Below are 57,552 nucleotides of genomic sequence, written 5' to 3'. Positions count from 1 at the left end.
GAATCCTTTTTCAAGGAAGGCAAGCATCAGTTCGGCTTGGCGCAGTTCGCACTGCGAACTGCTGTAGGGCTGGACCGCTGGATCCTGCTGGTCTTCCTGACCTGGACGCCCTGAATCCTCCATCGGCAGGACGGGCTGACCCTGGAGGAATGTGCGTTCCTGGCGCTGGTCACGGTGCTGCCTCACCTGCATCTCAACCGACTGCTGCACCTGTTCTCGAAAAACGCTGAATTCCTGCACCAGCACGGCTATTCACTCCGCTCTGCAAGGTGCAACTCCTGAGTCTTGTAATAGAACAGGCCCTCGTGGGTGGACATGCAAGAACTGTAGGTGGTGCTGTCCAGGCCGCCATTTGGCAAGGCCACGGTGCCTCTGACCATCGCCACACCATCCAGAATGTGGAAAAACTGCGACACCGCCTCCTTCTCATTGTCACTGCCCGCCGCGTGGGCTTTCAGGAAGGCTGCCTTGACGAATCTGGACGTGGGCGAGGAATCGCCCGGCAGACCGTATGCGCCCTAGCCCTGTCCCAGCGCCGTCAGTGGCAGGTTATCCCAGGACGTCGCTTGCGGCTGCCCCGCAGTCACGCCCAGGTAGGTCCGCAGGTTGGTCAGGTGCAGGCCGCCCTCGGTGAACTCAATGACCACCGAGCGATGACGGTCCGACACCAGCCAGTGCTGCTCGGTGACGGGCAGGCCGTCCATGAAGGGTAATCCCATCAGGTTCAGGCGCGTCAGATCGTCATACGCCTCGTCCACCGTGGCGTAGCGGGCCAGAATCCAGGGAATCAGTTCGTGGGAGGCCACGTTAAAATGGCCGTCTTTCTCCTCCGCCGCATATTGGGCGAGGCCGGGAAAATAAGTGGCGGCCACACCCAGGCCGCGTTCGTTGACGGCCTCGGCATACAGCGGATACTCCTTTGCCACCGAACCGATGCCGATCATGGCGTACTTCACCTGCTGGGCGGGTTCTTTCTTGAACGTCAGGGTGTAGCGGCGCGGCACAATGACCACCCCCTCCCCGAACGAACGCTCAATGTCCATGTTCCTGCCGAAATAAAAGCGGTTGTTGCTGACCCAAGCCATCGCGGTACACACAGAAGCTTCTCCCCCCGCTGGGCCTGTTCGGTGCAGCCCCTGTAGGCCGTCTAACAGCGGTCTGGAAGGCAGGTTACCAAGTCGTGAGGGGCTTTTGGGCGCAGCTTCTGGGCAAGCTGCCACATCGTCCCCCTTCCTCTTCTCAACTCAGACTGGCTTCTCACGCTGTTCTACCTCCATATTCGCCAGATGAAAGCGCAACGCGCCAGCGTGGTACGCGGCGTGCGTAACGGCCCCGAAGGCAATTCTGAGGCCATCTGGCGAGAGAGGGAGGTACAGCGCCTCGTAGAAATGCTGCCCGGCGCGGGCCAGGGCGACGAGTTCCAGACGCCACGCTTGGGGGGTTGCGAAACGCACGTTCCAGGCGTCCTGCTCATCTGGCGACAGGGCATAGGGGTCCGCCAGTTGGGCGGCGGCCAGTTCCAGCGACTGGCGGATATGGACGGTGATCTGCGCGGGCGTGGGGCGGCCAGCGGCGGCAGGGGCGCTGGCCTGAGCGAAACTCAGCGCGTGGACGGTTCGCAGCAGTCCCGCCTCGCCCACGCTGAACAGGCCCACGGCCAGCGGGCCGCCGTCCGGGCCATATAGCACCTCGCGCAGGCCCTCGCGCAGCAGTTCGGGGGTGGACATGCCCGGCAGTCTAAAGCGGCAAGGGCCGGAAGATAGGAACGCCGTAAGCCGTTCGGCCCATGCCTGAGAGACAGACGGCGCGTTACGCTCGGCCCAATGTCGTCTGACCTCAAGATGCACCCCGACGAAATTCATACCAATGCTGCACTGGTGCGTCGGCTGCTGGCCGCGCAGTTTCCTAAATGGGCCGGGCTGCCCGTGCGCCGCGTCCAGTCTTTCGGCACAGATAACGCGCTGTACCGGCTGGGCGAGGACCTGCTGGTGCGCCTGCCCCGCATCGGCTGGACCGTTGGACAGGTAGAGAAAGAGCTGGAATGGCTGCCCCGACTCGCGCCGCACTTGCCTCTACGCGTTCCTGAGCCGCTGGCGCTGGGTCAACCGGGTGAGGGTTACCCGTACACCTGGGGCGTTTACCGCTGGCTGCCGGGCGAAATGCCGTCCCTCTCAGAAGTGGCGGCGCGACCTGAGCTGGCCCGACAACTGGCCGAGTTTGTGCTGGCGTTGCGAGGTTGCGATCAGACAGACGCGCCAAGCGCCGAGAATCCGGCCACGGACCTTCAGCAACTTGACCCACACGTTCGCGCCAGCGTCGAGACCTCAGCGCAACTGCTCGACACCGACACCCGCAAACAGATTATCGCCGTCTGGGACGACACTATGCACCTTCCAGGCTGGACGGTTGCCCCCATCTGGGTTCACGGCGACTTGCACAGCAGCAACCTGCTCTGGAACGGTGAACACCTGACCACGGTGCTGGATTTCTCATCGTTGGAATTGAATGATCCGGCGATTGACCTGATGGCACCGTGGAACGCTTTTGGAGCTGAGGCCAGAGCTACCTACCGCGAGGTCTTGCACCCCGATGACGCCACCTGGGAACGCGGGCGGGCCAGGGCGCTGGCAAAAGCCTTGCTGGCGCTGCCGTATTACCAGCACACCAACCCGGAAATCATGGAGCGGAGCTGGTACACCATTAGGGAAGTGCTGGCCGACGCGCGCTAAGCCAACAGGCCGATGCGCCTGCCCCGGCCTCTCCCCTATCGTGCGTCCACAATGATCAAGCCCTAACCACCACTCGCGGTTCTGTAGCCCCCTGAAGACATTGCACACCTTCTGAAAAGGGGTCCCGCTCTATTCTGGACGCAATGACAGAACCCTGTCGCCACCCGCCGCGCGAACGATGTTCGGGCCTGGCGACGCTGAGCTATTGGTGTTGGGTTGCTCCTGCAACCCACGCCCCACCTCCCACAATCCAGAAAAAGGATGTGACTTCACATAGATAAAGTGCTTGGAAATACTTCTGGTCTGCGCCCCGCACAACTGAAATCACTGGGCAACCTGTACCGCCGCCGCGTCGAGCCGGGACGGGTGGGTTCTCCCGAACTGGCCCGCACGCTGGCTGAACTGTCGCGCGAGATTCGCCGCGAGGTATCCGTCCTGATCGACCGGCGCGGGCGCGTATTGAGCGTGTCGGTGGCCGATGCCAAGGCCGCAGAACTGCCCGCCATCCGTGCGGGCGAGAACCGGCTGGCGGGCTATCACCTGCTGCACGCGCACCCCAAGGGTGGGCCGCTGAGCAAGGGTGACCTATCCGCGCTGTTCCTGAACCGGCTGGACGCGGTTTCGGCCATTGACGCGAAGAACGAGGGACAACCTGGCCCGGTCTACACCGCGCACCTGACCCCGCCTGGCACCGTGGGCGAGGAAGAGGACTGGCGCATCCTGCCCCCCGTGCCGATTTTTCAGATCGATGATTTTGATCTGGGCGCACAGGTCTCGGCGCTGGAGGAAGAAATTGCCCGCGCCGCCCGCACCCGCGAGTCCAAAAAAGAGCGCGAACGGGCGCTCCTGGTGCAGGTGGATCAGGGCGAATTCGACGCCGAGGAACGTCTGGACGAGCTGGGCGAGCTGGCCCGCACCGCCGGGGCCGAGGTGGTCTACAAGGAACTGATCTACCGCCGCAACCTGAAAGCCGGAACGCTAGTGGGCGCGGGCAAGCTGGAAGAGCTGACCAGCAAGGCGTACCACCTGGACGCCGAGGTGCTGATCTTCGGGCAGGAGCTGGGCGCAGCGCAGGCCCGCGAGATCGAGGCGGCGACGGGCCTCAAGGTGATTGACCGCACGCAACTGATTCTGGACATCTTCGCGCTGCACGCGCAGGGGGTGGAATCGCGCCTTCAAGTGGAGCTGGCGCAACTGCGCTACATGAAGCCCCGGCTGCTGGGCGCGGGCGCACAACTCTCGCGCATCGGCGGGGGCGGGGGCAGCGCGGCGGGGGGCGCAATTGGGACGCGCGGCCCCGGTGAAACCAAGCTGGAGCTGGACCGACGGCGCATCAATGACCGCATCAGCTTTCTGGAAAAGCAACTGGAAGGCGGCTCATTGCGCCGCGAGGAACGCCGCAAGAGCCGCGAGCGCAACGACGTGCCGGTGGTGTCCATCGTGGGCTACACCAACGCGGGCAAGAGTACGCTGCTCAATGCCTTCACGCACGCCACCGATGCCCCCAGGCGCGTGCTGGCCGCCAACAAGCTGTTCGCCACGCTGCGGCCCACCAGCCGCCAGGGCTTTATCGAGGGCATCGGCCCGGTGATCTTCACCGATACCGTGGGCTTTATCCGCGATTTGCCCAAGGACCTGACCCGCGCCTTCCGGGCCACACTGGAAGAAATCGGCGACGCCGACGTGCTGCTGCATGTGGTGGACGCCGCCAGCCCCGGCGCGGACACCCGGTTGAAGGCCGTCAACCGCATTCTGGAAGACCTGGGCTTCGTGGAGATGCCCACCGTGGTGGCGCTGAACAAGGCTGACGCCGCCGAGCCAGACCTGCTGGAACGCGCGATTGATCGTATGGACGGTATTCCGGTCAGTGCCCTCAAGAACATCGGTATTCCTGAGCTGAAAGAAGCCCTGGCCGACGCGATTGGGCAGGTGCAGCGCCAGGAAATGGCGCAGCGCGAAGAGGCGCGGGAAGTGGCGACGCAGTACCGTTAAAGCAGTACCGCTAGAGCGTCTGAAAAAGAGAGGCGAGGGCTTTTGCTCCCGCCTCTTTTTTGTGCTGACGCGACTTTGGGTTGACGCGACTTTGGGTTGACGCGACTTTGGGTTGACGCTCCTTCTCACTGATCTGTGACAGGCTCTGTGCCGATGTTCCGTTCGCGCCTCGCCTGGTTTTATCTGCTGTTCGTCGTGCTGATCTGGGGGCTGGGCGAGTTTGTGGGAGAAAGGACGCTGCCCACCCTGCTGCTGGCCTACGCGCCCGCCGTGCTGTGGCTGCTGCCTGCGCCGTTCGCGTTGCTGTGGACCGCTCTGAGAAAACGCGGCTTCGCGGTGGCGCTGGCCGGAACGCTGCTGGCCGCCTGGGGCGCGGGCTTTCTGCACTGGACGCCGCAGAAGGCCGGGAAGTTGCGCGTGCTGAATTACAACGTCAACAGCGGCTACCGGTCCACGCCGGGACGACTGGCCGCCGTCCTTAAGAATGCCAACGCCGACGTGATCCTGTTGCAGGAATCCAACTTTCAACCTCCCGGCTATCTGGAGGCGCTGACCAGGGCCATGCCTGGGTACACCTCGCGCTCGGCGGTGGAGGTCATGACCCTGACCCGGCTGCCGGTGCTGTCATCGGGGACGGTGGATTTGCCTGGAAACCAGCGCGAGGTGCTCATGACCCGCTTGCAGTGGCGCGGCGAACCCCTGAGCGTGGTGAACGCGCATCTGGGAACCATACAGGTGCTGGACGCGCTGGCCGGGGAGTTCGCGTTTCTGCAAGTTGCCCGTGACCGCCGCGCGGCACAGATTCAGGTGCTTACGGGAGTCGCCGCCCGAACCTCTGGCCGAGTCCTGCTGGGCGGCGATCTGAACACCCCGCCGCGTGGGCTGATCTACCGCCAGCTCCAGCAGGCATTCGGCCCCGATGCCTACGCCCAAGCTGGACGCGGCCCCGGCTGGACCTTTCCCGGGCTGCACGTGCGAATCGACCACCAGATGGCACGCGGATTGAGGCCGACGCGGGCCACCGTTTTATCCGCGCAGGAAAGCGATCATCTGCCGCTGGTGGTGGACTACCGGTAGAAGGTGGGCTGAACAGAATGTCATCAAGCTGTGCGGACGTCGTTTGGTGCGGGGTCCGCTCCGGCTCGGTGCCTCACCATTTGTAAAGCCAGCCTCGGGGCAGGGCAGAATCTAACGCCCGCTTAACGCCGGGACCCTGGAATGCGGCGTGGCCCGGCGGTGGTGATCATCCCACTGCTCAATCAAGTTCTGGACGGTCCAGCTACCGTGGATTGATACGGTCCAGATGCCGTGGATCAATATGGTGCGCGGATGGTAGACGGAGGGCCAAGAAGCCTGCCCCCTCCAGTGTGCCGCATGACAAAGGAGGGCTATGAAATGTCTCCAAGACCATTGGATTGGACTGCTGCTGCTGGCGGGCATCGGCTGGATGCACTTCAGGGATATTCCCGACAAGCTGGATGAAACGGCGTATCTGGGCTGGCTGTACATTCTGCTGGTGGCCGGGTGCGCGGCGGCGGGGGCCTGGCTGCTCAGTTCGCATTGGAAAAACGGCTACGGTCTGGGCCTGCTGGTCTCGGCGGGGGCCATCGTCTTCTACGTCCTGACCCGCACCACCGGCCTGCCCAATGCGAGAGACGACATCGGCAACTGGGCCGAACCTTCCGGGATCATCGCCCTGATTCTTGAGGCCGCCTTTGTGGTCCTGAGCGTCGTCCAGTTGCGCCGCCCGGCCCCGGCGATGCGGGGGGCCAGGTCCATCGTCCATTGACCTGGGGTGCAGGGCGTTTCACCGAAGCTCCATCAAGGGTTGAAACCCGCCAACCTGCGGCAAAGGGCCGAGAGCGGCACCAAGAAAGACCAGTGGCAGGTGCGCGCGTCCGTCCAGTCCACGCCGCGCGATCCCAACACCGGCTTTAACACCAACAACCAGCCTGCACCCTTGCGCGGCCAGTCCACCCACTTCTGCTGAAGACCTGCCGGGGCCACCGCTCTCCGGCGGTTCTCGTTTATGTTGAAAGGAACCGGTGCGCCGCCGCGCCCGGCACCTCTCTGTCCGTACCCACCCCTTCCGAGAGAACTTAGAAATGAGTTTGTCAGACGGCATGTGCCAGGATTCTTCTGTGCGGACCACCCATCCCTCTCCTCCCACCGTTGCGGCCACGTGTGACTGCCAGGCCATCCAGCCCGTCGTGGCCCCCGGCCTGGACGGACTGGCGCTGTATACCGCGTCCAGTCACCTTCAGCGCAAACTGTGGTTGACCCTGGAGGCCCATCACCTGGCCTTCCAGACGCAGGGGTCGGCGTTCATCCTGCTCCCGGAGAACTTTGCTGCCCTGGGCGCTGTGCTGGACAGCTTCTCGACCACCGAGCGCCACGAGGTGCTGGCCACCCCCTGGCACGGCGGTCACCCGGACCCGTGGCACACCGCGCCGCTGGACCAGTGGCTGCACCGCCTGACCACCCCGTGGTTTGCCGAAGCCTGCCAGCACATTTACTTCGAGGTGCAGCCCATCGTGCATCTGGACCGCCTGGAGGTTTACGGGCACGAGGCGCTGGTCCGCGCGCACTGGGCCGGGCAGACCCTGGGGGCCGGGCCTTTGTTGCAGGCCGCCGCCACCCACGGCCAGGCCCGCGCCTTCGACGCCCACGCCCGCCGCAACGCCATCACGCAGGTGTATCCAATCCTGCCGCCCGGACAGCGGCTGTTCATCAATTTCTCGCCCAGCGTGGTGTACAACCCCGACATCTGCCTGCAAACCACCTTCGAGGCCTGCCGTCAGGTGGGCGCGGATTTTTCCCGGCTGGTCTTCGAGGTCACCGAGAGCGAGGCGTTTCCCGATCTGACCCTGCTGCGCCGCATCCTGGAGCGCTACCGCGCCGAGGGCGCGCAGGTGGCCCTGGACGATCTGGGGGCCGGGCACACCAGTCTGGCCTATCTGGCCGAGTTGCAGCCAGATCTGGTCAAGCTGGACCGCGCGCTGATCCACGGTTTGCACGCCGCTGATCCCCGGCTGGCGCTGGTGCAGGCACTGATCACCTATGCGCACGATCTGGACATCCGGGTGGTGGCCGAGGGCATCGAGACGGCGGGCGAACTGGCGCTGGTCACCGCGCTGGGCAGCGATTACGCGCAAGGCTATTACCTGGGCCGCCCGGCAACCCAGCCGGTAGAACAGCTCAGTTCTGGGGCACTCCGCTAACCGACGGAAGGATTTCCGGTCAACGACACCTGCTGGGAATATCCAGGACGCAGTCCTGATGGGTGGGCCAGGCGGTGGCCGTCCCTTCACCTCGCGAGTGGGTCAAACCGCCTAGCGCTCACCCCGCACATACGCCCGGCCCAGTCCGGCGGGGGCGTCGCCTTGCTGGCCCCGCAGCCCGGCCAGCGCCAGCACCACCAGCACCAGAATGAACGGCATGGCGTTGAAGACCTCGGTGGGAATGGGACTGTTGCCCTGAAGGCGGAATTGCAGGTAGTACAGGAAGCCGAAGAACAGCGCACCCAGCACGGCGCGGAGCGGACGCCAGCCCACGAAGATCACCAGCGCCACGGCGATCCAGCCCAGGCCCGCCGTCATGTTGTCGGCCCAGGACGCGCGGTAAGACAGCGCCAGAAAGGCCCCGGCCAGCCCCGACAGCGAGCCGCCTGCCAGCACCGCCCAAATACGGACCGCGCCCACATTGACGCCCAGCACGTCCGCCGCCGCCGGATTCTCGCCCACCGAGCGCAGCGTCAGGCCGGAGCGGGTGGAGTTGAGGTAAAAGGCCAGGGCGGCGGCCAGCAGCAGCGCCGCCACCGTGAATGGGTTGATCACAAAGCCGCCCAGGTTCCAGTCGGCCACCTTGTTGAACAGGGGCAGGCCCTCGAACTTCTTGCCCAGCAGCCCCGCCGCCCCGGTGCCGATCAGCGCCAGCGCCAGCCCGCTGACGAACTGGTTGGCCCGCAGGGTCACGGTGGCGACGGCGTGAAGGGACGCCAGCGCCGCGCCCGCCAGCATGGATGCGCCCACCGCCAGCCACAGGTTGGCGTCCGGGCTGCTGGACGCCACCGCGAAGGCGGCCAGCGCGCCCACGGCCATCATGCCCTCCACCCCCAGATTCACCACGCCGCCCCGCTCGTTGATGATTGCGCCCAGGCAGGCCAGCAGCAGCGGCGTTCCCACAGCCAGCGCGCGGATCAGGGCTTCGACGACGATGTTATCCATGTGGGGCCTCCGGCCAACCTGGCTCTATCTGACTCCTCACGCCCGCGCTCCCCAGACCACCCGGTTTCGCACGAACACTTCCGAGGCGATCAGGCACAGCAGGATCACGCCCGAAAACACGTCCACCACGCGGAAGGGCATGTTCAGGTCGATCTTGAGGAGGTCTCCCCCGGCCAGGATGATGCCCATCACCGGGGCGGTGATCAGGCACAGCGCCGGGTTGCCGCGCGCCAGCCACGCCACGATGACTGCCGTGAAGCCGTAGCCCAGGCTGATCTGCCCGGCTTCCAGCAGGCGGTGGTGAATCCCGGCCACCTCGCCCGCACCCGCCAGACCCGCCGCGCCGCCGGTGATCAGCGCCACCACGGTCATCACGCGCGCCGAGCTGATGCCCGCATAGCGCGCCGCGCCGGGATTCTCGCCCACCACGCGCAGGGCGTAGCCGAAGGTGGAGCGGCCCAGCAGCCATTGCAGGCCCAGCGCCACCGCCACGCCCAGCACCAGCGTGGGCCAGTGCACCTGCGTTCCGGCGATCACGGGCAGATTGGCGGCGTCCGGGAAGGAATCGGTGTAGATGTAGCCGCGCACGTCCTTGCCCTTCCACGGCCCGGCGATCAGGTACGTCACCAGCGCCACGGCGATGTAATTGAGCATCAGGGTGGACAGGATTTCGTTGACGTTCAATCGGCGCAGCAGCGCGGCGATCAAGGCCCACAACCCGCCGCCCAGCGCGCCCATGATGAACACGGTGGGCAGCAGGAGCGGCCCTGGCAGCGGAATGAACAGCGCCGTTCCCGCCGCGAAGACCGCACCCAGCAGCAGTTGTCCCTCGCCGCCGATGTTGAAAAACTGCGCCCGGAAGGCAATCGCCAGCCCCGCGCCGATCAGCAGCAGCGGGATGGTGCGCCGCCCGACTTCGGCCAGCCCGATGGAATCGCCCAGCGTGCCGCGCAGCATGGTGGAGTAGACCTCGGCGGGCGAGACACCGTAGAACACGAAAATCAGCGCGCACAGTGCCAGCGCCACGGCGACGGAGGCCAGCGTGATCAGGCCCACCCTGGCGGCGGAGGGGGAAGCGAGGGGAATGAATCTCATCGGATTTCCTTTCGGAACAGGGTTGAGGTGGAGGGTTGGCTGTCAGGAAAACTCCCCGGTCTGCGTTGCAGCCAGCCTGTCCTAAGGGGGAGCTGGCACAGAGCGCCGGACTGGTCAGGCTGCCAAGCAGAGCGACTAAACCGTGGGGGCCACCCCGAAACACCGCCCGTCAACAGCCATAACCTCACGCCACCACCCCCTGCCCCGCGCCCGGAATGCTGTGCGGGTGCGCTCCGCCCATCAGCAGGCCCAGCGACTCGCGCGTGACCTCCGAGACCGGGAAGGGACCGCGCAATTCGCCGCCCACCATCACGCCGATGCGGTCCGAGAGGCTCAGCAACTCGTCCAGATCCTCGCTGACCAGCAGCACGCCCGCGCCCTCATTGGTGCGCTCCAGCAACACGCGGTGGACCTGATCGGTCGCGCCGATGTCCAGGCCGTAGGTGGGATGGACGGCCAGGATCAGTTTTGGCTGGCCGTGCAACTCGCGGGCCAGGATCAGTTTCTGAATGTTGCCCCCGCTCAGCAGGCGGCTGGGGGTGTGGATGCCGGGGGTGGCGACGCTGTAGTGCTCCACGTCCTGCCGCGCGCGTTCATCGGTGGCCTTGAGGTCACGCGCCAGCCCCCGCGCCAGCGGCGAGCGGCCATAGCCGCGCAGGGCCAGATTGTCGGCCACCGTCATGCTGGGCACCGTGCCGCTGTGGATGCGGTCTTCAGGAATGTGGGCCACGCCGCCCTGAAAGCGGGCCTCCGCGCCGCCGGTCAGGGGCTGGCCGTCCAGCGTGATGGTGCCGCGCGCAGGGTGCAGACCCGCCAGCACCTCCACCAGTTCGCTCTGGCCGTTACCGGCGATTCCGGCCACCCCCAGCACCTCGCCGCGCCCCAGCGTGAAGCCCACGCCGCGCAGGGCGGGCAGGCCGCGCGAGCCGCTGGCGGTGAGGTTCTGCACGTCCAGCAGCACCTCGCCCCTTGCCAGAGCCGCGCCGCGTTTGCGGGTGAAATCCACACCCCGGCCCACCATCAGCTCGGCCAGACTTTCGCGGGTTGCGCCCGCCGTCGGCACGCCGCCCACCACCCTGCCGCGCCGCAGCACCGTCACGCGGTCCGCCACGTCCAGCACCTCATCCAGCTTGTGCGAGATGAAGATCAGGCTGCGCCCATCAGCCCTTAACTCGCGCATCACGCGGAATAGGCCCGAGGCTTCCTGCGGGGTCAGGACGCTGGTGGGTTCGTCCAGAATCAGCACCCGCGCGCCGCCCAGCAGGGCGCGGATGATCTCCACGCGCTGCTTCTCGCCGGGCGACAGGTCCGAGACGCGGGCGGTAGGGTCAACTTCCAGGCCATACTTCTCGGAGAGTTCTCGCACGCGGCCCGCCACGCCCCGCGCGGGAAACAGGCCCCCTCCCCTGGAAGCCTGGCCGCCGCCCAGCGCCAGATTCTCGGCCACCGAATGCCGCGACACCAGCAAGGGATGCTGCGGCACCAGCCCGATGCCCAGCTTCCTGGCCTCCGCCGGGCTGCCGATGCGGACGGGCTGGCCGCCCAGGCTGACGGTTCCCTCGTCGGGCTGATACAGGCCGTACAGAATGGAGATCAGGGTGCTCTTGCCCGCGCCGTTCTCGCCCAGCAGGGCCAGCACCTCGCCCCCGTCCACCGTCAGGTCCACGCTGTCGTTGGCGACGACGCCCGGAAAACGCTTGGTGATGCCCCGCAGTTCCAGTGCGGGCGGACGGGATGAAGCGGGCTGCGGCTGCGTCACCCTCGCATCTTGGCAGATTCTTAACGCCCGATAAAGGTGCGGGTTAGATGCGCTGCGCCGTGGCATCAGCAGGCCAGAGATTCGCGCAAGGCCTGGTCTTGCTGCTCCTGACCAGCCGTAGACATGTGTAAACTGATCCGCTCTTTCGATCCTGCGGGCTGACACTCCGCTGACTTCGCAGTGACCGGGGGCTGACACTCGGCCCGCAGACTCAGAGACATGAAAAAGACCTTTCTCCTGGGCCTGGCCCTGTCCGCAACCGCCTTTACGTCCGCCTCTGCCCAGAGCCTGACCGGCGCGGGCGCGAGCTTTCCGTACCCGCTGTACAGCAAGATGTTTGCCGAGTACAAGAGCGACAAGGGTGTGAGCGTCAACTACCAGAGCGTGGGCAGCGGCAGCGGCCAGAAGCAGATCATCGAGCGCACCGTGGACTTTGCGGGCAGCGACAACCCCATGAGCGACGAGACCCTGAAGTCCGCCCCGGCCAAGCTGCTGCACATCCCCACCGCCATCGGCGCAGTGGTGCCGTCGTATAACCTGCCCGGCGTGACCGCGCCGCTGAAGTTCACCGGCAAGGTGCTGGCCGACATCTACCTGGGCAAGATCAAGCTGTGGAACGACGGGGCGATTGCCGCGCTGAATCCCGGCGTCACCATTCCCCCGCTGCCGATCACGGTGGCGCGCCGCAGCGACGGCTCCGGCACCACCTTCGTCTTTTCCGATTACCTGTCCAAGGTCAGCAGCGAGTGGAAGAGCAAGGTCGGCACCGGCAACAGCCTGGACTGGCCCACCGGCACCGGCGCAAAGGGCAATGACGGTGTGGCGGGTGTGGTGAAAAGCACCCCCGGCGCAATCGGCTACGTGGAACTGGTGTACGCCAAGCAGAACAAACTGCCCTTCGGCAGCGTGCAGAACCGCGCAGGTAAGTTCATCACAGCCGACAATGGCCCGGCCAGCAAAGCCGCCGAGGGCGTCGTGATCCCTGCCGACACCCGCGTGAGCATCACCAACAGCCCCAACGCCGACGCCTACCCGATTGCCAGCTTCACCTACGTGATCTTCTACCAGGACCAGAAGTACGGGGGCCGCAGCGAGGCGCAGGCGACGGAACTCAAGAAGATGCTGACCTGGATGACCACCAGCGGGCAGCAGTACAACGAGCCTCTGGACTACGCCAAGCTGCCCACCAACGCGGCGAACAAGGCCAAGAGCATCATCAATAGCATGACCTACGGCGGCAAGAAGCTGTAAAGCGAGTGATCGGTGAGGGCGGCCCTGGAGAAATCTGGGGCCGCATTTTTGGTGTCGGTTGAGAGCAATAAGAAAATCATCTTGGTCGCATTTTCGGCCTGCCCGGTGGCTCCCTCACCCTCGCCGCCCTCTCGGTGTCCTTCTCCCGCAAGGCCAAGTCCCACAAGGCTAGAGGGGTCGGAAAAACACGCCGCCCATCTGTCCCCAGCGCCGCCCCTGACATCCCCCTGACGCCATTCCGCTCAACTGCCCCCATGCGCCCATCTGGGAGACCCTGCCATGAGTGAGAGACAGCCATGAGTGACCCCGCCCGCCGCCTGCCCACCCGCGCCTCGATGTCCAGCGGCAGTGACCGCGTGTTCCAGTACCTGATCCTGGCCCTGGCCAGCGTGATCGTGCTGGTGTTCGTGGTCAGCCTGTACCTGCTGGGAGTAGACAGTTGGCCCGCGCTGCGGCAGTTTGGCGTGGATTTCTTTACCACGCGCACCTGGAATCCGGTGAGCGGCACGTTCGGGGCCGCCGCCATGATCACCGGCACGCTGGTGACCAGCTTCGTGGCGCTAATTATCAGCGTGCCGCTCGCCATTGCCAGCGCCCTGTTTGTGGCCGAATATGCGCCGCGCTGGCTGGCGAATCCGGTGGGCTACCTGATCGAACTGCTGGCCGCCATTCCCAGCGTGGTCTACGGGCTGTGGGCGCTGTTCGTGATCGCCCCGGTGCTCAGCCGCTGGGAGCAGGGCTATTTTGCGTCGCCGGAAAAGATCGCCATTTACACCGCTTGCAAAAACATCTGGGATCAGGACCGGACCACGCTGCAATGTTTCTTCGTTCCCAGCGCCTTCGACGGGCGCGGGCTGGCGCTGGCGATCATCATCCTGACCGTGATGATTCTGCCGTACACGGCTTCGGTGGCGCGCGACGTGATCCGGCTGGTGCCCGCCGATCAGCGTGAGGCGATGTACGCGCTGGGCGCAACCAAATGGGAAGTGATCTCGCGGGCGATCCTACCGTATGCCCGCGCGGGGATCATGGGCGGCGTGATTCTGGCCCTGGGCCGCGCGCTGGGCGAGACGCTGGCGGTGGCGATGGTCATCGGGGACAGCCAGGACATTATTAAAAGCATCTTCGGTGGGGCCAGCACCATGGCCTCGGTGATTGCCAACCAGTTCGGGGACGCGCAGGAGACGCTGCACCGGTCCAGCGTGGTGACCCTGGGGTTCATCCTGTTCTTTGTGAGCGTGGCCGTGAACCTGCTGGCCCGCGTCATTATTCAGCGGCTGACGCCCAAGGGTGTCAAGTGATGAGCACCGCCACCTCTGCCAGACCGCAGGTCAGGACGGGCCTCAGCGCTGCGCGCAGGGCACAGAACATGATGATGGGCGGACTGATCCTGCTGGCGACGCTGCTGGTGGTTGCGCCGCTGATCCTGATCTTCGTGTACCTGATCCGCGAGGGCATCGACGCGGTGAATCTGGACTTCTTCACCAAAATTCCCGCGCCCGAGGGTGAAACCGGCGGCGGTCTACTGAACGCCATCCTGGGCAGCCTGTATATGCTGGCGATGTCCTCGGTGTTCGGCGTGCTGGTCGGCATTGCCGGGGGCATCTTTCTGGCCGAGTACCCACGCCATCCGCTGATGCCCAGCATCCGGCTGGTCAGCGACGTGCTGGCCGGTATTCCGGCCATCGTGATGGGGCTGGTGGCCTACGGGCTGATCGTGCTGAACTTCGGCTTCTCGGGCTTTGCCGGGGCGGTGGCGCTGGGCTTTCTGATGATCCCAATCGTCGTGCGGACCACCGAGGAAGTGCTGAAGCTGGTGCCACAGGCCGTACGCGAGGCGGGACTGAGCCTGGGCCTGCCGCAGTGGTTGGTCACGCTGCGGATCGTGCTGCCCGCCGCCGCCGGAGGAATTATTACCGGCGTGATGCTGGCGCTGGCGCGGGTGGCGGGCGAGGCCGCGCCGCTGCTGTTCACCGCCTTCGGCAACCCCAACGTCAACCTGGACCCCAGCAAGCCCATGAGCGCCCTGCCGCTGGAAATCTACCGGGGAGCCACCAGCGCCTATGACGAGAACCAGCGCATGGCGAAGGCCGGAGCGCTGCTGCTGATCGTGCTGATCTTCGTGACGAGTCTGCTGGCGCGGCGCTTTAGCAGGAAGGTTTAAAGGTCTGACCACTTCAAAGGACCAGCATCCTGTCTTTAAATTTTTCTTTCGCCGTGAGACGGTTTGACACATCCAAAGGAGCATCATGAATCCCCTTCTCCAGGCCAAAGACGTCAATATCTTTTACGGCGACAAACAGGCCGTGCAAAATGTCGATCTGGACGTCCACACCGGCACCGTCAACGCCCTGATCGGCCCCAGCGGCTGCGGCAAGACCACCTTTTTGCGGGCCATCAACCGCATGCACGATCTGACGCCGGGGGCGCGGGTCACCGGGCAGATTCTGCTGGACGGCGAGGACATCTATGCGCCGGGCGTCGATCCCGTCGCCATGCGCCGCCGCGTGGGCATGGTCTTCCAGAAGCCTAACCCCTTTCCCACCATGAGCGTGTTCGACAACGTGGTGGCGGGCCTGAAGCTGGCGGGCATGCGGAACAGGGACCAACTGATGGCAGTGGCCGAGCGCAGCCTGAGGGGCGCGGCGCTGTGGGAGGAGGTCAAGGAGCGGCTGAACACGCCTGCAACGGGCCTTTCCGGCGGCCAGCAGCAGCGGCTGTGCATCGCCCGCGCGCTGGCAGTGGACCCCGAGATCCTGCTGATGGACGAGCCGACCAGCGCCCTGGACCCGTCCAGCACAGCCAAGATCGAGGAATTGATGACCGAACTCAAGAAGGTCACCACCATCATCATCGTGACCCACAACATGCACCAGGCCGCGCGGGTCAGCGACACCACCTCGTTTTTTCTGGTGGGCGATCTGGTGGAACACGGCCCCACCGATAGGCTGTTCCAGTCGCCGCGCGACGAGCGCACCGAGGCGTATGTCACCGGGCGCTTCGGGTAGCGTTCTGACCCTGCGCCCAGTTGACCCCGGCATCACAGGGACGCGCGATACTGCCCGCATGACCGTCCCACCCCCACCCCACTTGCAGTCCACGGGCGGAGCGGCCAGCGTGGCGCAGGTCACGGCCCGCTTTCTGCGGATGCTGAGCATCACGCTGGAGCAACTGAACGCCGTGCGCGACGCCGACGCCCGCGCCGAGTTCGCCGGACTGACCGCCCGCGCCGGGGTGCTGGAAGACGAGACCAACGCCCTGGAGCGCGAGATCGAGGACGCCTGCCTGGCCGCCTTCGCCGCGCCGCTGAGCGAGGCCGAGCTGGCCTTTCATCTGGTGGTCTTCCGCAGCCTGACCAACCTGGAGCGGGTGGGCGACTACGCCCTGAAGCTGGCCCGCGATCTGGAACACTTCGCCCCGCGCGCCCGCAGCGCCACCTTGCAGGACGTGCTGCCGCTGGTGCGCCTGCTCTCCGAGATGCTGGAGCGGCTGGCCTACGCCTTCGCCGAGCGCGACGTGGGCGCGGCCCGCGAGGTCATGCGCCTGGACTTCGAGCAGGTGGACGCCCTGTACGAACAGATGCAGCGCGCCAGCCTGACGCGGTTGCTGGAGCGCCCCGAGGACACCGAGGTGGCCCTGACCGCCGGGCAGATCGCCCGCAATCTGGAGCGGCTGGGAGACCACCTGGTCAACGTGGCCGAGCGGCTGGAGGCCCTGATGCTGGGCCGGGTGACGGGCGGGGAGCCGCTCTAGCCTGTTCCCACGACTGGTCCCGTGACCATCCGCCCCGCGCGACCCGGCGACCCGCCCTTCGCCGTGCCGCTGATCCAGGACACCACCGGCCACATCGGACTGATCCTGACTGGCGCGGCCCCGGACGCCGAGGCCCCGAACGCCGAGCCACAGGACGTGATGCTGGGCTTTTTTGCGCGCGCCGGACACCGCCTGAGCGTTCAGAACGTGTGGATTGCCGAGCGCTCTGGCGAGAGGCTGGGACCGCTGCTGGGTGACGTGGGGGCCGACTGCAAAGCGTTGGACGGGCCGTTCCGGGGACACCTGCGCGGACGGGGCCTGCCCGGCGAGTGGTCCGTGGACACCCTGGCCGTGACGGCGGCGGCACGCGGCCAGGGCATTGGCGCGCGGCTGTTGCGGGAAGCGGCAGCGCAGGCCGTCTCACGTGGGCTTGGGCGTGTGGGATTACTGCTGGAAAAAGGCTACCGCGCCGCCAGACTCTGCGCCCGCGCGGGTTTTGCGGCGGCTGGGGAAAGAATGGTGGGCGGCCACCCGTACAGCCACATAATCCGCCTGATCCGGGAGACCCCTCAGTAGATATGAAAATCCCGCAGTCCCGTCGCCTCGCTCCTCTGGGTCTGCACGTCGCGCACGCGGGCGTGCGGGGGGCCGCGCCGCAGCCAGTGCAGCAGGCGGTCCAGATCGGCCTCATGGCCCTCGGCGACGACTTCCACGCGGCCATCAATAAGATTCTCGGCGTAGCCCTGCAACTTCAGGTCACGGGCATACCGCTGGACATACAGGCGGTAACCGACCCCCTGGACGGTGCCGATCACGAGTGCAGTCAGACGCATAGCCGTCAGGGTAGCGCCCGGAACGCGGGACAGAGGGTGGAAATCTGACGGTCCGGTGAGGTCGGGGGTGACCAACTCACGCGCTGGCCCCTAGAATGCGTTCAATGCGCGCCGCCCGGGAACACTGCACCAGACAACGGACCGGACGCGGCGGGGAGCGCGCGTGACCGACGATCCGGCGGCCCGCGAGGTTGGCGGCGAACCCACGAGGAAACCACCGGCGAAACCACCGGCCCGGCGGCGCTGGCCCTGGGTGCTGCTGGGCGTGGTGGCCGTACTGGCGCTGCTTGTGGTCTTTGCTCCCACCCTGTTTGGAAGCTGGCTGCTGGCACGCTACGGTTCCGATCTGGGCCTCAGCGCGGGGCGGGTCACTGGGCCGATCTGGTCCCCCCGGCTGGAGGGCGTGACCGTGCGGCAGAGCGGCGTGGACGCGCAGGTGGAGGCGGTGGGCGTGACCGTGGAGGCGTTCAATCCCTTTGCCAAAACGCTGCGGCTGGGCGCAAGCGTCACGGACGCCACCGTGAACGTGAACGCCGCCGAGCTGATCAGCCGCCTGACCCAGGGCAGCGGCGTAGCGGCGGGCGGCGGCTGGACCATCACCCCCGGCAAGCTGAACCTGAGCGACATCCGCCTCAATGTGGACGGCAAGAAAAACGAGATCCCGGACGGACAACTCCAGATCGGGCCGCGCGCGGACGGAGGGTGGACGGTCCAGGGTCAGACCAAAGACGGCCAGGTACGTGCCGACGTTTCGCTGGGCGAGAACAACGTGATTACCGCCGACCTCAGTGCAGACGCGCGGGTGCTGAACTTCTACTGGTCGGGCGTGACGGCGGGGCGAATTACGGGCAAATACGTCCTGAACGACGGCCCGCTGCGCGGCGACCTCAACATCGCCGACGCCGCCGTGCGTGTGCCGGACGCGAAGTTCGTGACCGTGACGGGCATCGGCGGCACCGTCACGCAGCGCGGCGACACCATTGACCTGAAGCTGGCCGGGCAGGGCTGGAACGGCCCGGTCACCGCCACCGGCAACGCGGACCTGAAGGCCAGGAACTGGACGGTCACGGCGGAGGCTGCGCCCACCGTCTCCGGTCTGGCGCGGGCGCTGGGGACCACGGGCGAGGGGCAGTTGCAGTTGCGCGTCACGGCGGGCGGCTGGGACACCGTGCAGGTCTCGGCGCAGGCCACCGGCGCGGGCAAGCTGGCGGGCGTCGCCTTCAGTGGCGCGCAGGCCAGTTACGCCTTTTTGCACCAGGCCGGTGAGAAGGCCCCCCAGAACAACGATCTGAGCTTCAGCGCCGACACCCGGCTGGGCGAGTCGCAACAGAAGCTGAGCGGCAACTGGGCCATCGGACGCTCCGGCGAGGCCCAACTGGTGGGCGCATTCGGGGCCAAGCCGCTGAACGTGCAGGCCAGCATCGACGCGCAGAATCTGGTGACCCTGAGCGGGGAGGGGCTGGGCGGCCCACTGTCGGGCACCTATGCCCTTAAGGGTGAGCGGCTCAGCGCCGTGCTAAACCCCACCTACGGCGCGGCGGGGGCGAGGGTAGCCCTGAGCGGCACGCCGGACGACTTGCGGGCCGTGATCACCGGCGGCACGGCGGGGCCGTTTGCGCTGGCAGGCACGGCACGCCTGAACAAACAGGGGCTGAAGGCCGATCTGGGCAGCGTGCAACTTGACCTGGACCGGGAATTTCGCGGCGGCTGGAGCGCCCGGGACCTGAAGGGCGCGGGCCTGACCCTCTCCGGCGCGGGCCAGCTCGATCTGGAAAGCGGGGACGTGACCGGGAACCTGACGGCGCGGGTGCCGGGTGTGGTCGGCACCCTTAGCGGGCCGCTGGACGTGAATTACCTGCGCCAGCGCGGCACCTTTACCTCCGGTCAGCAGGTGCTGCGCTGGAACGGCGATTCGTTCCCGATCACGGCGCGCAATCTGGAAGTCATGGGCGGCCTGAAGGTCAGCGGGGACATGACGGTCACCACTACCCTCGACGCATTCGGCACGCTGACGGCAAGGGGCAACGGCTTCGACCTGACGGCCACCGGGCGCGGCAAACGCGCCAGCCTGCGCGGCACCGCAAACGGCGTGACCGTGCTGGCCGACACCGAGCTGAGCGCCCCGTACAACACCACCGCCCGCATTCAGGGGGCCGACATTCAGGGCAACCTCAGCCTGACGGACGCTGGCAGCGTCCGCTTCGATCTGGTTACGGCGGGACAGACGGCGCGCGGCGTGATCGACGGGCAGAACGTGACTGCCAGCGGGCGGGTGGACCTGGCTGCGCTGCGTCCGCTGGTGAATCTGCGTCCGCTGGTGAATCTGCCGGACCTCTCCGGCACGCTGGAGCTGAATCTGGCCGGGCGGGGCGGCACGGCAGCCGTGAACGCCAGCGTGGCGGGGGCGGACGTGGCGGGAACACTGACGCGCCGCGACGGAAATGTGACGGCTGATCTGAAGGCGGACTACGCTGGGGCCACCGCCCACGTCAGCGGCCAGGTCTACCCGCAGGTGGGCGTCAGCGGCACGGTGTCGGCGCAGGGACAGACGCTGAACGCGGCGGTCAGCGGCCCCTACGACGCGCTCAAGGCGCGGGTCACGGGCCGCAGCGGCGAGCTGTCGCTGGGCGGCGTGACCCTGCCCGCCCAGGCGGTGGACCTGAGTGGAACGCTAACGCCCAGGCTGGCCGTGAACGGCACCTGGGGCGATCTGAACGTCACTTACGACGGCAAAACGGGTCTGGTTCGCGTGACCGGCAGGCAACCGCTGACCGCCTTCGGGCAGCAGGGCAGCGTGAATGGCCGCGCCACCTGGAGCCTGGGTCAAAATGGAGCGGGTGAGAACGGCACTTTTAAAGGCACGGTGGACGCACGCGGTCAACTGGACCAGTACACCGTAGCTTTAAACGGCCCCTGGAACAACCTGAACGTCGACCTGACAGACCGCGAGGGCCTCCGCGCGCGCGGCACCGCCTCCCTACCGGAAGGCAGCTACGACGTGAACGTGCGCGGCCCCATCGCGGGCGGACTGTTCATAGAGGGCAACGTGCAGGGGCGCGGCACCGAACCGCGCGGGCGCATCACCGTGCGGGACGCCCGGGGCGGCGCGGCCACGGTGGACCTGCGCGGCCTGTCCGACTTCGATGTGCAGGCCCAGGGGCTGACGCTGGCGGGCCAACCGCTGGTGGGCGATCTGAACGCGCGCGGCGGCGTCCTGAGCGGCACCTTGCAGGCCGGACCCTTCACCGTCAACGCCGAGAATGGCCGCATCAGCGCGCGGGGCGTGGTGGCCGGACAGACGGTCAGCGCCACCGGACGCCTGACCCTTCCGGCGACGGTGGACGACCTGAAACTAGAGGTCAGCGGACCGTACTTCACCGCGAGGGCCAGCGGCGACGTGGCCGATCTGCGCGGCACGGTCAAGGTCAGGGCGCGAACCTTCGGCACGGCCCCCCTGACCCTCAGCGTTCCGGCACAGAGCTTCCCGCTGACGGCCTCATTGACCGGGGCGCGGGCGACGGTGGGCGGGCTGACCTACGCGGGCGGCCAGTGGAGCGGCAGCCTGGCGGCAAGGTACGCGCTGTCTGGCACGCCCGGCACGGTCAGGCTGACGGGCGCGGGGCCGTTACTTGCGGCGCTGCCCTCCGGACCGCTGACCGGGCGGGTGGAGGTGCTGCCAAAACTGGGCGGCGCGGTGACGGCCAGCCTCTCCCCCGTGTTGACGCTGTTGCCGGAGAACCTGCGGGCGGAAGTGGTGCCGGGCCGCGTGACCGCGCAACTGACCGCGACGGGGGCCACCCTGATCAGCAACGGCACCCGGTATCTCGGACAGCCGCTGACCCTGAACGCCCGTGTGAACTGGAAGAATCACCTCAGCGCGTCCGGCACCCTGAGCCACCCGTGGGCGCGGCTGCCTTTCCGCTACGACGGGCAGGACCTGAGCATCCGGGGGGCCTCGCTGGACGCGCGCGCCCTGGGGCCGGTGCTGAGCGGTCAACTGGCAGACCTGACGGGCCGGGCCAGCCTGGATCTGACCGTGCCTGGGCTGGATCTCGCGCGGGCCAGCGGGCGGGCGCGCGTCAATCTGAGGGCGGCGGGGCAGCGGGCGGCGGGCAGCGTGTCGCTGGCGAAGGGCCAACTGAGCGCGGACCTGAACAGCACGCTGGCGGGCCTGAGCGTGCGCCTGCGCGGGCCGCTGTACCCGCAGGCCGACGCCGCACTGACGCTGGACGGTCTGAGGGCACTGGACGGTCTGAAGGCGACGTTGCGGGGCAGCGCACAGGACACGCTGACCCTGCGGGCGGCGGGGCAGTATGCCGGGCGGGCGGTGGACATCACGGCGACGGCCACGGGACTCACGAACGGCGCGGCCCGCGTGCAACTGGGCGGCACGGTGGCGGGCGCGGCGCTGAATCTGGCGGTCAATCGGGGCGCGGGAAGCGGGCTGGCGGCCTGGCAGGCGGCGGGCAGCGTTAGCGTTCCCGATCTGGGGCCGCTACTGCTCTCCGACACGGCGGGCCACCTGACGGCAACGGTGGACGGCACGCTGGCCGATCTGCGGCTGGACACGGCTGGAACGGTGGCGGGCGTGAAGTTCGCGGCTCCGGCCTCCTTCGCGGGCGGCGTGCTGCGCCTGCGGGGGGCCACCGCCACCCTGCCGCAGGGAACCGTGCGCGCCAGCGGACCCGTCTTCCCCACCCTGAAGCTGAGCGCCAGGGCCAACGTGACCGATCTGCTGCCGGGCACCTACACCGCGCAGATCACCGGCACGTACAGCAAGCCCGACGTGAATGTGCAGGGCGTGCTGACAGGGGGCGTCGCCGGACTTCAGGCCACCGGTACGCGCCTGACTGCCCGCCTGCTGGGCCAGGACTGGAAGTTGGGCCTAGGCGGCGAGACACTGGCCGGAACCCTGCGCGGCCAAGTGGGAACGAACGCGCTGGGCGGCCTGTCCAATGCCGCGCTGACCGTCAACGCTGGCTATCTCGGAGGAAGTCCCGACACGCCCATCAACGTGCGCCTGAACGGCCATCCCGGCTGGAATGCCCGCACTGGCTGGAGCGGCACCCTGCGCGCGGTGGGAGACATTCCTGGCGGACCGCTGGACGCCGTGCTGGACGGCGATGGAGCTTTGAAGGTGGCCGCGCTGGTGGGCACCGGCAAAACCCAGGCCCGGGTGACCGGCAGCCTGCCCGCCGATCTGGCCTTCAGGCCGGGCGGCACGCTGGAGCTGCTGGCCTTCGATGTGGGGGCGCTGTGGGGCCGCCCCGAACAACTGCGCGTCAGCGGAACCGTGAATGTGGGTGGCCCGTCGTGGAACGCCCCCGAAGCAGCCTTCGCCGGACAGTTGCAGGACAGCGGCAATGAGCTGAGCGGCGAGCTGGGGGCCTCCTACCGCGCCGGGGACCTGAGCGTGCGCCTGAACGGGCCGAAGGTGGCGGGCGGCGGCACGCTGGAGGGCGGGCGCTTCACGGCCAGCCTCAAAGCCGACACCCTGCGGATCGCCCGCCTACTGCCGCGCGGGCTGGATGTGGATGCCCTGACCTTTGCAGGACGGGTGGAGGCGGCGGGAACGCTAGCAGACGGACCCCAGCTCGTGAGCGTGCAGAACCTGGCCTTGAAGGGCCAGCAGGAACAGACCGGGCCGTTTAGCCTGTACGGCAACGCGAGCTACCGCTGGAAGGCGGGCGGGGCCGATGAACTGAGCACCGCACTGAGCGGCAGCCTGCGCGGCGGCGTCCTGAAGGCCGAGGGCCAGTTGCCCGGCGGCGTGCGCGTGACCGTGCGTGGTCTGGGAACCTCTTTCCTGAACAGCCCGGCCCTGAAGATCTCAGCGCTGGGCGGCGGCAGCGTGGGCGCGGACCTGACCCTGCGCGGCGCGGTGGGCGATCCGACGCTGGAAGGCTCGGTCACGGCCAGGACCAGCGCCCTCGATGCGCTGGCCACCCTGTCCGGGCGGGTGCGGGATCCCCACGCCGTGGTCCGCGTGAATCTGCTGGGCGCGGCGGGCGGCACCCTCTACGCCGACGCGCGGGACCTGAATCTGGAGGCAGGCACGGTGCGCGCCAGGCTATACGGCACCGTTCAGAGCGGCGGCAACACGGCCAAGGTGGACTTGCACGGCGTCTGGCCCCAGCTTGCCGGGACGGTTCAGGCGACGCTGACCGGGCTGAATGAACCCCTCACGCTGAACGCCGATGGGCGTGGCAATTACGTGCTGGACGGCAATGAGTTGGGCGGCGGCACGGTCACGCTTCAGCAGGGGCCGGGCTTCATCCCCACCCTGGCCGGAAATCTGAACCTGACGCCCTTGCCGCTGGTGAGCGGCACCGGGCAACTGAGCGTCGCCGCGACGCTGGCCGGAAACCTGAGCGCCCCCACCCTCGCGGCCACCGTGACCTCGCGGGGTGCCTCGGCCTACGGGGTGACGCTGGCAGACACGACGGGCCGGCTGGGCGGCACTCTAAATGCGTTGACCGGAACGCTGAGTCAGGGCGGTCAGACGGTGGCGACGCTGGACGGTGGGAAGGCGACGCTGGGCGGCCTGCGCCTGGACGCGGCGGGCAGCGCCATTCGCGTCAGCGGCACGGCGGGACTGGACGGCAGCGCAGACCTCGATCTGATGGCCAGCGGGACGCTCAGCGGCAAGTTGAAGGCCAAGTCCCGCGCCGGGTCCCTCTCCCTGGTGGGCAATCTGAATGGACCGCAGAAACTGGCGGCGGCGGTGGATCTGCGGGCCGATCCTTTTAGCGGCTGGCACGGCGGCGTACGCGTGACCGGCGGGCCATCCCTGGGCAGCACTGGGCTGGGCGGCACTGGGCTGGGCGGCAGCGGCGACGTGCTGACGGCCCCCGCCGTGCTGAGCGTGTCCGGGCCGCTGGCGCACCCGCTGGCGCAGGGCACGGCGGGGCTGCTGGGGGCGGGGGCGCGCATCGTGGCGGCGCAGACCGGCGTGCAGGTGCGGCTGGTGGACGGCCCCGGCGCGACGGCGAATGGCGCGGTGGGCTTTAGTCCGGACAGCACAGGCCAGTGGCGCTGGAGTGGAGCCGCCAGCCTGACCCGCCCCGAGCTGAGCCTGAGCGTGACCCCCAGCGGCCCACTGGCCGATCCGCAGGTGCTGCTCAGCGTGCGCCGGGGCGAGTGGCGGGCAAGCGGCACCGCCACGCTGGAGGGGGCCGACCTGCGCGTCAGCGACGGCGAACGCGACGGCAGCCTCAGCTTCAGGGGCGGCCAGCTCCAGACCGAGTTGCCGGGGCTGCAACTGGCCCGGCTGGGCATCCCCAACCTGAACGGGGTGCTGACCGCCAGCGGCACGCTGAACACCGACGCGCAGAACGGGCAGGTGACCCTGAAGGTCACGGATTTCACCTCGCCCGCCGAGATTCCTTACCTGGGGCTGCAACTGTCCGGTGACGCCAGCGCCAGCGTGACCCTGCGCGGGGGGCGGCCCACGGTGGCGGCGCGGATCACCCTGCCTTCCGGGACGCTGCAACTCAGCGCCTTGCAGGGCGAGCAGAATTGGACCGGACGCCTGACCGGACGCCTGCAACAGCAGGGCGGAACGCTGGACGTGAACGTCGGCCTGGACAGCGGCGGCCTGACCGGGCTGCTGGGGATCAGGACCTACCCGCTAGAGGTGGCCGGGCAAAACCTGACCGTGGACGGCGAGGTGGCCCTGAAGGGCCAGAGTTTCGGGGCCACCCTGAGCGCCCGCAACGAGGTGGGTGGAGTCAGCCTGAACGCCTCCGGCGGCATCGCCGATCTGCTGCCCCAGACTCCACTGAGCGCGCTGGCGCTGCAACCCACCGGCGAGGGCTACAGCGTGCGCGCCGTGCTGGACGATCTGGAGGTCGGCAACCTGAAGATCGCCCCCGACCTCTCGGGACGGCTCAGCGGCAACGCCAACTTCCAGGATGGCGGCGGCACCTTCGTCGTGCGCTCGGCGGGCCTGAGGGTGGGTCCCCGGACGCTGCCCGCCCGCCTGGAAGGCACACTGGTGGGTGGGAGCTGGCGCATTCGCGGCTTTCTGGGCCAGTCGGATTTCACGGCGGGCCTGAGTACCACTGGAGACTTGAGTACCACTGGAGACCTGAGTACCACTGGAGCGAGGGGCGGCGAGGTCTTTGGCCAGGGCAACCTGCGGGCGCTGCCGGTGGGCGCGCTGGTGGCGGCCTTTACCGGGGCGGCTCCCGGCGAGGGCGTCGTGACCGGCGTGGCCCGCTTCCGCTTCCCGCTGGCCGATCCACTTTCTGGCAGCGCCAGCGTGGTGGCCGAGCGCATCCGGGTCAGCGCCACCAGCATGACCGGCGGCGCGGGCGAGGCCGCCTCCACCGAGACCCTGACCGGCAGCGGCACGCTGGAATACGCGGCGGGGGAACTGCGCGGCGTGAACGTGCAACTGAGCGGCGCGGGCACCTGGGACGTGCGCGGACAGTACACCCGGCAACTGGTGGACCTCAGTGCCCGCTTCACCAACACCACCTTTACCCCGGTGCTGCGCCTGATCCCCGGTCTGGCCGAGCTGGACCCCAGCCTGCGCGGCAGCCTGACGCTGGGCGCAGGAGGAACGTATGACCGTCCGCGCGGCATGCTGCGCGTGCAAAACGTCAGCGGCAGCGTGGCGGGCCTGAGTCTGGAGGTCCCCAACTTCACGGGCGATCTGCCCGACAGCGGTGCGTTCACGGCGGGCGGCACACTGCTGACCGGCGGCGCGCTGGGGGCCAACGGCACGCTGGACGTGCGCGGGCAGCTCACGCTGGGCAAACTGAGCGGCACACGGGTCAGCTTCAGCGGCCTGCTGGCTCCGCAGGGTCTGGGGGCGCTGCCCGGCAGCAGTGTGGTCCTGACCCAGGACGGCGAGGGCTTCACGGTGGACGCCCAGAGCCGCAGCACCGGCGCGACCACCGGGGCAGGCAATCTGCGGCTGACCGGCAGAGTCTCGCCCAGAATCGACCTGACGCTGGCCGCCCGCAATTACAATCTGCCGCTGTCGGTGATCTCTGCCCGCGAGAGCGCCGTGAACGCGGACCTGCGCGCGGTGGACGACGGCACCCTGATCCGCGTCAGCGGCGCGGCCAACTTCCTGCGGCTGACGCTGGGCCGCGCCGACGCTGGGTCCGCCATTCCCACGCCGGGCAAGACCAACGGACAATCGGTAAGCGGCGTGCCGACCGGCACGGGCCGCACCACCGACAACTATGTCAGCCCGCTGCCCGAGGTCTATTCCACCTTCCCGGCCCCGACGGCGCAGGCGGGTGAGACTGCCCTGCGGCCCGCGCGCCCCTTCCTGGAGCGGGTGGTCTTTGAGGACATTCCCATCCGCGCCTCCGGCGGCGTCCGTGTGGACGAGAGCCTGGCCCGCGCCGAGTTCAGCACGGCGGGCCTGACTCTGGCAGGTAGCGGCGCGCGGCCCCGCATCACCGGCATCATCCGCTCTGAGCGCGGCTTTATCTACCTGCGCGAGAACGAGTTCGCGCTGGGCAACAGCAGCGTGACCTTTAACGGAGACGGTCTGCTGCCCGCCTTCGACATCACGGCCTCGGGGCAGGTGCAGGCCGTGACCACCGGCGTGCGCGTGCCCGTCACCCTCAACCTGAGCGGCGAGTTCGTGACCCGCGAAGGCGGTCAGGCGGCGCTGGACCTGAACACCACCCTGCGCTGCACCTCCGAGAGCGCGGCCTGCAACGATCCCGATACCGGCCAGAGCTACACCGAGCCGGAACTGTACGCGCTGGTCGCCACCGGCGTCCCCAACCTGACCGCGCTGCCCGGCAACCTGGGGGCGCTGGGGGCCAGCGCCGTGCAGACCGCCCTGAATGTCCTCGTACTGGGCGAACTGGAGCGCACCCTGGCCAAAGCCTTCGGCCTGGACGTCTTTCGCCTGTCGCCCCGACTGGCCGGAGAGGACGGCACCCTGAGCGCGACCCTGACCCTGGGGTCGTACCTGACCCGTGACCTGTACCTGCAATACCAGGTAGATCTGGCGGGCAAGGGCCTGCTGGACGCCACCTACAGCACCCCGGATAACCGCTTTACCTTCCGGGTCAGCACGCCGCTGACGGGGCTGGACCTGGGCAGCCTGCGCCCCAGCTTCAGCGCCGGATACAACATCAACCCGCGCACCAACCTCAGCATCGGCGTGCAGAACGGCGATGTCAGTACCCGGATCAGATTCGGGGTGACGTACCGGATCGGGGGACGGTAGGGCCTTTTGTCGCCCTCTCCTTCAGGTCTTTTACGGACTCCGACTGAAAGGTATTGAAAACACCTGGAAATCCGAATGGAGCGAGAGGCAGAACAGCGGGTTCCGGACGTGGAGTGGACGAGGCGGCGCGGTCCCGGTTTGAGCGCATTACGAACCGAACCCGTATCGCCCAAAAAACAAGGGCCGCCCAACATCGGCGGCCCGGTCTGAATTGCTGAGGTCAGCGGCTGACGGTCACGCTCGCGCGGGGTTCCAGGGCGTAAAACGCCACCAGGGCCACCAGGGTGCCGACCCAGCCGGGGGCGCTGCCCAGTTCCAGCTCGAAGGGGCGGCCCAGCACGGTGCTGCCCAGTTGGCCGCTCAGGTGTTCGCCGGTCTGCTGCGCCACCACGTTCCAGCCGACGATGGGTTCGCCCATAAAGCCGGTCACGCGGTCCACGCCGCGCAGCACCAGCTTCTGGCTGCCCACGTTGCCCCGGAGTTCGCCGCCTTCCAGCTCGATCTTGACCGGGTCATTCCCGACGCTGCCCTGCACGCCGCGCTCGGTGATTTCCAGGTCGATGTCTTTGCCGTGTAACTTGCCGCCCGCGCGGCCCGAGATACTGTCGCCCTCGATGGTGCAGCGGATGTCGTAGCCGTCCGCGCCCCCGAGGCGTCCTTTGATGAGGTCATCCATGCGCGGAAGTATAGCGGGCGGGGCCTGACCGTGGGGTTACGGCGGTGAGGACGCAGCGGCCCGGATCACTCCCAGCCGCTCAAAGTACTGCCGCCGGGTCAGGCTGGGGCCGCCGCCCCCCAGTTGCACCCGGCCCACGTTCCAGCGCTCGAAGAGAATCCGCAGCGTGCCGCCCAGCAGCGCCGCGCCGTACCACTGTGGCGGCGTCGCGCTCCAGCGCAGCGCGGTCCCATCCCAGGCCAGATGCGGGCAGATCTCGTCCCGCGCGGCCCAGAACATGCCGCCCCCGCCCAGCTCGGCCTCTCCCAGCCGCTGGGCACGCACCGTCAGCGGCGGCTCGCGCACCTGAATGTCGTATTGCGGCGCTGAAAACGCCTCGGCGTACAGCTCGTACAGGTGCTGCTGCAATTGATGCGCCTGGGCACGCAGCCGCCCTTCCTCACGCCCGCTGAGGCCGCCGGGGGTGGAGTCCAGCGCACTGCAGACCTCGGCCAACTGGTTTTCGATGTGGACCAGCCGCTGCCGGGCGCTGGGGCGCGGCGGCGGCGGCGGCGGATCGCCCTGGAGGTGCCGGGCCGGGTCCGTGTACTCGCGGCGGCCCCAGCCGGTCACCTCGCGGAGCGTGCCGTCCTCGATCACCCACAGGCGGTTTGCCACCTCGCGGGCAAAGCGGCGGTCGTGGGTCACGATCACCACTGCGCCGCCGTAAGCGTGGACGGCGGCCTCCAGCGCGCCGAGCGCCTCGATGTCCAGGTGGTTGGTCGGCTCGTCCAGCAGCAGCAGATCGGCCCGCAGCGCACTCACCAGCGCCAACCCGGCCCGCGCCCGCTCACCGCCGGAGAGCTGACGCGGGGTCTTGGGCCAGTCGGCTTCCGTGAAGCCCGCGCGGCCCAGCAGGGCGTTGGCCTGTTGGCCAAAGCGGCGCTCGAACTGGGCGCGCAGCGGATCGCCGGGCAGCAGGCCGTGCCAGGTCTGGTCCAGGCTGGCGACCGTCACGCCGCTGGCCACGCGCAGCGCGGGGATCGCCTCGCCCAGAGCGGCCACCGGGTCCGGGTGTTCCTCACCCGACAGCAGTTTCATCAGGGTGGTCTTGCCGGTGCCGTTCGCGCCCATTAAAGCCACGCGGTCTCCCTGGCGCAGCTTGAAGGCCACGCCGGACAGGACGCCCCGCCCGCCGTAGGATTTGGACACGTGTTCGCCCCAGGCCACCAGCGGGGCGCGGGCGCTGCCGGCCAGCAGACGCATTCGGAGCTGGCGTTCGGGCAGCGGCGCTTCGGTGCTGGGCAGGCGTTCGGCGCGGGTTTTCAGACCGCGTGAGCGGCGGCCCCAGCGGTCCAGGTTCTCCGCGCTGCCCACCAGCCGCCGCCCCTCCTGCGCCGAGAGCCGCGCAGCGCGTTCCCGGGTACGCCTTTCCAGCTCGCGCTGCGCCCTGGCCCGCGTGTAGCCGCCGGGATACGCGGTGGCCTCGCCCGCCTCCAGCCACAGACTGCGCCCGGAGGCGGAACCGGCCACCCCGTCCAGAAAATCGCGGTCATGGCTGGTCAGGATCACGCCGCCCCGGAAGCTTCGCAGCCAGCCCTCCAGCCACTCGCGCATGCGGATGTCCAGATGGTTTGTGGGTTCGTCCAGCAGCAGCAAATCGGGTTCGCGGGCCAGCGCCAGCGCCAGCGCCAGCCGGGTGCGCTCGCCGCCGGACAGCGTGGCAGCCTCGCGGCCCAGGAAGCGGGTCAGGTCCAGCATGCCCAGCACGCGGGCCACGCGTGACGGCCAGGCGTAGGCCTCGGCGTCCTCCAGGCGGGCGTTCAGGTCGGTCCAGGCGGCCAGGACTGCCGGATCGCCCAGATCGGCCTCCAGCGCCAGCAACTCGGCTTCCATCTCGCGGTAGGGATGTGCGGCGTCCACCAGGGCGCGTACCGTCTTGCCCGCCAGATGTGCGTGGTGTTGCTCCAGCACGCCCAGGCGCAGGCCGTCCGCGCGCCAGACCGTGCCCTCTTCGGGCAAAATTTCGCCCGTTAGCACGCGCAGCAGCGTGGTCTTGCCCGCGCCGTTGCGGCCCAGCAGCGCCACGCGTTCACCGCTCGAAACGCTGAGGGACACGTCACGCAGCGCCGCCCGCTCCGCGTGGAACACGGTCAGGTTTGCGGCGGCTAACAGCGTGGACACGGGGAGGAGGCTAGCGCACAGAGGCCAGGAAAGAACCGGCGAAAAGGCCCAGTTTGCAAAGTCGCGCGCCCGTCGGCAGGGCTGGACTACCCACGCCGCGCCTGCCACGCCTCCCGGTCCCGCCGCGCCTGGGCCTGCGCCGCGTCCCAGAAGGCGGATTCCAGCGCCGCCAGATCAGCCACCACACCGGAGGGCTGGCGGTAATCGGTGGCCTCTAAACGGGAGAGCAGAGAAGGAAATTCAGACTGGCTCAAAGCCGCATTCAGCACCCCATTTTCCTGAGCATGCGAGGCCGCCCGGACCAGTTCCCCGTACAGCCATCCCAGGATCTGCAAATCGGCCACGTTCGCCGCGTAGACCCACGGACCAAATTCGCCCAGCAGCGCCACCAGCCCGGACCACTGCGAGTGCATCACGTCAGAGATCACCTTCTTCGGGGGCGTGCCAGACATCAGCCACGGGCGCGCGGCCAGCAGATCGGGGGCCAGCCACTTCTCGCCCGCGAACTCCCGGCCCACCCGCTCGGCATCGGCGGGCGAGAACACGTCGCGCAAGTCGGTCAGGTGCGACAGGCGGGCGCGGGCTTGGGGCGTGAGCTTCACCGTGCGGGGGCGTGACTGGTCAAGGGCGGCCCAGGCAACTCGGCGCAGGGTTTCAGCATCCAGAACGATATTTTGAGTTTGCAGGGAGGCTTCTAAAGCGGCGAGGCTGGAGAGGTCCACCTCCCCCCGAAGTTCAAAACCCTCCTGTGATAGCGACGCGCCCAAACGTTCCAGCCTCTCGTCCGTACTCAACTGCTGGCACTGGTATAGCTGGCAACGGCCCGCAACCAGAACCAGCGGGTCACGGCGAACAGGGCCAGCGCCACCAGCGGCGAGGCCAGCGCCAGCGCGGGCGACAGCCGCCCCGTCATGGCCTGCGCGGGAACGGTGGTGATCAGGGCAACCGGGACCACGAAGGTCAGCGCGAAACGCACGGGCAGCGGAAAAGCCGTGACCGGAAAGCGCGCCGCGCCGAAAACGCCGTTGAACAGCTCGGCCACGTTCTGCGTCTTGACAAACCAGAAGGCCGTGGTGGACAGCGCCAGCCAGATGCAGTACACGATGGTCAACGCCGAGAGGTACAGCACGGCGGCGATCAACACGCCCGCCAGGGTGACGGTCAGCGCCGAGGCCGCGTACACGATCAATCCCAGCCCGATCAGGATGTCGGGGACGCGCAGCACGTTCAGGTAGCGGGTGCTGACGCTGAACTGCGCGTCCAGCGGCTTGAGCAGCGTGAAATCCATGCTGCCGGTGCGGATGGCCTCAGCGATGCGGCTCATGTTGGGCTGCACGAACACGGCGATGAACCCCTCGGTCAGGATGAAAAAGCCGGTGACCAGCAGCGCCTCGCGGAAGGTCCAGCCGCCCACCGTATCGCTGCCCTGCCCGAACAGCACGCCAATCGCCAGCAACGCCACGCCCACCTGCCCCAGACTGCTCAGCACCGCCCCGATAAAGTTCGCCCGGTACTCCAGTTGAGCCGAGACGGTGGCCCCGGTGAAGATGCGGATCAGGCGCAGGTAACGGGTCACAGTGCGCCTTTGGCGCGCTGATGGTTGAGGGCTGAACGTCGATGGTCTGGTTTTCCATCAACCATTAACCACCTAATATCAACCCCCTTCACGCCCCCACCGCCCCGTACTTCTTTAGCCCCAGTCGCCAGACCAGCAGCCGCACGAACCAGAAAAAAATGACCCAGCCAAACAGGATCAGCGCGCCGGAGCCTGCCTGACTCAGCGTGGCCTTGCCCGCCAGCACCTGCGCGGGCAGGCCCAGCATGTACGGAAACGGCGTCCACACGGCGATGTTCTGAACCCACTGCGGGTAAAACGCCAGCGGCGCGAACAGTCCGCCCAGCGCGGCGTACAGCAGCCACGCCACCTCGGAAAAACTGGTGCTGCTCTCCGTCCAGAAAGCCAGCAGCCCCAGGGTGTACTCGTAGAGAAAGCGGCAGGTGAAGCCCAGGATGCACAGCCCCAGCGTGACCGGATAGGCCCACAGATCGCGGGTGAACGACGCGCCGGACAGGGCCGCGAAGATCACCAACAGCACCAGCATCGGCCCGATGCGCACGAAGCGCTCGGCCACGTGGGCGGCGTATTCTGGCCACATCGGGTCCAGCGGACGCAGCAGCTTGGGCGACAGCGTCCCCTGCCGGATCATGAAATCCAGCTCCCAGCCCACCCACACCACCAGCAGTTGTCCCACCAGCCACACGCTGAGAAAATAGGTGGCGAACTGCGAGCCGTCGTAGCCGCCGATTTGCCCGCCGGGAGCCGCCGCCGCCTGCGCCATCCACACCAGCATCATCACCAGTGAGATCGTGCCGGACAGCATCCAGATGATGACCTCGGCGCGGTATTCGGCCATCTCCGCGAAACGGGTGGCGAACAGGACGCGGGTTTTGCGGATCATGTGAACCTCTGAGGGGGAGGTCTAAGGTTCTTTGCCCCCTCCCTCCTCATGGGGGCGGGCCGGGGAGGGGAGGCCACCCAGCGGACCAGAGCTTCAACCGTCCTCACCCGCCCACCACCTCTTTCTCAGCCCTCTCCCCCGCCCCGAACAGCTCCGCCATCACCGCTTCGATGGGCGGGTCTTCCACGGTCAGGTCCGCCACGTCCAGATCGGCCAGCAGTTTGGCGGCGCGGGCGCTGACCTCGGCGCGGGGGACGGTCAATTCCGCGCTCAGGCCGTCCACCTTCACGTCATGGCCGTAGCGGGCCAGATGAGCTGCGCTCACCGCCTCGCGCAGCTTGAGCCTGACGGTCTTGCCGCCGCCCCTGCCCTGCTCGGCCAGCCGGGCCAGATCGCCGTCGAAGACCAGTTGGCCGCTGTCGATCACCAGAATGCGGCGGGCCAGCGCCGTCACGTCGGCCATGTAGTGGCTGGTCAGAATGACGGTAGCCCCGTAACGCTCGTTGTAGTCGCGGATAAAGGCGCGCACGGCCTCCTGCATGTTCACGTCCAGGCCAATCGTCGGCTCGTCCAGAAACAGCACCCGTGGGCGGTGCAGCAGCGCGGCGGCCAGCTCGCACTTCATGCGCTCGCCCAGGCTCAGCTTGCGGACCTGCTTTTTCAGGATGCCGTCCAGCGACAGCACTTCCGTGAACTCGCGCATGGTGGCGCGGTACTGCTCATCGGGAATCTCGTAGATGGCCTGATTGACCAAGAAGCTGTCCAGCGCGGGCAGGTCCCAGATCAGTTGCTGTTTCTGGCCCATGACCAGGGTGATCTGCTTCAGGAATGCCGTCTCGCGTCTGCGCGGCTCGAAGCCCGCCACTTTCGCCACCCCGCCGGACGGATGCAGCAGCCCCGACAGCATCTTGAGGGTGGTGGTCTTCCCCGCCCCGTTCGGCCCCAGGAACCCCACCACCTCGCCGGGCGCGAGATCAAAGGACACGCCCCCCACGGCCTCCACGTACTTGGTCTTGCGGCTCACGAAACTGCGCAGGCTGCCCATGAAGCCCGGCTCCTTCTCGTGGACGGCGTACTGTTTTTTCAGGTCTCGGACGTGAACGGAGGCGTCCGGCTGGGAAGTCGTCATAAGTGGCCGCAGAATACGCCAGAAGCGGATTTCTGCGGGGAAATAGGCGAAATGGCGTAACGGGGTTGAGAGGTGATGGGATTGGAGGCCAAAGGGTGGCTCCCACGGTTTAACCCCTCCGCCCCTACGGGGCACCTCCCCTTAGAAGGGAGGCAAGAGGATTATCGTGCTGTACAGGCTTCTGCACTCCTTGGCTCCCTTTTGAGGGGAGCTGGCGGCGAAGCCGACTGAGGGGTTTTCGTGGGAGCGAATCTTTCACCTCGCTCTGATTTGCCTCGCTCTCCGACTCCCCACCGTAACCTCTCCCCCGCCGCCTGGCTGCCGCGCCCGCTACACTCGCGCCATGACGCGCCGTGACGGTGGCCGTGACCCAGAAGGCCGCACCCAGACCCTTGAACGCACCACGACGCAGCGCCCCAGGCTGTACCGGGTGCTGCTGCTCAACGACGATTACACCCCGATGGATTTCGTGGTGATGGTGCTGTCCCAGTACTTCCGCAAGGCCGAGGGAGAGGCCGAGACCATCATGCTGGCCGTGCACCACAAGGGCCAGGGCGTCGCCGGGGTCTATACCCGCGACGTGGCCGAGACGAAGGTGGCGCAGGTGACCGCCCACGCCCGCCAGGAGGGCCATCCCCTGCGGGTTGTGGCGGAGCCGGAGGCGCAGGAATGATCGGCGATCACCTGCAGGTCACCATCGCCCGCGCCGCCGACTATGCGCGGGGAGCCGGGCATGAATACGTCACCCTGGAGCACCTGCTGCTGGCGCTGACGCACGACCCGGAGGGTCGCGAGGCGCTGCTGGCCATGGGCGCGGACGTGGAGCGGCTGCGGGGTGAGCTGGAGGCGCAACTGGACGCGCTGGAGTCGGTAGAGGACGCCGAGCCGGACTTCACGCTGGGCGTGCACCGCGTCGTGCAGGGGGCAGTATTGCAACTGCACGCCAGCGGCAAGGGAGACGAGACTGCCGACGGGGCGCGCGTGCTGGTGGAGCTGCTGGAGGAAGCCGACTCCCCGGCCCGCGCCGCGCTGGAAGCCCAGGGCGTGACCCGACTGGACGTGCTGGCATATGTCTCTCACGGCACCGCGAAGGTGGCGGGCCGCAGCAAAGAGCGCCGCGTGCCCGGCGTGGAAGAGGGTGCGCCGGAAGCCGAAGCCGAGCAGGACCCGCTGGAGGCGTACACCCAGGACCTGACCGCCGCTGCCAGAGCTGGCGAATTTGACCCGGTGATCGGACGCGACGCCGAACTGACGCGCGCGGTGCATATCCTGGCGCGGCGCGGCAAGAACAATCCCGTGCTGGTGGGCGAGCCAGGGGTGGGCAAAACGGCGCTGGCCGAGGGACTGGCGCAACGTGTGGCTGATGGCAAAGCGCCGGGCTTCCTGAAAGGCGCGTCGGTGTATGCCCTCGATCTGGGCGCGTTGCTGGCCGGAACGCGCTACCGGGGCGATTTTGAGGGGCGGCTGAAAGCAGTGCTGGCGGCGCTGGACGGCAAAAACAGCGTTTTGTTTATCGACGAGCTGCATACGCTGGTGGGTGCCGGAGCCACCGAGGGCGGCAACGTGGACGCGGCCAACCTCCTGAAGCCCGCGCTGGCACGCGGCAAACTGCGGGTGCTGGGGGCCACCACGCCCGCCGAACTGCGCCACCTCGAAAAAGACCGGGCGCTGTGGCGGCGGTTTCAGACCGTGGATGTCCCGGAACCGTCCGAGGCCGACGCGCTGGAAATTCTGCGCGGATTGGCCCCCAGATACGCCGAACATCACGGCGTCACCTATACGCCCGGCGCGCTGGACGCCGCCGTGCGCCTGAGCGTGCGCCACCTGCGGGACCGCTTTCTGCCCGATAAGGCCATTGACGTGATCGACGAGGCCGGGGCCGCCCGCAGCAGCGCCGGAGTGGGCGGCCAGATTGACGTGAGCGACATCGAGGCCACCGTCGCCCGGATGGCCCGCGTGCCGGTGGGCGCGGTCAAGGCGGAAGAAATTCAGTCCCTGGCCACGCTGGAAGCCGACTTAAATGGCCAGGTATTCGGGCAGGAAGCGGCGGTTCAGGCCGTCGCCAGCGCCGTCAAACTGGCCCGCGCGGGCCTGCGCGATCCGCAAAAACCCCAGGGCGCGTTTCTCTTCGCCGGGCCGACGGGGGTGGGCAAGACCGAGCTGGCCCGCGCGCTGGCCGATCGCCTGGGCATTCACCTGGCCCGTTTCGACATGTCCGAGTACCAGGAGGCGCACACGGTGGCCCGCCTGATCGGTGCGCCGCCCGGTTACGTGGGCTTCGATCAGGGCGGCCTGCTCACCGACGCGGTGGCGAAGAACCCCCACGCCGTGTTGCTGCTGGACGAGATCGAGAAGGCGCACCCGGACGTGTACAACGTCTTCTTGCAACTGATGGACCACGGCACCCTGACCGATCACGCGGGCAAGAAGGTCGACGGGCGCGGCCTGATCCTGGTCTTCACCACCAACGCCGGGGCCGCCGACGCCAGCCGCCCAGCACTGGGCTTTGGGAGAGAGGGCCGCGCAGGCGAGGAGGCGGACGCCGTCAAGCGGACCTTTACCCCGGAGTTCCGCAACCGCCTGGACGCCGTGATCTTCTTCCGCAGCCTGTCGCGCGAGGTGATGGCCGGGATCGTGGACAAGTTCTTGCGCGAGCTTGAGGCGCAACTGGCCGAGCGCGAGGTGACGCTGACCGTCTCCGGTGAAGCCCGCGCTCGACTGGCCGAACTGGGTCATGACCCGCAGATGGGCGCACGCCCGCTGACCCGGGTGATCGAGGAAAAGATCAAGCGCCCGCTGGCCGACGAGTTGCTGTTCGGCACATTAAGACAGGGGGGGAAGGTCAACATCTCCGTCAAGGACGGTAGCTTTATCTTATCCACATCAACGGCGTCATGAGGAAACGCCCTGCATGCCCTGGACCCGATGTAAAACAGGTCAGGGGACGCTGTGTGGAGGAGAGTGTGTGCGACAGCGCATGTGTAACCCTCTGTGCCTCTGAATTCACCGCCCTCAGTATTTAGCGTTCATTCATGCTGGAGGAGCAGAGATAAAGGTTCACTTTAACACCTTTCATGTGAACAGCACGCCTGCCGAGGACAATCGAGTCATGAAAAATATTCTGCTGATTTTACTGACTGGTTCACTGCTCGCCGCCTGCACGCCCAAGAGCGAGACGACCACGACCACGACGGACACCACCACCACGACGGATGCTACGACGCCTGACACCACCACCGATACGACAGATACCACCACCGATACGACAGACACCACCACCGATACGACAGACACCACCACCGATACCACAGACACCAACGAGCCGGACGTGGACAACCCCATCGCCGAGGGTGAGGGTGCAACGGATAATGCCGCCGATCCCGGTGTGGACAGCACCGTGACCAACAATGACGACGCGAGCGTCGGTGAAGAGATTGATATGGCGGTGGGCGACGGTCTGGAAGGGACCGTGACTGATTTTGACGGGACGGCCCAGACCTTTACCCTCAACGAGAACGACGCCAACTACGCCGTGACCATTTCGCCGGATACCGTGTTTGAGGGATCGGCCACCACCGCTGAGGAGTTCTTCGGCAGTGACCGCGCCGACGCCAATGTGGCTGTGGAAGGGGACATCGACGAGGACAGCAGCACCCTGAAAGCCAACAAGGTGACCCTGAACTGAGGACGACGGATGGCGAGCGGGGCCGGGCCTGAACAGGGTCCGGCCCCCTTTATCGCGTCGCGTCGCCGTCAGCGCTGAGGTTCATCCGAATGGGGTACGCCAGCCTCACAGTTTTGCCGCTATGCTCGGGATGTGCGTCGTCGTGTGATCGGATGTGTGGTGCTGGCAGGGATGGTGGCCGTGGCCTCTCCCGCGTTTCCCTTTATGGCGCGGTACGGGACGTTGCCGCGCCAGGCAGATGGCCCGGTCACTGTCCTGCTGGCGGGGGTTACTCCCAAATACGATGAGACTGCCCCGGTGTGGCCCTGGCCGACCCGCCCGGAGGATTACAGCGGCCTGACCGATACCATAGTGCTGGCGCAACTGCGGCCCGATGGCACCACCAATATGCTGAGCATTCCACGCGATACCTGGGTCGATGTGCCGGGCAACGGCTGGGGCAAGATCAATGGCTCCAACCCGCACGGCGGCCCCGAAACCCTGATGGGCGCGGCCCAGACCCTGACGGGGGTGAAGGTGGATGCCTACGCCCTCCTCTCGCTGAACGCCATGCGCGCCATGACCATGGCGGCGGGCGGCGTGACGCTGGACGTGGCGCAGGACATGAAATACGACGACAACGCCGGCAAGCTGCACATTGACCTCAAGGCGGGCCGTCAGCACCTGAGCGGCGAACAGGCGGAAGGTTATCTGCGTTTTCGCAAGGACAATCTGGGTGACATCGGGCGGGTGGCACGGCAGCAGAATTTCCTGGGTGCCCTGCTGACCAAGGTCAAAAACCCGCTGAACTGGTGGCGCTTGCCCGGCATGGTCGGCGCGGTGGACCGCAACATGAAAAGCAACCTGAGCCGCGCGCAGGTGGCCGCCATGCTGGGCGCGACCCTGAGCGGTCCCAGGGTTACCATGCACACCGTTCCTGGGAATTTTGGCGGCGGTGGCACCTGGATTGCGGACCGCGCCGCGCTGTCCACGCTGGTGGAAAACAACTTCCGTGACCCCAACGACCCGCGCCGCCTGAGCATCGCCGTGATCAACACCGCCGCCCCTGATGGCAGCGCCCGCCGCCTGAAAGACAAACTGGAGGGTCTGGGTTACCTGCGGGTCAGCGTTGCCAACGGTCCGCAGGGCAATGCCACCACCACCATCACCGGTTTGCAGGCCACCCGCATCCTCAAGGACGTGGGCTACGGCCAGGTGGTGCAGGCTCTAGGCATGCCGGGCGCAGACGTCACTGTGCGGCTGGGCAGCGACACGCCAGCCAATTGAATGGTGTGGGCCTGGGTAGCCCATATAGATTCCATAGGTGACGCGCTCAAACCCCGGCAGCGGATCGCCGGTCCACTGCATAGCGAAAGTCCGTTTCTGTCCTGCTTGCTGTTTTTACCACAGGAGACGGTTATCACGGACCGACGCCTATGCGGACGCTGGTGCCCTCCATGAGGACGCTTGGACGCTTTCAGCGTAGACAGGCCTATTCGGACGGCAGGCCTCTCCTGCGCAGCTCTACGAGCTCTACACAAATTTTTAGAACATTTGTCCGAATTGCAGGATCAGAAAAAAAGGTGACTGGAAACTTCCATTCTCTCCCACGGAGCTGTGCCAGTCTCAAATGCCCGGCAAAATTCACTCACGTTGTTCGGTCAAAGGTGAACAACTCTTTTGACAAATGCACTGGAGAAACCGAGGCGGCCCACAGGACGCTTTTCCCATTGTTAGCAATCTTTAGACGTCCCTTCCATCAGACCGCTGTGATGACCGCCCACCCAGGCGGCGAGCATGACCCCATTCCTGCCTGGCCTGCTCTCCGGGGCTGCTGCTGAGATGCCGACGGGGGCTAGGCTTATGTAAGTGAAGTGCTTCTGGCTGAGAAGCGCGGCGGTTGCCCCACCTGGGGTTTGTCGAACGCGCCCCGGTGGCGTCCGGCCCCTGATCCGGCAGGCTTAGTCCGGTCAGGCGGCCAGGGGGCAGCCCGTTGCGACGAGCATAGTCAGGCTCTTTCGTTCACGGTGGGCCGCCACTTCTACCGTCTAACAGGGAAGTCGCAGAAAACCTATGGATGTAAGAACAGTGTTAGAAGAACTACACGATGCTGGACCTGTGTTGGCAAACGAACGGGACGTTCACGGCGGTCCTGGCCGGAGGCCGAGCTTAGATGGGCGCAGCGCAGTGGCCCAGTCCGTGCTGGACCTGACCCGGCAGGTCTTCTCGGCCAGCACGCTGGTGCAGGGTGTGACGCCCACCCTGGAGTACCTGGTCACCCGCACCGCCGCCGTGGGCGCGGCCTACGTCCAGGTCACCAGCGGCCAGGAACAGAGCTACAGCGTGCGCGCCACCTGGGGCGAGGTGCCGCAGTCCCCCCGTGTACAGAGCCTGGTTTGCCAGGGCCTGCCGCTCCAAACCCCGCTGATGCAGGCACTGGAGGACAGTCCCGGCGCGCTGTTCTTCGACAACACCTCCACGCCCTGCGAAACCCCCGGTTTTCAGAGTGTGGGCATCGCCAGCCTGGCCGCCTCGCCTGTACGCGCCAGGGACGGCGAGCTGCTGGGCGCTTTTTTGATGTACACCTTTGCGCCGCACGTCTGGAATGAGGACGAGGCCGCCGTCTTCAGCCTGGTGGCCGGGACCATTGCCGGGCTGGCGGGCCGTCTGGCCGCCGACGAGCAGGCCAGCGACGCGCGGGAGGCGGCGCTCCGGGCCATGGGTCTGGCGCTGGAAGTGCGCGACGGCGAGACCAAGGGTCATACGGACCGCGTCACCGCCCTGGCCATGCGTCTGGCGCGGGCGCTGTGGTGGTCCCCGTCCCAGACGCGGGCGCTCCGCTGGGGCGCGTATCTGCACGATATCGGCAAGATCGCCATTCCCGACGCGGTGCTGCTCAAGCCCGGCCCGCTGGATGAGGCGCAGTGGGCGGTGATGCGCTCACATGTGAGCGAGGGGGTGCGCTTCGCTACGGCGCTGGGCTTTCTGCCAGCAACGGCGCTGGACGTGGTGCGTGACCACCACGAGCGCTGGAATGGGCAGGGCTATCCGGCGGGCCGGGCCGGGGACGAAATCAGTCTGGCGGGCCGGCTGTTCGCGCTGTGCGACGTGTACGACGCGCTGACCAGTGAACGGCCATACAAGGCGGCCTGGACCCATGAGGCGGCACTGGCTGAGATCGAGGCGCAGGCGGGGCGTCACTTCGATCCCGAGCTGACCCGCCTGTTCGGGTGGGTGCTGTCCGGAGACGTGACCGGGTCTCACCTGCGCTAACCTTGCAACGAGCGACGTGCGGGCCACGCGTCAATGGAGTGTGCTGCCCCGAGTGCCAAAGTCGGCGTGGATGGACCCCTCTGATTCGTTGGTCTGCTGCTCTCCCCCAAAACCGGACGGTGCCATTGCCGAAGTCTGCCCAAGCCCAACTCGCCCGCTACCACCACCTGGTGCAGATGTACCGCGCCAAACGGCAGCGCATCGTGGGCTGTCAGGTCAACTGGGGCCTCGATTTCGGCGACGCGCCTCTGGCAAAATCGTTCCATTGAACGCTGATCGCCGGGTCTGATTGAACGCCGACCCGAGTGGCAGAACGGCTCCCCCGTTAGTTCTGGCTCGTCGCCCGTTTGCCCGGCGTCTATAGACCTGCTGCGGCAAAAGCGGTCCAGAAGGCAACAGTTGGCCGTGGAAGTCAGGGCCGCCCAACCGCACCTTTGCGACACTGGTGTATGCTGCTTACCGCTTGGGTATGTCTAGCGGCACCAAAGAAGGAAGGTCATCCATGATTCTCAATCTGTTTCTCGTGCTGTTTGCGCTAATCTGTGTGGCGCTGGTCTTTTTCATCCTGTTGCAGGTGCCGCGTCAGGCGGGCCTGTCGGCCAGTATGGCGTCCGGCGGGTCACTGATGGGCGGTCGCGGTGTGGAAGGCGGCCTGGTCCGCATCACCAGTGTGCTGGGCGGCTTTTTCATGCTGCTGGCGCTGCTGATTGGCATTGTCTCGCGCTGATCGCTCTTTTTCAGAACTCGGGGGCAGCCCGTGAGGGCCGTTTCCGGGTTTTTTTCTGGCTACCATCACTGAATTTACTTTTCAATCGTAAAACCATCCCGATGTAAATTGACTCGGGTTCAAGGAAAGGTGTTTTTATGCTTGACCTTGGCTAGGTCAATTCATATATTGACTACGCTGGAAACCCCACGACAACTCGGCATCTGCCCGGCCAACGCCGGAACGTCGCCATTTCCCGAACTGCATTCTCTGCAACCGCATTCGGAAATTTTCGAATACGCCACCCCTTGGAGGATTCACATGAAAAAAGCACTGTTCCTGGCCCTGGCCATGACCGCGACCACCTCACTGGCCGCCCCCTTCGTCTATCCTGCTGCCTGGACTGGCGAGCAGAACACCGCCAACAAGCGCGGCGGCGAGTTCCGCGATTACACTATTTCGGACTTCAAGACCATCAATCCATTCATCAGCGCCGAGTCGCCCAGCCTGCCCACACAGATGTCAGATGGCGCTGGTCTGTTTGTCCAGGACCCCCGCAACAACGAGTTCATTCCCAAAATGGCCGACGGTCCTGCCGTGGTCAGCAACAACAACAAGCGTTTTGTGGTCAAGGTCCGCCCTGGCATGAAGTTCAGCGACGGTCAGGCGATCACCGCCGACGACTGGATCACCACCTGGAAGATCCATACCGACGACAAGGTCGGCAGTAACAGCTACGACGGCTTTTTCCTGAATGACAAGCCGATCACCATCAAGAAGATCGACAACATGACCTTACAATTTGACTTCCCTTCGCAAAGCTCGCAGGCTCTGTCCACCATGAGCTTCACGCCCTGGCCCGATCACGTGTTCGGCAAGGCTTACAGAGCGGGCGGCGCAGAGGCCATCAAGAAGATGTGGGGAGTCAGCACGCCTGCCGCTGAAATCGTCGCGCCCGGTGCGTGGACCATGGAAAGCTACAAGGCAGGGGAACGCGCCGTGCTGAAGGCCAATAAATTCTTTGGCGAGTGGAACAAGGACAGCAGGGGCAACCCGCTTCCTTACCTCGATAAGTATTCGTTCCGTATCACTGGTGATCTGAACGCCTCGCTGGCTGCGTACCTGGCCGGGCAGGTGGACCGGTTCGCGCCGCGTAACGCCGATGATCTGGCCCAGATCAAGAAGGCCATTGATGGCGGTAGCCTCAAGTCGTACCTGAAAGCCAATGTCAGCCCGAATGCAACTTCTTCCTGGATCGCGTTTAACTGGAACAAGGGCGGCGACGCAGCCAAGCAGGCTCTGTTCCGGGACGTGCGGTTCCGCCGTGCCATGAGCCATGTCGCCAACCGCCAGGCCATGATTCAGCTCGCGCTGGGTGGCCTGGGCACCGAAACCTATTTCAGCGTCTATCCCATCTTCAAGTCGCAGATTGACGCAGGTCTCAAAGCGGGCGCACCACAGTACAAGTATGATATCGCGCAGGCCAAGAAGCTTCTGGCTCAGATCGGCTACAGCAAAACGAACTCTGAGGGCTACCTCGTTGACAGCAAGGGCAAGGTGCTGGAGTTCAACCTGGCGACCAACTCAGGCAACACCACCCGTGAGCAGTTGGGACAGATCTTCAAGGACGAGGCCAAGAAGGCAGGCGTCAAGGTGAATTTCACACCCATCGACTTCAACACGCTGGTAGGCCAGTTGACCGCCAAGGGCGAGAACCGCCCCTTCGACGCAATTTTGCTGGGCCTGACCGGCGGGAATAACATCTGGTCGTTCGGGGCCAATGTCGTTCCTTGCGGCACCAACCTGCACAGCTACAACAACCCCACCGACGGCAAGTGCCTGACCAGCCAGGAACAGCTCATGACCAAACTGTACTACCAGGGCGACGCCGAGCTGAACACCGCCAAGAGGATCGCGGTGGGCGGTACCCTGATGAAGGCCGAAGGCGAGTTGCAGCCCATCGTATACCTGGTAGGGACCAACTACCACGTCGCCTTTAATGAACGCGTTGGCGGTGAGTACCCGGTAGAAATGATGGACTCTTACTACGGTGCACGCGACAACGCACTGACCTTCATCAAGTAATCCAGCCACGTTTCCAACAATGGGGGTGGTCTGCTGTGGGCGGACTGCCCCCTTCGCATTGAAACCTGGCCCTTAAGCAATTTCCCAGAGACGACGGAGTGAGGCATGTTTCCATTTTTGATCCGGCGCTTTTTTCAGGCCATTCCCACGCTGCTGCTCGCCAGCGTCCTGATCTTCTTCGTCATTTCGCTTGCGCCCGGCGATTTCCTGACCCCGGCTCGCCTGAATCCCGGCATCAGTGAGCAGCAACTCGCCAATCTCAGTGCCAATTTCGGGCTGGATAAGCCCGCATATGTTCAGTACTTTTACTGGATGAGGAACATGATCTTCAACGGTGATTTCGGGCTGTCGTTCCAGTACACCCAGCCGGTGTTGCCGGTGATCTGGCCGCGCATCGTCAACTCGGTGTATCTGGTGCTCCTCAATCTGGTGTTCTTCTACGCCATCGCCATTCCCATCGGCGTGTACGGCGCGGTGCGGCAGAACAGCTTTGGCGACAAGGCCATCAACGTGGTGCTGTATTTCCTGCTGGGCTTTCCCAGCTTCTTTCTCTTCCTGATCGTGATCTACTTCATCCTACAAATCCGCAATGCCACCGGCTGGGATATTCCGCTGGGGGGCATGACCAGCGGCAATTACGAGCAGCTCTCGTCGCTGGGCAAGTTCTGGGATGTGCTGAGTCATCTGCTGATTCCCGCAGCGGTGCTGGCGATCACAGACGCGGCGGGCCTGACCCGCGTGATCCGGGGCCTGATGCTGGAGGTGATGCGCTCAGATTACATCCGCACGGCGCGGGCCAAGGGCGTCAGCGAGCGCACCGCCATCTGGAAACATACCTTCCGCAACGCCATTTTGCCCATCGTTGCAGGCATCGGGGGCCTGCTGCCCGCCGCCATCAGCGGGGCGGGCTTCGTAGAGGTGGTGTACGCCTATCCTGGAATTACCCCTATGCTTCTGACCGCCATCACCGCGTCGGACCTGTACCTGATCGCCGGATTTACTGTGATCTCAACCATCCTGTTGATCGTCGGCAACGCGCTCTCGGACATTTTATTGGCCGTGGTCGACCCGCGCATCAAGGTCGGGTGAGGTGAGATGACCACTGCTGCCCCCACCCCCAAGCCCCAAAAGGCCGAGCGCCGTTCGCTGGGTCAGTCACAGTTCTCGGTTGCCTGGGGTCAGTTCCGCAAGAACAGGCTGGCCCAGACGGGCGGCGTGCTGCTGATCCTGGTCTACCTGCTGGCGATGTTCGCCCCGTTCATCGCGCCGGACGGCCTGTCGAATTATTCCACCTCCAACATCACGCGCTTTCACCCGCCCACGCCGGTGCAGTTCCGCGATACACAGACCGGCGCATTCACCCGGCCCTTCGTGTTCAAGTACGGCCAGGAACTGAACATGGACACCTTTGTCAACGAGTACAAGCCCACGGCGGAGCAGTGCCCCATTTATTTTGGCGTGCGCGGCGCGCCGTACAAAATTCTGGGCTTCATCCCCGGCAACCTGCACCTGTTCGGCACCGGCCAGGAAAATCCCGACTGCAATGTGTTCCTGTTCGGCGGCGAGGCACTGGGGCGTGACCTGTTCACCCGCACGCTGTACGCCTCGCAGATCAGCCTGACCATCGGCGTGGGGGCGGTGCTGGCGAGTACTGTCATCGGGCTGTTCATGGGCGCGCTGGCGGCTTTCTTTGGCGGCTTCGTGGACACCGTGATCATGCGTCTGGTGGAAGTGATCTCGGCCATTCCGTACCTGTTCCTGCTGCTGCTGCTGCGCTCGGTGTTTCCACAGAACATCAACCCCATCCTGGCGCTGTACGTGATTCTAGGCATCCTGGCTTTCATCGGCTGGGGCGGCCTGGCGCGCGTCACACGTGGGCAACTGCTGAGTGTGCGCGAGCAGGATTTCGTCTCTGCGGCGCGGGCACTGGGGGCCAGCGACAACCGCGTGATGTGGCGGCACATGCTGCCCACCATGACCACCTACATCATCGTCACGCTGTCACTGAGCATTCCCGGTTTTATCCTGCTGGAATCCGGCCTGAGCTTCCTGGGCATCGGCGCAGTGGAACCCTACGTGAGTTGGGGCAGTTTGCTGGCGCAGGCGCAAGAAGGTGGGCTGTCCAGCCTGAACCAGCGCCCCTGGGTGCTCATTCCCGGCTTCTTTATCGTGTTCACGGTGGGCTGCTTTCAGTTGCTGGGCGATGGGCTGCGTGACGCCTTCGATCCGCGCAAACGGCAGTAACGCCACTCAGACCGATCAGGACTGTATGATGCGCCATGAAAATCACCCCATCCCTCAGATTTTGTTTTGACAGGAGAATGAATGACTGACCACGCCACGAATCAGGCTGAGGTGCTGCTGGCCGTCAACGGCCTCAAAACCTATTTCAACACCGACGACGGCGTCGTCAAGAGCGTGGACGGCGTGACCTTCCACATCAACAAGGGCGAGACCCTGGGCGTGGTAGGCGAGTCCGGCTCTGGCAAGAGCGTGACCAGCTTGAGCATCATGCGCCTGATCCCGATGCCGCCAGGAGAAATCGCGGGCGGAGAAATCTTGTTCTCCGGGGCGGGTGGCAAGGCCCAGGACATCGTGAAGATGTCGGAAGCCGGGATGCGAAAGATTCGCGGCAATGAAATTTCCATGATCTTCCAGGAGCCGATGACCAGCCTGAACCCGGTGTATACCGTGGGTGACCAGATCGCCGAGGCCGTCATGCTGCACCAGGACAAGAACCGCAAGGACGCGATGGGCGTGGCGACCGACATGCTGCGTTTCGTGGGCATCCCCGCCCCGGAAAAGCGCGTCAACGAGTACCCCCACCAGATGTCTGGCGGCATGCGCCAGCGCGTGATGATCGCCATGGCGCTCTCGTGCAACCCGGCCCTGCTGATCGCCGACGAGCCGACCACCGCGCTGGACGTGACCATCCAGGCGCAGATCCTGGACCTGATGCGCAAGCTCCAGAAAGACATCGGCATGAGCATCCTCTTTATTACCCACAACCTGGGCGTGGTGGCCGAGATGGCGGACCGCGTGGTGGTCATGTACGGCGGGCGCGTGGTGGAGGAAGGCGATGTGATCGAGATCTTCAAGGCTCCACGTCACCCCTACACCATGGGCCTGCTGAACTCCATCCCGCGCCCCGGTGTGGACGCGCACGTGCCCGGCACACCGCGCAAGCGCCTGGAAGCCATTCCCGGCAACGTGCCCAACCCGCTGAATCTGCCCCCAGGCTGCGCCTTCGAGCCGCGCTGCAAGTTCGCCGTTCCCGATTGCAGCAAGGCCGTACCACCGCTGGAGGACACCGGGGGCGGCCACATGGCCCGCTGTATCCGCTGGCAGGACTTCGCCAAGGCGGACCAGGAGGTGAGGGCATGACTGCTCCCACGGTGACCAAAGCGGCCCCCGACTCACGCGGTCTGGCCAGCAAGGGCGATACGCTGCTGGAAGTCCGGAATCTGGAGAAATACTTCCCGATTCGCGGCGGGCTGCTGTCGCGCGTGGTGGGCAACGTCAAAGCCGTCAACGACGTGTCCTTCACGCTGGCGCGCGGTGAAGTGGTGGGGCTGGTGGGCGAATCCGGCTCTGGCAAGACCACGGCGGGCCGCGCCATCCTGCGATTGATCGAACCCACCGGCGGCGAGGTGATCTTCAACGGCACCGACGTGACCAAACTGTCCAAGGGGCAGATGCGCGACTACCGCCGCGAGATGCAGATCATCTTCCAGGACCCCTTTGCCAGCCTGAATCCGCGCATGACCGTCTCGGACATCATCGGCGAGGCCATGCAGATCCACAACCTGAATCCGGGCAAGGGCCGCATCGACCGCATCGCGGAACTGCTGCAAAAAGTGGGCCTGCGCCCCGAACACATGCGCCGCTACCCGCACGAGTTCTCCGGCGGCCAGCGCCAGCGCATCGGGATTGCGCGCGCCCTGGCGGTGGACCCGACGTTCATCGTGGCCGACGAGCCGGTCTCGGCGCTGGACGTGTCCATTCAGGCGCAGGTGGTCAACCTGCTCCAGGACCTGCAAGAAGAGCTGGGCCTGACCGTGCTGTTCATCGCGCACGACCTGGCGGTGGTGGAGTACATCTGCGACCGCATTATCGTGATGTACCTGGGCCGCATTATGGAAATCGCGCCCAGCCACGAGCTGAACAACAACCCCAAGCACCCCTACACCGAGGCGCTGCTGTCGGCGGCCCCGGTGCCGGACCCCACCATCAAGAGACAGCGCATCATTCTGGAAGGCGATATCCCCAGTCCGATCAACCCGCCCAGTGGCTGCGTGTTCCGCACGCGCTGCCGCTACGCCATTGACGACTGCGCCAAAGTGGTCCCCGAATTGCGCGAGGTTGCGCCCCAGCATTACAAGGCTTGCATCCGGGACGACGTGCTGTAAGTACAGATGAACTACAGATGGTCAATCAGGGTCCGCCTTCCTTCGTGGGGGCGGGCTTTTCTTATTCCTGTCTGACCGCGCCTCTCATATCCCGTCAAGTGGTATCGGCCACCATGGGGGCATGAAAAGAACCCTGATGGCGGCTGCCGCCCTGTCCCTCGGCGCGGCGAGTGCCACCGATCTGCGCATATATCCCAGTTTCGCGGAGGTGCGGCAACCCGTGACCAGCGCGGCCAACATCCTGAAGGTCTCGCTGCCGCAGGGGGCATGGGAGAATGTGCTTGCCGGCTCGCTGGAACTGGGCGGCCTGGCCTTCGACAGCGCCGTGCAGAAGCTGGAAACGAACTGGCTGAGCGGGCTGGAGGGCAAGACGGTGTATCTGGTGCAGCCCACCGGGGACGGCGAGAAAACCGAACCCGTGATCCTGATCCGCGCCCGCGATCTACTGGTCAAGGACGCGGCGGGACGGTATTTCAATGTACGCTACGAGCAATTGCGCTTCGACACGCCGCCGCCCATCAATCCCCTGAGTCCTTCGCAAACGCTGAGCTACACTCTGCCGAAAGGCGGGAGCGGCACGCTGATCTACCTGACCCGCAGCGTGGGCTGGTCACCGCGCTACACGCTGGGGGCCAGCACTGCGGGCGCGCAGCTCTCCGCGCTGGCGGATATCCGCAACACCACCGAACTGCCGTATGACGTGAAAGATACCGAGCTGTACTCCGGCGACGTGAGCGTGCAGGCCAACCCGAACGCGCAGGCCAGCTTCGAGGCGGCGGACATGGCCCTGAGGAGCGCACCCGCACCCACCGCCTCGGCCCCCAAGATCAGCGGTGGCTCGGAGTTGCGCGGACTGTACCGCTACGCCCTGTCCACGCCCTTCACGCTGCCCGCCAACAGCGTGGTGACCCTGCCGTTCCTGAAGCCCAAGCTGAGCACCTTCGAGCGCTACGTGGGCCTGAACACCCCTTTCAACGTGTCCACGCAAACCGGCACGCTGGACCGCTCCTACCGCTTCAAGGCCGACGCCCGCCTGCCCGCTGGCCCGATCACCGTGCGCGAGGATGGCCGCCTGGTGGGCCAGACCCGCCTGGATGAGACCCGCCAGGGCGGCACGGTGGAGTTCTCGCTGGGCGATGACCCCGACGTGGAATACACCCGCACCGTACAGACTCTGAATCAGAGTAAAGACAGCAAGGGCAACGTGGTCAAGACCACCTACAAGGTCACGTATGCTTTCGAGAGCAGCAAGGACCGCCCCATCCGCGCCGAGGTCACCGAGCGTGTCGGCGGGCGCGTCATCGTGATCGACAATGCTGCGCCCACCAGGAACGGCGGCGTCGCCAGCCTGAAGGTGGACGTGCCTCCCAAGGGCAAGGCCAGCAAGAGCTTCACGGTGGTGGTGGACAACTCGTAAGCAGAGAACACAAAACCGCCGCCAGAGCGCGAATGCTGTGGCGGCGGTTTTTGTCTGCCGGTCAGAGGACAGGTATGGGAAACGCTTCCTGACACGCCGGGCAGATGCCCTGCAATTCCACCCTGGCCCCGGTGATCTGCCAGTCCTGGCCCGGCCCCAGCGGTTGCAAGTCCGGCAGGCTGAGCATGACGTCCATCAACACGCCGCAGCGGTTGCAGCGCAGATGCGAATGCGGGGTCAGGTTGGCGTCGTACCGCAGCTCGCCGCCGTGGCCAATCACCTCGCCGATCAGCCCGTGATCGCTGAACACGCGCAGGTTCTGATACAGCGTGGCGATGGGAATGGGTTCCCCAGCCAGCCGGAAGCGTTCGGCGATCTCCTCCGGCGTGAAGTGCCCGTCGGTCCGCGAGAAGAAGTGCAGCAGTCGGAGACGGGGCTGGGTGGTTCGCAAGCCCCGCCGCTCCAGATGCCGCTGGAGTTCAGAGAGGGTCAGGGCGCACCACCGTCATTGACCACATTGTAGCGTGCAAAATCCCACACCACCCCTCTATAGCTGACAAGGTTCAGACCATCTGAGGCTCGCGCTTGCCCACCATCTTCTGCTGTTCCTGATGCACGGCCTTCAGGCCCTCGGCCACGCGGCGGCCATAGTCGGCGTCGCACTGGGTGAACAGTTCCACCATGCGGGCCTGCACCTCCCCGGTGGCCGCCGAGATGTTCTCGACGAGGTTGTTGATCAGGTCGTCGCGCTCCCAGGGTTCAAAGGCGCGGTACTGCTCGCCCGCCTGCTTGAAGTCGTTGGTGCGCTCAATAGTGGCGCGTTGCAGGCGGCCCTCAATGTGCGGGCTGTGATCGGGCAGGACGCGTGGAGCTTCCGCCGGGCCGTTCATGCTGGACGGCTCGTAGTTGACGTGCGGGTTCTGGCCGGGAACGCTGTCCACCTGATACGCCATCTGGCCGTCGCGCTGGTTGGTGGCCACCGAGGCGCGGGGCGAGTTGATCGGCAGTTGCAGGTAGTTGGGGCCGACGCGGTAGCGCTGGGTGTCCGAGTACGAGAAGGTGCGGCCCACCAGCATCTTGTCGTCGCTGAAGTCCAGCCCGTCCACCAGCACGCCGGTGCCAAAGGCCGCCTGCTCCACTTCCGCGAAGTAGTTCTCGGGGTTGCGGTTCAGGGTCATCATGCCGACCGGCATCATCGGAAACTGGTCCTCGGGCCAGATCTTGGTGTCGTCGAGTGGATCGAAATCCAGCTCGGGGTGTTCGCCGTCGGCCATGATCTGCACGCGCAGTTCCCACTGGGGAAAATCGCCGCGCTCGATGGCGTCGAACAGGTCCTGGGTGCTGTGGTTGATGTTCTTGGCCTGAATCTGCTCGGCTTCCGGCTGGGTCAGGTTCTTGACGCCCTGCATGGGTTCCCAGTGATACTTGACCAGGGTGCCCTCTCCCTTACCGTTAACCCACTTGTAGGTGTTGACGCCGCTGCCCTGCATCTGGCGGTAGTTGGCAGGGATGCCCCACGGCGAGAACAGGAAGGTCAGCATGTGCACCGACTCGGGCGTGTTGCTTATGAAGTCGAAGATGCGCCCGCCGTCCTGGCGGTTGGTCACGGGATCGGGCTTGAGGGAGTGAATCACGTCCGGAAACTTGATCGCGTCACGGATGAAGAACACCTTGAGGTTGTTGCCCACCAGGTCCCAGTTGCCATCCTCGGTGTAGAACTTGACGGCAAAGCCGCGCGGGTCACGCAGCGTTTCGGGCGAGTGGCCCGAGTGGATCACGGTGGAGAAGCGCACGAACACCGGGGTTTCCTTGCCGCCCGTCTGGAACAGCCTGGCGCGGGTGTACTGGCCGATGCTCTCGTCGCCCACCTTGCCATACGCCTCGAAGCTCCCGTGTGCGCCCGCACCGCGCGCATGCACCACGCGCTCGGGGATACGTTCACGGTCAAAATGGCTGATCTTTTCCAGGAAGTGGTAGTTCTCCAGCGTGGCCGGGCCACGGCTGCCCACGGTGCGCTGGTTCTGGTTGTTGCTGACCGGATGGCCCTGGCGGGTGGTCAGGGTCTGGCCGCTGCTGTCTTTCTGCTTGCTGTCATTGCGCTCGATCATGGGGAACACTCCTTGGGGAAGGGGGCAGTGGGCGGACTGCCGTGGCAGGGAAAAGCCGGGCACAAAATTCTGGCCCAGTCCCCATAATCATAATGACTATGAATTAAGATGTCCACCACAAAGGATGAACGTCTCAGCACGCGGCCCTTAAATGATGCCTCCCAGGTACTCCACCACATCCGCCTTGATCGGCATGAAATAGGCATGCTGGCCGCGCTCGCGGGCAAAGGTCAGCAGGTCGCAGGCAAAGCGGCGATTCCATTCCAGCGTGGGCTGAAACTGCCGGGGAAACACCGCATGGTTGCGCGTGCGCCAGTAGCCCAGCGAACCCTCGGAGGTGACGGAGGTTGCGCCCCACCAGACCTCCACGCCTTCGGGCAGCAGATCGGCGTAGGCGTCCATCAGGCGCAGGTCAAAGAAGGGCTGGGTGAAAAAGCCACACGCCCCGGCCTCCAGCTTGCGTTCCAGGTAATCCTGCTCGCGGGCCAGCGACTGGCGGTAGGGGTCCAGGCCCGCGTAGACCCTGACGTGCGGCAGCTCCCGGCGAATACGGCGGATGGCGGCCTCGGCGTCCACGTTATAGACCCTGGCGCTCATGTCGCTGGGGGCGTCCCCGGTGATGACGATGACCTCATCGATGCCGTGTTCGTCCAGATGCGCGGCCATCGGCAGCGGTGCACGCGGGTCCAGATCGACGGCCCGGATGTGCGGAATGGCCCGGTAACGCGGACGGGCGAACGCGCAGCCGTGCCACGAGCGTGTGCTGAAACGCGGAAAGTCGGGAATGTTGATGGTGTCCGCAGCGGGTAGATGCGCGGCCACCGTCTCTAGCTCTGAGCGCAACCCGGAGCGCGAGCGGGGAACAAGTTCGATGGAGATGCGGGTGCGGCTCACCGGGGGCCGCCTGCAACGGGGCTGGTCGTCTGAAGATCTGGCGGTCTGACTGCCCCGGATGTCTCGACGTTCGACGGTTCAACAGCTTGGGAGTCCGACTGGGCCGCAGGGTCATACGCCAGCAAAGGCCCCAGCCAGCGCTCGGCCTCCTCCATATCCCAGCCCTTGCGCCCAGCATAATCCTCCACCTGATCCTTGCCGATGCGGCCCACGGCCAGATAACGCGCCTCCGGGTGGGCGAAGTACAGGCCCGATACGGCGGCGGCAGGGGTCATGGCGTAGGATTCGGTGAGCTTCAGACCGATCTCACCCGCACCCAGCAGCGAAAACAGCGTGCGCTTCTCGGTGTGATCCGGCTGGGAGGGGTAACCGGGCGCGGGGCGGATGCCGTCGTAGCGCTCGCGGATCAGGTCAGTGTTGTCCAGCGTCTCATCCGGCGCGTAGCCCCAGTGACGCACGCGCACGTCGCGGTGCAGCTTTTCCGCGAAAGCTTCGGCCAGTCGGTCTGCCAGCGCCTTGATCAGAATGGAGTTGTAATCGTCGTGATCGGCCTCGAATTCACGGGCCAGTTCCTCCGCGCCGTGGATGGCAACGGCAAAAGCGCCGATGTGATCGCCCCGGTACGCGATGAAGTCGGCCAGCGCCCCGTTGGGCGTCGCCTGATCGCGTTGCTGCCGCAGGGTGTGGAGGACAGCCACTTCTGGCAGCGGCTCGCGTCCCGCCGCAATTTCGTGGGTCTGGTGGTCCAGCGTGTCGCTGTGAGTCCCCGCTTCTACCACGATGTCGTCCCCACGCCGCTCTGCGGGCCATAACCCGATCACGCTTCTGGCAGTCAGCAAGCCCTCGTCAATCACGCGCCGCAGCAACGCCTGAGCGTCGTCGAACAGCGTGCGGGCCTGCTCTCCCCGAATTGGATCGGTCAGGATGTTGGGGTAAATGCCCTTCATCTCCCAGGCGATGAAAAACGGCGTCCAGTCGATGTAATCCAGTAGCCCGGTCAGCGGCTGTTCAATGATCTGCCGTCCCATTTCACGCGGCGCGGGTGGCATGGCGGGCGAGAGACGCGGCGCACGTTCGCGAGCCGTTTCCAGCGGGATCAGCCGGACCTCGCGTTTGCCGTGGCGTTCGCGCAGGGCGTCGTATTCCACCCGGATGCGCTCCTGCACGCCCGCCGGGTCGGCCAGGATGTCGGCGGTGGTGGTCACGGCGCGGCTGGCGTCCAGCACATGCACCACCAGTCCGGCGTAGGCCGGGTCAATCTTGACCGCCGTGTGCGCCCGGCTGGTGGTGGCCCCGCCAATCAGCAGCGGCAGCGTGCCGCCCCGGCGGGTCATCTCGCGGGCCACGCCCATCATCTCGTCCAGGCTGGGGGTGATCAGGCCCGACAACCCGATCACGTCCGCGCCTATTCGCTCGGCCTCGTCCAGGATCTTCTCGGTGGGAACCATCACACCCAGATCGGTGACCTGATAGCCGTTACAGGCCAGCACCACGCCCACGATATTCTTGCCGATGTCGTGCACGTCGCCCTTGACGGTGGCCAGCAGCACCTTGCCCTTGCCCCCGGCCTCCTGTTTCTCGGCCTCCATGTACGGCGTCAGGTGGGCCACGGCGCGTTTCATCACGCGGGCGGATTTGACCACCTGCGGCAGAAACATCTTCCCGGCCCCGAACAGATCGCCCACCACGTTCATGCCGTCCATCAATGGTCCCTCGATGACCTTCAGCGGCGAACCCAGCTCGTGATACGCCTCCTCCGCGTCGTCCACCACGAAGTCGGTGATGCCGGAAATCAGCGCGTGCTTGAGGCGTTCGCCCACCGGACGCTCGCGCCATTCGCTCTGGGCGGTGGCCTCGCGCTTGACCCCCTTGTAGCTCTCGGCCAGCGCCAGCAGGTTCTCGGTGGCGCTGGGTTCGCCGGAAGCGGGCGTGCGGGCCAGGATCACGTCCTCCACCGCCTCACGCAACTGCGGTTCGATGTCCTCGTACACGGCCAGCATCCCGGCGTTCACGATGCCCATGTCCAGCCCGGCGCGGATGGCGTGGTACAGAAAGACCGAGTGCATCGCCTCGCGTACATGGTTGTTGCCCCGGAAGGAAAACGACACGTTGCTCACGCCGCCCGACACCAGCGCTCCCAGCAGGTTGGCCTTGATCCAGCGCGTCGCCTCGATAAAGTCCAGCGCGTAACGGTCATGCTCTTCCATGCCTGTGGCCACCGTCAGCACGTTGGGATCGAAGATGATGTCCTGCGGCGGAAAATCGGCCTGTTCGGTCAGCAGTTTGTAGGCGCGGGAGGTGATTTCCTTGCGGCGTTCCAGATTATCGGCCTGCCCCGTCTCGTCAAAGGCCATGACCACGGCGGCGGCCCCGTAACACCGCAGCAACCGCGCCCGCTCCAGAAACCTCTCCTCGCCGTCCTTGAGGGAAATGCTGTTCACCACGCACTTGCCCTGCACCCGCTTGAGGCCCGCCTCCAGAATGTCCCAGCGGCTGGAATCCAGCATCAGCGGCACGCGGCTGATGTCCGGCTCTCCGGCCAGCAGGTTCAGGAACTTGACCATCGCGGCCTCGCCGTCCAACATGCCCTCGTCGAAGTTGATGTCCACGATCTGCGCGCCGTTCTCCACCTGCTGCCGCGCAATTTTGAGGCCGGTGTCGTAATCCCCGGCCAGAATCGCCTTGTTGAATCTGGGGCTGCCGGTGACGTTGGTGCGCTCGCCCACGTTGACGAAGTTCAGTTCCGGCGTGACCGTCAGCGCTTCCAGCCCACTCAGGCGCAGGAAGGGCGGCAACCTGGCAGCGGTGCGCGGCGTGATCCTCGCCATCTCGTTGGCAATGGCGCGGATGTGTTCCGGGGTGGTGCCGCAGCAGCCGCCCACGATGTTGACCAGTCCCTCACGGGCAAAGTCGGCCAGGATGGACGCGGTGTGTTCCGGGGTTTCGTCGTACTCGCCAAAGGCGTTGGGCAGGCCCGCGTTGGGATGAACGGAGACCAGCGTCTCGGTGTTCGCCGCGATGGCCCGCAGATGGGGCCGCAGCAAATCCGCGCCCAGCGCGCAGTTCAATCCCAGGCTGAAGAGGTTGGCGTGCGCCGTGCTGATGGCGAAGGCTTCCGGCGTCTGCCCACTGAGCGTGCGGCCCGAGGCGTCGGTGATGGTGCCGGACAGCATCACCGGAAGGGTCTTGCCCGTGCGCGCGAAGGCTTCCTCGCAGGCGAACAGCGCGGCCTTGGCGTTCAGCGTGTCGAACACGGTTTCCAGCAGCAGCAGATCGGCTCCGCCCGCGATCAATCCCTCGGCGGCGGCGGCGTAGGCTTCCACCAGACCGTCAAAAGTGACGTTACGGAACTCTGGCCGCTCCACATCCGGCGAAAGGGTGGCGGTGCGGTTGGTCGGCCCGATGGCTCCGGCCACCCAGCGCGGCTTGCCGTCGGCGGCCTCGAATTCGTCGGCCACCTCGCGGGCCAGGCGTGCGCCCGTCTCATTCATGGCGCGGGCCAGTTCCTCGGTGCCGTAATCCGCTTGGGAAATGGTGGTGCTGTTGAAGGTGTTGGTGCTGGCAATGTCCGCGCCCGCCGCAAAATATTCGCGGTGAACTTCCCGGATCACGTCGGGGCGGGTCAGTTGCAGCAGATCAAAATTGCCCTGGTACATCCGCAACGGGTCAGCGCCCTCAAATCTGAAATCGGCCTCGTTCAGATTGGCCCGCTGAAGCATGGTGCCCCACGCGCCGTCCAGCACCAGAATTCGTTCACGCGCCGCAGCGCGAATGTCCCTGTTCATTGTCCACCTCTGGCAAAACAGACCGCACTTGCAGTCTGAGAGTCTTGACGAGTCGTGCGCCCGCTTTCCGGCCATCGCTTCCCGCCTGCGCCATCGTCGGCGCACCCCAGCAGGAGGCTTTTCTGTGGGGCACCATTGCCGCTATGGGGGCGGGTTGCCGCGCCGTCGTCGGGCAGAAAAAACCCTCGGACGCTCTGGATGACCGCACCTTGAGGGCGCGATAGGGGAGGATAGCGCGGTGTGGGCGACAGAATTGGGGGGCGGGTTGGACAGGTTTACCTGGGGAAGATGGTGGCTTGCTGCTTGGCCGCGCCATGCCAGTCAAAGCGGGCAACAAATGGCCCACATTCATCTCTGCGCTGTGCATAAAGAAATTGCCGGTCTATCCGGCGGCCACCATTGACCGCAGCTTCCCAGGGAAAGTCAGAGGTGTCGCCGCAGCCGGGGCGATCAGGAATGGTAAAAACAAAATCATCCTGAAGTTTCTTCAGGCCAAAATCATACACCGTCAATCGTAGTTCCTTTGCATCCATAAATGGCCTGCTGGTCGGCGTTTTGGTGATGACCGTATAACGCGAGTCCACCCGGATCACGGAACCGTACACTTCATTGTCCCAAAGCGCTGGTACAAACCACGCACTTTAGTGCGAGCATTTGTGAGGCGAGGTCTGAAGCTGAGATTGGTAGAGTTCAGAAGTGCGAGGCAGCCGATCTGGAAGTCACAGCGTCACACGATTGACCGTGCATATCGTGTGGGTGACGAAATATCGGTATGCAGTGTTGAGAGGTGAAGTCCAGGTCCGCTGCCGAGAACTGCTGATCCAAGTGTGTGATGCCGAGGACGTCAAAATCCTGAAAGGGGTGGTGAGCAAAGAGCATATCCATATGCATCTGGAATATCCGCCCAAGGTGTCGGTGAGCGAGCTGGTCAAACAGATGAAG

The 57,552-nt window shown here is 66.0% G+C and carries 43 protein-coding genes and 2 pseudogenes; 28 read left to right on the top strand and 17 right to left on the bottom strand.

Features of this window, described 5'->3' with window-relative positions:
• Positions 1–282: pseudogene (locus Q322_RS24525) on the top strand (IS701 family transposase); the annotation flags it as partial.
• Here the strand turns inward: Q322_RS24525 and Q322_RS24520 are convergent.
• Positions 249–1,043, bottom strand: a pseudogene (locus tag Q322_RS24520) (linear amide C-N hydrolase). The pseudogenes Q322_RS24525 and Q322_RS24520 sit on opposite strands and share 34 nt — an antisense overlap.
• Before the next feature lie 201 nt (positions 1,044–1,244).
• Positions 1,245–1,727: a hypothetical protein gene (locus tag Q322_RS0110225; protein ID WP_029477819.1), complete on the bottom strand. Its 483-nt coding sequence runs from the start codon at positions 1,725–1,727 to the stop codon at positions 1,245–1,247.
• 96 nt (positions 1,728–1,823) lie between these two features.
• Between Q322_RS0110225 and Q322_RS0110220 the strand changes: the two genes are divergently transcribed.
• From Q322_RS0110220 to Q322_RS0110195, 6 genes are all read left to right on the top strand, one after another.
• Positions 1,824–2,729, top strand: a complete 906-nt coding sequence (locus tag Q322_RS0110220) for an aminoglycoside phosphotransferase family protein (protein ID WP_029477818.1) — start codon at positions 1,824–1,826, stop codon at positions 2,727–2,729.
• Positions 2,730–3,011: 282 nt separating this feature from the next.
• Positions 3,012–4,721, top strand: coding sequence for a GTPase HflX (hflX, locus tag Q322_RS0110215; protein ID WP_029477817.1), 1,710 nt, complete (start codon positions 3,012–3,014; stop codon positions 4,719–4,721).
• Between the two features lie 153 nt (positions 4,722–4,874).
• Positions 4,875–5,798 (top strand): endonuclease/exonuclease/phosphatase family protein, encoded by a 924-nt coding sequence (locus tag Q322_RS0110210; RefSeq protein ID WP_029477816.1) that lies wholly within the window; start codon positions 4,875–4,877, stop codon positions 5,796–5,798.
• Between the two features lie 313 nt (positions 5,799–6,111).
• A complete protein-coding gene (locus Q322_RS21735) occupies positions 6,112–6,510 on the top strand; it encodes a hypothetical protein (RefSeq protein WP_051668419.1) in 399 nt (132 codons plus the stop codon).
• 39 nt (positions 6,511–6,549) lie between these two features.
• Positions 6,550–6,711: a hypothetical protein gene (locus Q322_RS23320; protein ID WP_156952991.1), complete on the top strand. Its 162-nt coding sequence runs from the start codon at positions 6,550–6,552 to the stop codon at positions 6,709–6,711.
• 151 nt (positions 6,712–6,862) lie between these two features.
• A complete protein-coding gene (locus Q322_RS0110195) occupies positions 6,863–7,942 on the top strand; it encodes an EAL domain-containing protein (protein WP_245593213.1) in 1,080 nt (359 codons plus the stop codon).
• A 111-nt stretch (positions 7,943–8,053) separates the two neighbouring features.
• On the opposite strand, the gene Q322_RS0110190 is transcribed toward Q322_RS0110195, so the two are convergent.
• The 3 genes from Q322_RS0110190 to Q322_RS0110180 all read right to left on the bottom strand — a co-directional run bounded on the left by Q322_RS0110190 (position 8,054) and on the right by Q322_RS0110180 (position 11,801).
• Positions 8,054–8,947 carry an ABC transporter permease gene (locus Q322_RS0110190; RefSeq protein WP_029477813.1) on the bottom strand — a complete coding sequence of 298 codons (894 nt, stop codon included), beginning with the start codon at positions 8,945–8,947 and terminating at the stop codon, positions 8,054–8,056.
• 36 nt (positions 8,948–8,983) lie between these two features.
• Positions 8,984–10,042, bottom strand: coding sequence for an ABC transporter permease (locus Q322_RS0110185; RefSeq protein WP_029477812.1), 1,059 nt, complete (start codon positions 10,040–10,042; stop codon positions 8,984–8,986).
• 184 nt (positions 10,043–10,226) lie between these two features.
• Positions 10,227–11,801 carry an ABC transporter ATP-binding protein gene (locus Q322_RS0110180; RefSeq protein WP_029477811.1) on the bottom strand — a complete coding sequence of 525 codons (1,575 nt, stop codon included), beginning with the start codon at positions 11,799–11,801 and terminating at the stop codon, positions 10,227–10,229.
• A gap of 219 nt (positions 11,802–12,020) precedes the next feature.
• Here Q322_RS0110180 and pstS point away from each other — a divergent pair, with 219 nt between their 5' ends.
• The 6 genes from pstS to Q322_RS0110150 all read left to right on the top strand — a co-directional run bounded on the left by pstS (position 12,021) and on the right by Q322_RS0110150 (position 17,381).
• Entirely contained in the window at positions 12,021–13,052 is a 1,032-nt protein-coding gene (gene pstS, locus Q322_RS0110175) for a phosphate ABC transporter substrate-binding protein PstS (protein WP_029477810.1), read from the top strand.
• Positions 13,053–13,348: 296 nt separating this feature from the next.
• Positions 13,349–14,353: a phosphate ABC transporter permease subunit PstC gene (pstC, locus tag Q322_RS0110170; protein ID WP_029477809.1), complete on the top strand. Its 1,005-nt coding sequence runs from the start codon at positions 13,349–13,351 to the stop codon at positions 14,351–14,353.
• Positions 14,353–15,216: a phosphate ABC transporter permease PstA gene (gene pstA, locus Q322_RS0110165; RefSeq protein WP_029477808.1), complete on the top strand. Its 864-nt coding sequence runs from the start codon at positions 14,353–14,355 to the stop codon at positions 15,214–15,216. Before pstC ends, pstA begins: the two co-directional genes overlap by 1 nt.
• 85 nt (positions 15,217–15,301) lie before the next feature.
• A complete protein-coding gene (gene pstB / locus Q322_RS0110160; protein WP_029477807.1) occupies positions 15,302–16,060 on the top strand; it encodes a phosphate ABC transporter ATP-binding protein PstB in 759 nt (252 codons plus the stop codon).
• Between the two features lie 58 nt (positions 16,061–16,118).
• The gene (locus Q322_RS0110155; protein ID WP_245593212.1) at positions 16,119–16,805 is read left to right on the top strand and encodes a phosphate signaling complex PhoU family protein; all 687 of its coding nucleotides are present in this window, start codon (positions 16,119–16,121) and stop codon (positions 16,803–16,805) included.
• A 21-nt stretch (positions 16,806–16,826) separates the two neighbouring features.
• Positions 16,827–17,381 (top strand): GNAT family N-acetyltransferase, encoded by a 555-nt coding sequence (locus Q322_RS0110150; RefSeq protein WP_029477805.1) that lies wholly within the window; start codon positions 16,827–16,829, stop codon positions 17,379–17,381.
• Here the strand turns inward: Q322_RS0110150 and Q322_RS0110145 are convergent.
• A complete protein-coding gene (locus tag Q322_RS0110145) occupies positions 17,375–17,638 on the bottom strand; it encodes an acylphosphatase (RefSeq protein ID WP_029477803.1) in 264 nt (87 codons plus the stop codon). The two genes, Q322_RS0110150 and Q322_RS0110145, sit on opposite strands and share 7 nt — an antisense overlap.
• Positions 17,639–17,801: 163 nt before the next feature.
• On the opposite strand from Q322_RS0110145, the gene Q322_RS0110140 reads away from it, so the two are divergent.
• Complete coding sequence (locus tag Q322_RS0110140) at positions 17,802–27,842, top strand: translocation/assembly module TamB domain-containing protein (RefSeq protein WP_245593211.1); 10,041 nt, start codon at positions 17,802–17,804, stop codon at positions 27,840–27,842.
• 220 nt (positions 27,843–28,062) lie between these two features.
• Here the strand turns inward: Q322_RS0110140 and Q322_RS0110135 are convergent, their stop codons facing one another.
• From Q322_RS0110135 to Q322_RS0110110, 6 genes are all read right to left on the bottom strand, one after another.
• The gene (locus Q322_RS0110135; protein ID WP_029477801.1) at positions 28,063–28,518 is read right to left on the bottom strand and encodes a hypothetical protein; all 456 of its coding nucleotides are present in this window, start codon (positions 28,516–28,518) and stop codon (positions 28,063–28,065) included.
• Positions 28,519–28,554: 36 nt separating this feature from the next.
• Positions 28,555–30,681 carry an ABC-F family ATP-binding cassette domain-containing protein gene (locus Q322_RS0110130; RefSeq protein WP_034418231.1) on the bottom strand — a complete coding sequence of 709 codons (2,127 nt, stop codon included), beginning with the start codon at positions 30,679–30,681 and terminating at the stop codon, positions 28,555–28,557.
• Between the two features lie 86 nt (positions 30,682–30,767).
• The gene (locus Q322_RS0110125; RefSeq protein WP_029477799.1) at positions 30,768–31,403 is read right to left on the bottom strand and encodes a hypothetical protein; all 636 of its coding nucleotides are present in this window, start codon (positions 31,401–31,403) and stop codon (positions 30,768–30,770) included.
• 68 nt (positions 31,404–31,471) lie between these two features.
• Positions 31,472–32,257, bottom strand: coding sequence for an ABC transporter permease (locus Q322_RS0110120; RefSeq protein WP_029477798.1), 786 nt, complete (start codon positions 32,255–32,257; stop codon positions 31,472–31,474).
• An 88-nt stretch (positions 32,258–32,345) separates the two neighbouring features.
• Positions 32,346–33,140, bottom strand: coding sequence for an ABC transporter permease (locus tag Q322_RS0110115; protein ID WP_029477797.1), 795 nt, complete (start codon positions 33,138–33,140; stop codon positions 32,346–32,348).
• A gap of 103 nt (positions 33,141–33,243) precedes the next feature.
• On the bottom strand, positions 33,244–34,269 hold the full coding sequence (locus Q322_RS0110110; protein WP_034418230.1) for an ABC transporter ATP-binding protein: 1,026 nt from the start codon (positions 34,267–34,269) through the stop codon (positions 33,244–33,246).
• A 343-nt stretch (positions 34,270–34,612) separates the two neighbouring features.
• Here Q322_RS0110110 and clpS point away from each other — a divergent pair, with 343 nt between their 5' ends.
• From clpS to Q322_RS0110045, 13 genes are all read left to right on the top strand, one after another.
• Entirely contained in the window at positions 34,613–34,942 is a 330-nt protein-coding gene (gene clpS, locus Q322_RS0110105) for an ATP-dependent Clp protease adapter ClpS (protein WP_029477795.1), read from the top strand.
• Positions 34,939–37,167 carry an AAA family ATPase gene (locus Q322_RS0110100; protein ID WP_029477794.1) on the top strand — a complete coding sequence of 743 codons (2,229 nt, stop codon included), beginning with the start codon at positions 34,939–34,941 and terminating at the stop codon, positions 37,165–37,167. The genes clpS and Q322_RS0110100 overlap by 4 nt, the downstream gene beginning before the upstream one ends.
• A gap of 211 nt (positions 37,168–37,378) precedes the next feature.
• Positions 37,379–37,954, top strand: coding sequence for a hypothetical protein (locus Q322_RS21730; RefSeq protein WP_051668417.1), 576 nt, complete (start codon positions 37,379–37,381; stop codon positions 37,952–37,954).
• A 132-nt stretch (positions 37,955–38,086) separates the two neighbouring features.
• Positions 38,087–39,220 carry an LCP family protein gene (locus Q322_RS0110090; protein ID WP_029477792.1) on the top strand — a complete coding sequence of 378 codons (1,134 nt, stop codon included), beginning with the start codon at positions 38,087–38,089 and terminating at the stop codon, positions 39,218–39,220.
• Positions 39,221–40,120: 900 nt separating this feature from the next.
• Positions 40,121–41,206, top strand: a complete 1,086-nt coding sequence (locus Q322_RS0110085; RefSeq protein WP_245593210.1) for an HD-GYP domain-containing protein — start codon at positions 40,121–40,123, stop codon at positions 41,204–41,206.
• Between the two features lie 125 nt (positions 41,207–41,331).
• Positions 41,332–41,475 (top strand): hypothetical protein, encoded by a 144-nt coding sequence (locus Q322_RS23315; RefSeq protein ID WP_156952990.1) that lies wholly within the window; start codon positions 41,332–41,334, stop codon positions 41,473–41,475.
• Between the two features lie 233 nt (positions 41,476–41,708).
• Positions 41,709–41,933, top strand: coding sequence for a preprotein translocase subunit SecG (gene secG / locus Q322_RS0110075; protein WP_029477790.1), 225 nt, complete (start codon positions 41,709–41,711; stop codon positions 41,931–41,933).
• Positions 41,934–42,233: 300 nt separating this feature from the next.
• Positions 42,234–43,997 carry an ABC transporter substrate-binding protein gene (locus Q322_RS0110070; RefSeq protein ID WP_029477789.1) on the top strand — a complete coding sequence of 588 codons (1,764 nt, stop codon included), beginning with the start codon at positions 42,234–42,236 and terminating at the stop codon, positions 43,995–43,997.
• A 105-nt stretch (positions 43,998–44,102) separates the two neighbouring features.
• Positions 44,103–45,086 carry an ABC transporter permease gene (locus Q322_RS0110065; protein WP_029477788.1) on the top strand — a complete coding sequence of 328 codons (984 nt, stop codon included), beginning with the start codon at positions 44,103–44,105 and terminating at the stop codon, positions 45,084–45,086.
• A 6-nt stretch (positions 45,087–45,092) separates the two neighbouring features.
• Entirely contained in the window at positions 45,093–46,241 is a 1,149-nt protein-coding gene (locus tag Q322_RS0110060; RefSeq protein ID WP_029477787.1) for an ABC transporter permease, read from the top strand.
• Between the two features lie 81 nt (positions 46,242–46,322).
• On the top strand, positions 46,323–47,381 hold the full coding sequence (locus tag Q322_RS0110055; protein ID WP_029477786.1) for an ABC transporter ATP-binding protein: 1,059 nt from the start codon (positions 46,323–46,325) through the stop codon (positions 47,379–47,381).
• Complete coding sequence (locus Q322_RS0110050; protein WP_029477785.1) at positions 47,378–48,406, top strand: ABC transporter ATP-binding protein; 1,029 nt, start codon at positions 47,378–47,380, stop codon at positions 48,404–48,406. Before Q322_RS0110055 ends, Q322_RS0110050 begins: the two co-directional genes overlap by 4 nt.
• A 121-nt stretch (positions 48,407–48,527) precedes the next feature.
• The gene (locus Q322_RS0110045; protein WP_029477784.1) at positions 48,528–49,823 is read left to right on the top strand and encodes a DUF4139 domain-containing protein; all 1,296 of its coding nucleotides are present in this window, start codon (positions 48,528–48,530) and stop codon (positions 49,821–49,823) included.
• 61 nt (positions 49,824–49,884) lie between these two features.
• Here Q322_RS0110045 and Q322_RS0110040 read toward each other — a convergent pair whose 3' ends face one another.
• The 5 genes from Q322_RS0110040 to Q322_RS0110015 form a co-directional block, all read right to left on the bottom strand.
• Positions 49,885–50,274, bottom strand: a complete 390-nt coding sequence (locus tag Q322_RS0110040; protein WP_245593209.1) for a Fur family transcriptional regulator — start codon at positions 50,272–50,274, stop codon at positions 49,885–49,887.
• A gap of 112 nt (positions 50,275–50,386) precedes the next feature.
• Positions 50,387–51,931 (bottom strand): catalase, encoded by a 1,545-nt coding sequence (locus tag Q322_RS0110035; protein WP_051668416.1) that lies wholly within the window; start codon positions 51,929–51,931, stop codon positions 50,387–50,389.
• 147 nt (positions 51,932–52,078) lie between these two features.
• On the bottom strand, positions 52,079–52,825 hold the full coding sequence (locus Q322_RS0110030) for a methylenetetrahydrofolate reductase (protein ID WP_029477780.1): 747 nt from the start codon (positions 52,823–52,825) through the stop codon (positions 52,079–52,081).
• Positions 52,822–56,610, bottom strand: coding sequence for a methionine synthase (metH, locus tag Q322_RS0110025; protein WP_051668415.1), 3,789 nt, complete (start codon positions 56,608–56,610; stop codon positions 52,822–52,824). The genes Q322_RS0110030 and metH overlap by 4 nt, the downstream gene beginning before the upstream one ends.
• A 275-nt stretch (positions 56,611–56,885) precedes the next feature.
• Complete coding sequence (locus Q322_RS0110015; protein WP_156952989.1) at positions 56,886–57,203, bottom strand: hypothetical protein; 318 nt, start codon at positions 57,201–57,203, stop codon at positions 56,886–56,888.
• Positions 57,204–57,306: 103 nt separating this feature from the next.
• Here Q322_RS0110015 and tnpA point away from each other — a divergent pair.
• Positions 57,307–57,552, top strand: a 246-nt coding sequence (gene tnpA, locus Q322_RS0110010; protein ID WP_029477777.1) for an IS200/IS605 family transposase, incomplete at its 3' end; no start/stop codon positions are given.

This window comes from Deinococcus frigens DSM 12807 (assembly GCF_000701425.1).
Classification (GTDB): Bacteria; Deinococcota; Deinococci; order Deinococcales; family Deinococcaceae; genus Deinococcus; species Deinococcus frigens.
Note: the sequence above shows the minus strand (reverse complement) of the source record. Positions and strands in the feature narration are given on the sequence as shown.

Excerpts from the sequence above, each read along its gene's own strand:
- Q322_RS0110225 (WP_029477819.1), bottom strand. The coding sequence starts at position 1,727 with ATGTCCACCCCCGAACTGCTGCGCGAGGGCCTGCGCGAGGTGCTATAT.
- Q322_RS0110220 (WP_029477818.1), top strand. The coding sequence starts at position 1,824 with ATGTCGTCTGACCTCAAGATGCACCCCGACGAAATTCATACCAATGCT.
- Q322_RS0110210 (WP_029477816.1), top strand. The coding sequence starts at position 4,875 with ATGTTCCGTTCGCGCCTCGCCTGGTTTTATCTGCTGTTCGTCGTGCTG.
- Q322_RS21735 (WP_051668419.1), top strand. The coding sequence starts at position 6,112 with ATGAAATGTCTCCAAGACCATTGGATTGGACTGCTGCTGCTGGCGGGC.
- Q322_RS0110190 (WP_029477813.1), bottom strand. The coding sequence starts at position 8,947 with ATGGATAACATCGTCGTCGAAGCCCTGATCCGCGCGCTGGCTGTGGGA.
- Q322_RS0110185 (WP_029477812.1), bottom strand. The coding sequence starts at position 10,042 with ATGAGATTCATTCCCCTCGCTTCCCCCTCCGCCGCCAGGGTGGGCCTG.
- pstS (WP_029477810.1), top strand. The coding sequence starts at position 12,021 with ATGAAAAAGACCTTTCTCCTGGGCCTGGCCCTGTCCGCAACCGCCTTT.
- pstC (WP_029477809.1), top strand. The coding sequence starts at position 13,349 with ATGAGTGACCCCGCCCGCCGCCTGCCCACCCGCGCCTCGATGTCCAGC.
- pstA (WP_029477808.1), top strand. The coding sequence starts at position 14,353 with ATGAGCACCGCCACCTCTGCCAGACCGCAGGTCAGGACGGGCCTCAGC.
- pstB (WP_029477807.1), top strand. The coding sequence starts at position 15,302 with ATGAATCCCCTTCTCCAGGCCAAAGACGTCAATATCTTTTACGGCGAC.
- Q322_RS0110155 (WP_245593212.1), top strand. The coding sequence starts at position 16,119 with ATGACCGTCCCACCCCCACCCCACTTGCAGTCCACGGGCGGAGCGGCC.
- Q322_RS0110145 (WP_029477803.1), bottom strand. The coding sequence starts at position 17,638 with ATGCGTCTGACTGCACTCGTGATCGGCACCGTCCAGGGGGTCGGTTAC.
- Q322_RS0110135 (WP_029477801.1), bottom strand. The coding sequence starts at position 28,518 with ATGGATGACCTCATCAAAGGACGCCTCGGGGGCGCGGACGGCTACGAC.
- Q322_RS0110115 (WP_029477797.1), bottom strand. The coding sequence starts at position 33,140 with ATGATCCGCAAAACCCGCGTCCTGTTCGCCACCCGTTTCGCGGAGATG.
- Q322_RS0110110 (WP_034418230.1), bottom strand. The coding sequence starts at position 34,269 with ATGACGACTTCCCAGCCGGACGCCTCCGTTCACGTCCGAGACCTGAAA.
- clpS (WP_029477795.1), top strand. The coding sequence starts at position 34,613 with ATGACGCGCCGTGACGGTGGCCGTGACCCAGAAGGCCGCACCCAGACC.
- Q322_RS0110100 (WP_029477794.1), top strand. The coding sequence starts at position 34,939 with ATGATCGGCGATCACCTGCAGGTCACCATCGCCCGCGCCGCCGACTAT.
- Q322_RS21730 (WP_051668417.1), top strand. The coding sequence starts at position 37,379 with ATGAAAAATATTCTGCTGATTTTACTGACTGGTTCACTGCTCGCCGCC.
- secG (WP_029477790.1), top strand. The coding sequence starts at position 41,709 with ATGATTCTCAATCTGTTTCTCGTGCTGTTTGCGCTAATCTGTGTGGCG.
- Q322_RS0110070 (WP_029477789.1), top strand. The coding sequence starts at position 42,234 with ATGAAAAAAGCACTGTTCCTGGCCCTGGCCATGACCGCGACCACCTCA.
- Q322_RS0110065 (WP_029477788.1), top strand. The coding sequence starts at position 44,103 with ATGTTTCCATTTTTGATCCGGCGCTTTTTTCAGGCCATTCCCACGCTG.
- Q322_RS0110060 (WP_029477787.1), top strand. The coding sequence starts at position 45,093 with ATGACCACTGCTGCCCCCACCCCCAAGCCCCAAAAGGCCGAGCGCCGT.
- Q322_RS0110055 (WP_029477786.1), top strand. The coding sequence starts at position 46,323 with ATGACTGACCACGCCACGAATCAGGCTGAGGTGCTGCTGGCCGTCAAC.
- Q322_RS0110050 (WP_029477785.1), top strand. The coding sequence starts at position 47,378 with ATGACTGCTCCCACGGTGACCAAAGCGGCCCCCGACTCACGCGGTCTG.
- Q322_RS0110045 (WP_029477784.1), top strand. The coding sequence starts at position 48,528 with ATGAAAAGAACCCTGATGGCGGCTGCCGCCCTGTCCCTCGGCGCGGCG.
- Q322_RS0110035 (WP_051668416.1), bottom strand. The coding sequence starts at position 51,931 with ATGATCGAGCGCAATGACAGCAAGCAGAAAGACAGCAGCGGCCAGACC.
- metH (WP_051668415.1), bottom strand. The coding sequence starts at position 56,610 with ATGAACAGGGACATTCGCGCTGCGGCGCGTGAACGAATTCTGGTGCTG.